Genomic DNA, 57671 nt, shown 5'->3' on the forward strand with positions numbered 1-57671 from the left:
GTTTCGGCCGGTACGCAGGCATGCCGGGCGGCCTCGCGGGCCGAGCGCCGTGTGACGCGGCCCTCGTCGAGCCTCGGGGCCCACTCGGTGGTGGGGCATTCGTCGCCGCCGATGTGGAGGTAGGGCGAGGGGAAGACGTCCATGACCTCCTCCAGCACGGTCCGGCAGAAGTCGAAGACCTCCTCGTGCACGCCGAGGGTGGTGTCGCACACCCCCCACCTCGTCCAGACGTCGGGCGTGTGCTCCGGCCGGTTGCCCAGGTGCGGATAGGCGGCGACCGCGGCGCGGGCGTGGCCGGGCATCTCGATCTCGGGCAGCACCGTGATGCCGCGCGCGGCCGCGTGGTCGACGAGGCGGGTGAGTTCGGCCCTGGTGTAGGCGCCGCCGTGGGGTGTGCCGTCGTAGCGGTCGCCGCTGGGTCCGATCATGGACTGCCGGCGGTGGCCGCCGACCTCGGTGAGCTTGGGATAGGCCGCGACGGGCATCCGCCAGCCCTGGTCGTCGGTCAGGTGCAGATGGAAGACGTTGATCTTGTGCAGGGCGAGCAGGTCGACATAGCGCAGCAGGTACGGCAGGGGCTGGAAGTGGCGGGCCACGTCGAGCATGGCCCCGCGCCAGGACATGCGGGGGACGTCGGTGATGTCGGCGCAGGGCAGGGTCCAGGGCACGCCCTTCCGGGGCGAGGCGGACAGCGCCTGTACGGGCAGCAGCTGGCGGATGGTCTGCACGCCCCGCAGGAGTCCGGTGAGGTCGCGGGCGCGCAGGAGCAGGGAGTGCGGTCCGATCGTCAGCCCGTACCCCTCGTCGCCCAGTCCCGTCAGGGCGGTGTCGAGGGCGAGGACGACCGGCCCGTCGGTGGCGGGGCGCAGCGGCAGGCCGGTGGCGGGGGCGAGGAGCGTGCGCAGGAGGTCGGCGGCGGGTTCGGCGCCGCCGGTGACGCGCAGGCGGGTGTCGGCGGTGAGGGTGAAGTGGCCCGATCTGAAACGGGCTTTGGTGGGGCGGGGCAGGAGCGGTGTCCGCGGTGAGGGCGAGGTCACGGCTGTCTCCGGAAGGGGTCGCGTCGGGGTGGGGGCGCGGGGGGTTCAGCCCTTGACGGCGCCGGCGGCGAAGCCGGAGGTCACATGGCGCTGCAGGAGCAGGAAGACGGCGAGCGCGGGGAGCGCGAAGAGGGTGGAGGCCGCCATGGTGGCGCCCCAGTCGGTGCCGAAGACGTTCTGGAAGGAGGACAGCCAGACCGGCAGGGTGCGGCTGTCCTGCTGCTTGATGATCAGGAAGTTGGCGTAGGCGAACTCGTTCCAGGCGGTGATGTAGCCGAACAGGGAGGTGGCCATCAGACCCGGGGCGAGGAGGGGGAGGGTGATGTGACGGAAGGCGTGCCGACGGGTGCAGCCGTCGACCTGGGCCGCCTCCTCGAGCTCGGGCGGGATGGCGGCGATGAATCCGCGCAGCACCACGATGGTGAACGGCAGCGTCATCATGAAGTAGACCAGCGTCAGGGTGGGCAGCCGGTCCAGCATGCCGGTGTCCCGGGAGATGATGTACACGGGGATGATCAGCGCTTCCCAGGGTGCCATCTGGGCGATGAACACCAGCAGCATGAACTGCCGCCGGCCGCGCCAGCGCATGCGGGCCACGGCGAACGACGCGCCGAGCGCGACGACCAGGGCGAGCAGGACGGCGCTCAGGGTCACGAGGACGCTGTTGCGCCAGAACAGGGCGAATCCGTCCGCGTCGACCGCGGTGCGGAAGTGCTCCAGCGTCCAGGTGCGGGGCAGGAGCCGGGGGGTGTCCGACTGGATGTCCCGGCTGGGTTTGAACGCCGTGCTGATCATCCAGTAGACGGGGAAGAGGCACAGGACGATCGTCAGGGCGGCGGCCGCGTTCAACAGGATGCGCCGGCGCGGCAGAGGGCGCGGTGCTCGCGCAGGGGTCACGGGGCTCACGGGGCTTCGCCCTCCTGACGGAACATCTGGCGGAAGTACAGGATGAGCAGGGCGGCCATCAGCAGGACGGTGACCATCGACGCCGCGGCGCCCAGGTCGTAGCGCTGGCTCGACAGGGCGGTCTGGACGGCGTAGACGGGCAGGACGGTCGTGGCGTCTCCGGGTCCTCCGTTGGTCATCACCCAGATCTGCACGAACGCCTTGAAGGTCCAGATGACCTCCAGGGAGAGCACCAGCATGAAGATCGGCCGGATCACGGGCAGGGTGATGGCACGGAAGATGCGGCCGGCCGAGGCCCCGTCGAGGCGGGCCGACTCGTACAGTTCCGCGGGGACGGTCGTCAGGGCCGAGTACAGGGTGATGGCGGCGAACGGCACCGACTGCCAGACGATCAGCAGCACGAGGATGGTGAAGGCGGCCGGGCCGTGGGCGAACCAGGGGTAGCGCTCGAAGGAGCCGAAGCCGAGTTGCTGGAGCGTCCAGTTGACGATGCCGAACTCGGAGTGGAACAGCCACTGGAAGACGGTGGTGGCGGCGATGACGGGCATCGCCCAGGCCAGGACGAGAGCGCTGAGCACGGCCGTGCGCCACAGGCGGCCCAGTCGCTCGACGAGCAGGGCGACCAGGGTGGCGAGCAGCATGATCAGGACGACGTTCACCGCCATGAAGACGAAGGTGCGGCGTACGACCTGCCAGAAGCGTTCGTCCGTCAGCAGTGTCTCGTAGTTGCGCAGTCCCACGAACCGCGCGTCGCCCCGGATGAGTTGGCGGAGCTGGAAGTCCTGGAGCGATATCAGCACGGCGCGCGCCAGGGGGTACAGCAGGAGGTACAGCATGCCCAGGACCGTGGGGGCGGCCAGCAGGTAGGGCCAGAGGCCCGCACGGCCGGGGCGGTGCGCGCCGCCGCGCCCGGGCCCGGCGGGGGGCGGTGAGGGCGGTCGGGACCGGGCGGGGGGCGCGCCGGAGTCGTGGATGACCGACACGGTGCCGTCTCCTCGGATGTGTCGTTACATGGGGCGGTGGCAAGGGCCGTGGAGTGCCGGCCGGTCGCGGATCAGGAGCCGTTCATGGCGGCGGTGATCGCCGCGGAGGCCCGGGCCGCCTGCGCCGGTGCGTCGGCGCCGGTGAGGACCGCGGTCATGTAGTCCTTGACGGGGTTCTTCGCCTCGACGGCGGCCCAGCCGGGGGTGTTGGGCGTCGCCCGGCCGACGGCGGCGCCCGCCGCCATGGCCGAGGCGCCGGGATCGGAGGCGACCGCGTCGGCCAGGGTCGTCTTGTTCGGCACGTAGCTCATGGCAGCGGCCAGCTTGCGCTGCCAGTGGTCACCGGTGAGTTCCTTGACGAAGGTGAAGGCGGCGTCCTGCTTGCCCGAGGCCGCCGGGATGACGAGGTCGGAGCCGCCGATGAACACCGAGCCGGGGCGTTCGGCGGTCTTGCCGGGGATGGGGAAGAAGCCGAGCTTGCCCTTGAGGTCGGGGTTGTTCTCGGTGACCACGTTGGCGCCGCCGGGTGTGGAGATGATCTGGGCCACCTGTCCCTTGGCCATGACCTCGGCCTGCGGCGGCTCCGCCTCGTCGGAGTCCTTGGGGCCTTTGCCGAGGGCCTGGAGCCTCTTGTAGAAGTCCATGCCGCGCAGCGCCTGCGGGGTGTCGAGCGCGCCCTTCCAGGTCGTGCCGGACCGGATGGCCAGGTCGCCGCCCTCGTCCCAGATGAAGCCGGCCAGTGCGTACCACATCTGTCCCGGCAGGTAGATGCCCTGGGTGCCACCGGAGTTGAGCTTCTCGGTGGCGGTGATCCACTGGTCGCGGGTCTTGATCGAGGCGGCGTCGACACCGGCCTTCTCGAACAGGTCGGTGCGGTAGATCACGACGCGGTTGGCGGCGTAGTACGGGATGCCGTACTGCTTTCCCTCGAACGCCCCGGGCTCGGCCAGGCCCTTGAGCCAGTTCTCGCCGCCGAGTTCGCCGGTCCTGTCGCTCAGGTCGAGCAGGCCGCCGCTCTGCGCGTACCGGGCGACCTGGGTGTTGCCGGTTTCGATGACGTCCGGGGCGTCGTTGCTGGCGAGGGCGGCCGTGACCTTCTCCCCGATGCCGTCCCACTCCTGGATCTGGACCTTCACGTCGATGTCCGGGTGGGCGGCCTCGAAGCCCGCGACGAACTCCTTCTGGAACTGCGCCGAGACGCTGTCGCGCATGAGCCAGACGTCGATCGTCGTGGCGCCGTCGGCGGAGTCACCGGACGTTTCCGAGCCGTCGCCGCAGGCGCTGACGCCGGAGGCGATCACCAGTGCGGACAGTCCTGCGAGCATGCGGAACTTCACGGTTCACCTCTGGGGGGAAGGCGCCACGGCACCTGACCAGTTGGGCAACTGGACAGGTGACCTCTCGTTGGTCGATGAAAATGGCATAGACCAATACAGGCGTCAATCCCCCGCGTCGGCCTCACTTTTCGGCATGACACTTGACCAGTGGACGACGAGTGGTAAACAGTCCACACCACGGGACGAGCACCATCAAAGTACGGCGGGGCGGGAGCGGTCGGGCATGAACGCGGGCGGGTCGGGAGCGGTACTCAAGCGGGAGCGGGTCCGGGACCACATCCTCCAGCTCATCGAGACACTGCGCCCCGGGGACGCGATCCCCTCCGAACGGTCCCTGTGCGCCGCGCTCAAGGTCTCCCGCCCCACCCTGCGGGCGGCCGTGGACGAACTGGTCGCGGCCGGGCTCCTGGTGCGCGAGCACGGGCGGGGCATGTTCGTGGCCCCCGAGAAGATCACCCAGGAACTCGTCTCGGACTCCCGCGGCATGATCCTGCCGCAGGCGTCCGGCACCTGGTCGAGCCGCCTGCTGGAGTTCGCCACCATCACGGCGGGCGCCCGGGTGGGACGCAAGCTGCACCTGTCCCCCGCCGCCGACATCGTCTACGCGGCACGCCTGCGGCTGGTCGACGGCGCCCCGATGGCCATCGAGCACCTGCACATCCCGGCGGAACTGGTCCCCGCGCTCACCGCCCGGGAGCTGGAGACGGGCGACCTGTACGAGCATCTGCGGGAGCGGCACCGGGTGCAGGTCAGCGAAGCGACGCAGACCATCGAGCCCACGGTCGTCAGCCAGGCCGAGGCCAGGCTCCTGGGCGTGCCCGAGCTGTCCCCCGCGCTGCTCTTCGAACGCCACACCAGCGACACGCACGGCCGGCCCGTGGAGTACGTCCACTCGATCTACCGGGGCGACCGCTACCGGATCGTCTCCCGGCTCAGCCTGACCGCGTCGGCCACGCCCACGGCCCCGGCGGAGGCCACGCCGGGATGGCATCCGGTGTGATCACGCGGTGGGCGACGGAACCGCCAACGCCCCTGAGCTGCACGGCTTGTTGATGGTGTGAAACCCGCAGGAGCGACCTCCGGCGCAGTGGGTTGACGGTGATAGCATTCCGCCGTCTGCGACCTTGATCCACTTTTGCTCAGGGCCCTGAACCCCGAACGCGCTGAACTCCCCCGTGTGCAGTGCGCTGGACGGGTTGCGGATTCTTGCGCGGCGTACCCCCGACGCCGGCATGTGACGCGCCGGGAAAGGTTTCCATGACTCAAGACGTGCTTCTTTGGTGCCTGGTTGCGATAGCGGTGACAGCCGTCGCCGCCGTCGTGGCACTCGTGCTCCGCAGCAGAGGCGTGACGAGGAGGAAGAAGGAGTCCGAGGCCGAGCTTCAGGCGCGGCTGCAGTACAGCCAGAACGAACTGGGACGCGTCCAGGCCGAGCTGGCGAGGATCAGGAACGAGCAGGACGGGGTCATCCGCGAAGCGGAGCAGGCGGCCGAGGAGAACATCAAGGCGGTCCTCAAGGGCGCCGCGCGCTTCCTGCAGAGTCTCGCGGCCGAGCAGACGACGCTGCTGGACGGGGTCCAGCGCGAGTACGGCGGCCACCCGGTCCTCAACGACCTGATGGACATCACCCACGCCAACGCCCAGATGGCCCGCAAGGCACAGGGCATCGCCGTCATGTGCGGTGCGCCGCTGGGCCGCCGCAACCAGCCTGCCAGCGTCTACGACGTCGTCCGCAGTGCCCAGAGCCAGATCCGCAACTTCCAGCGCGTGGAGATCATGCAGCCGAGCGGCATCGCGCTGAAGGCCTCCGCCGTCGCCCCGGTCGCCCTGGCCGTCGCCGAACTGCTTGACAACGCTGCCAGCTTCTCCCAGGCGGACGCGCCGATCGAGGTCACGTTCCGCCAGGTTCAGCAGAACCTCTGCATCATCATCGACGACGCCGGCGTCGGCATGAGCGACGAGGACCGGCAGCGGGCGAGTGCGCTGCTGTCCGGCGACGACGTCCCCCGGCTGTCCCAGCTGGGCACCCAGCCGAAGTTCGGCTTCCCGGTCATCGGCCTGATCGCCCGGCAGTACGGCTTCAAGGTGGACGTCACCGGTGTCTCCCGGTACGGCGGCGTACGGGCCGTCGTCCTGCTGCCCGAGGAGCTGTGGACCATGGAGGAGACCCCCGCGGCCCCCGAGGCGGCGCCCGTGAGCAGCATCCGGCCGGTGCAGGGCCGCACCACGGAGCGCACGGCCAACGGTCTGCCCAAGCGCGGGACCCGCATCACGTCCGTCGGTGACTCCCCCGCGGTGGACCAGCCGGCCAGGCGCGCCGTGCGGCGCCGCGGCGCCGGCAGCCTGGGCGCCCTGCAGCGCGGCACCCAGACCGGGCGCGATGTGGCCTCCCTCGACACCCCCATGTCCGAAGGGTCCGACAACGCATGAGTACGACCGACCTGTCGTGGATGGTCCAGGACATCGTGACCAACGTGCCCAAGGCACGGCACGCCGTGGTGCTGTCGGCGGACGGCATCCCACGCGGTTCCACGGACGGCCTGACCCGCCAGGACGTGGGAACCGTCTCCGCGGCCATGGCCGGGATGCAGTCCCTCAGCCGGGCCACCGCCCATTTCGCCGGCCCCTCGCCGGACCGGGGGTGGATCCAGACCGTCATCGAGTTCCAGCACGGCTGGGTGTTCCTGATCGGGGCCGGGCAGGGGGCCTACCTGGCTGCCGCCGCGGAGCCCGACGTGGACATGGAGCAGCTCTCGTTCCGTATGAACCGGCTGGTCGCCCGGCTGGGCAACAACCTCACGGCCCCGCCCCGGGTCACCCCCGCCGACGCGGCTCAGACCGGGAACGGCCCGCAGGCGCACCCCGCCGAGACGGGCAGGTCCGTCGCCGTTCTCGACCGGCTGGACCGGGCGGTGGCCGCGGTGCCGGGCGCCCTGCACGCCCTGCTGCTCGGCGCGGACGGTCTGCCGCGCGGCGCCAGCGCGGGCGTCGACAGGGACCTCGCGGACACGATCTCGGCCGCCATGACCGGCATCCACGCCTACAGCCGGGCGACCGCGCCCTTCGCGGGCGGTGAACGGGACGACGAGTGGAGCCAGACGGTCATCGAGTTCCAGCACGGCTGGGTGTTCCTGATCGCCGCCGGTGAGGGCGCCTTCCTCGCGGCGGCCGCCGAACACGACTGTGACATCGAGGAGTTCGCCGCACGTCTGAGTGACGCGATGCCCGCGTCGCTGCCGGGCGTGCCGGGAGAAGGGGCCAGCGATGCATGACGACCCGTCCGACGAGCTCGAACTGACGGCCCCGTTAGTCCCGTTCTTCGTCATGGCGAAGGGGCGCGTACTGCCGCGGGACAGTGAGTACGAGCACACCACCATGATCACGGCACAGGACTCGGCCCTGGCCACGGTACGCACCCTGGCTCCGGAGGCGCGTGCGGTCATCGACCTGCTCGCGGACGGATACCTCTCGGTCGCCGAGGTCGCGGCCCACACCCAGCTGCCCCTGGGCATCGTGCGCATCCTGCTCGCACAGATGGCCGAGGACGACCTGATCCATGTGCGCAATCCGGTGCCGCATGCCGAACGCCATGACCCCGCCCTGCTCACCGCCGTGCTCCATGGCCTGGAGCGCATACGAACCGGAGCGTAAGTCCGTGTATCTGGATCCCAAGGTCTCCCGCTCCGTCAAGGTCCTGGTCGTGGGCCACTTCGCGGTGGGGAAGACCACCTACATCGGCAGCGTCTCCGAGATCGAGCCGCTGCAGACCGAGGAGGAGATCACCGAGGCCAGCGTGGGCCTCGACGACCTCTCCGAGACGCCCGACAAGACCACCACCACCGTGGCGATGGACTTCGGGCGGCTGACCCTGAGTGACGATCTGGTCCTCTACATCTTCGGAACTCCCGGGCAGGAACGGTTCAAGCAGATGTGGGAGGGCCTGTCCAGGGGAGCGCTGGGCGCGCTCGTCCTGGTCGACCCCGAACGGCTGGAGGAGACCTTCCCCATCCTGGACCTGGTCGAGTCCTTCGGTCTGCCCTACGTGGTCGGTGTGAACACCTTCGACGGCAGGACCCACTTCCCCCTGTCCGAAGTGTGTGAGGCACTCAACCTCTCCGACGAGACACCGGTCATCGACTGCGACGTCCGCGACCAGGACTCCTCGATGGAGGCCCTCATCACGCTCGTGAAGCACCTCTTGTCCTCACTCGGCTAGGAGCCACACCATGCAACAGCCCCTCGAGACGACCGGGGTACCTGCCGAATGCCCCGCACACGGCAACATCCCGCTGTACGGTCCCGACTTCGGCTCCGACCCCGAGCGCACCTACGACAAGCTGCGCTCGATGGGACACAGCGCCCCCGTCGACATCGCGCCGGGCGTCCAGGTCGAACTGGTCACCAGCTATGACGCGAGCCTGTACATCCTGCAGAACCCGCAGCTGTTCGTACGGGACTCCCGCCGCTGGAACGCCCTGAACGAGGGCCGGGTCCCGGAGGACAGCCCGGCCCTGCCCATGATGGGGTACCGCCCCAACGCCCTGTTCAGCGACGGCGCGGCGCACGCCCGGCTGCGGCAGGCGGTCACGGAGAGCCTCGCCACCGTCGACCAGAGCCGGCTCATCAGACTGACCCAGCAGTCGGCCGACTACCTGATCAGCCGTTTCAGCTCCGAGCCCCTCGGCCAGGCCGAGCTGATGGCCGCGTACGCCCAGCCGCTGCCCCTGCTGGTCTTCGGTGACCTGTTCGGCTGCCCGCCCGACATCGGCGACCGCGTCATCGCCGGGATCACCGGCATCTTCCAGGGCACCCAGGGGGCCGACGAGATCCTGGGCGCCGCGCTCGGCGAACTGATCGCCCTCAAGCGCCGGCAGCCCGGTGAGGACCTCACCACCCGGTTGATGGTGCACTCGGCCCGGCTGAGCGACGAGGAGGTGCTGCACCAGCTGGTGACCCTGCTCTCCGGCGGCACGGCGCCCCTGACGGCCGCGATCGGCACCAGCGCCGCGCTGTACCTCAGCGACGACTGGCCGACCGGCCTGCCGGTCGAGGACGCGGTGGTGAAGACGTTGTGGAACTACGCCCCGATCGCCAACTACGCGGGGCACTACCCCACCCAGGACGTCGAGTTGGGGGACCGCACGCTGCGGGCGGGCGACCCGGTCCTGATCTCCTTCGCGGCGGCCAACACCGACCCCAAGCTCACCGCGCACCGCGAACAGCTCAGCCCCAAGGCCCATCTGGCGTTCGGTGCCGGCCCGCACGCGTGCCCGGCCAAGGACCCGGCGTTCATGATCGCCGCCACGGCCGTGGAGTCCCTGCTCAACCGGTTGCCCGATGTGGAGATGCGGGTCCCCTTCGGCGAACTGGCGTGGGTGGCGGCGCCGTGGAGCCGCTCGCTGGTCACCGTGCCCATCCGCTTCACTCCCCGGACCGTGGCGCAGCCGGCCGGCGCGCGTCAGACGGCGCCGTCCTCCGTCGCGGCGGCTCCCTCGTCCACCGGCGTTCCTCAGCCACCCGCGGCGCACCGGCCGTCCCACGCCGCACCGCGCCCGAAGGGGGGACTCTTCAGCCGCTTCCGGGCGTGGATGAACGGCGAGTGACGCAAGTAACCATATGAAACTACAGAGTTACTGTATGACTCAATTATCGCTCGGGTACGGATAGCGGCTGGCAGAAAGGAGCCGCTACCGTGGGAAGCGTCACGACTCCGTCTACGGACCGTCGGGCCACTATTTCCCTGTTCTCCCGTCTCAGGACGGCTGAGGGACAGGCCGACCCCTTCCCCATCTACGCAGAGCTCAGGGCGCGCGGCGCTGTCAGCCCCGCGCCCTGGGGTGGTTTTCTCGTCACCGGGTACAGCACCTGCGAGCAGGTGCTGCGCAACGGCGTCTGGCTCGAACCGGACACCCGATGGCGAGAGCAGCAGGGCGCGCGTACCCGTTGGAGTGCCCCCTCGTCCCGGGAGATCAGCCGGACTCTGCCGACCCTCAATCCTCCGGAGCACACGCGGGTGCGCCGGTCGGCCGGCGGTTTCGACCGCACCACCATCGACCGGATCGGTCTTCGGGTGTCCACCATCGTCGACCGGCTGCTGGACACCCTGCACGAGCGCCTGCGCGCAGGAGAGGCCGACTTCTCGGAGCTGGTGAGCGAGGAGCTCCCCGTCGCCACCATCGGTGACTGGCTCGGCCTGCCCAGCGCCGACTGGCCCCGGCTGCGTGAACTCACCCATGAGCAGGTCTTCACCCAGGAGTTGCTCCCGAACGCCAGCCAGCTGGCCCGGTCCGACGCCGCCATGGCCGAACTGCGCACGTACTTCCTCGACCTGGTGCGGACCCGGCGCGCACGGCCCGGCGACGATCCCGTCTCCCGGTGGATCAGCACCTGGGACGAGCTCGAGCCGGACCAGGACAAGGCGGACGAAGCGGTCTACTTCCTCGCCCTGTTCGTCCTGCTGGCTGCCCTCGAGACCACCGCGACGCTGCTGTCGACCATGACACTGCGCCTCGTCGAGGACCCCGGCCGCTGGGAACGGCTCGTCCTGCAGCCGGACCTCGTGCCCGCCTTCGTCGAGGAGACCCTGCGCTACGACCCTCCCACGCACGTCATCAGCCGGGTCGCCGGGCAGGACACGCTCCTCGGGGACACCGAGGTCGCCGCCGGCGAGATGGTCCACCTCATGGTCGGGGCCGCCCACCGCGACCCCGCCCGGTTCGCCGACCCCGACACCTTCGACCCGCTTCGCAACCCCTCCCACCTGGCCTTCAGCTGGGGCATCCACTACTGCCTCGGAGCGCCCCTGGCCCGGCTGGAAGCCCAGACCCTGCTTCGCCACCTCATTGCCCGCCTGCCGAGACTCACCCTGGTTCGCCGCCCCGCGCTGGCGCCCCGGGTGGCGTTCCGGCGCCTGCTGAACCTGGATGTAGCCCTCGCATGAACCCGCCCCGCACCCCCGCCCCCGTGTCCGCCCCCGCCGCCACCGACGTCACCCCCGCCCCCGCCCCCGGAGCCGGGCTCCCCTTCGACACCGGGCGCCCAGCCGCTCCCCTGGACCTCACCACAAACGGCCCCGTCCTCCACGTCCGGCTCAATCCCACCGCACAGGACGACGTGCTGAGCACGGCGGTCCTGGACGCGCTCATCGACGTCCTCGACGACCTCCACGACCAGCCCGACGTCCGCATCCTGGTGCTCTCCTCCCTCGGCAGCGACTTCTGCCTCGGGGCCGACCGCCGGGAGTACCAGGACGCCCTGGAGACCGATCCCACCGGCGGCACACTGCTGCGCATCGCGGACAAGGCCCACCGTCTGTGCCAGGCGCTGGAGAACACCCATGCCGTGACCATCGCCCGGCTGCACGGCAAGGTCGTGGGAGCCGGTCTGGCACTGGCCGCCTACTGCGACCTGCGGGCCGGCGCGGACACCTGCCGATTCCGCATGCCCGAGGTCGGCCTCGGGCTCGCACCCGCCTGGGGCGGTGCCATGGGCCGTCTGATCACGGAAGCGGGCGCGGCCCGGATCCGCGAACTCATGCTCACCTGCGAGACCTTCGACGCCCACACCGCCCACCGCCTCGGCCTGCTGCACAAGGTCGCCCCGCTCGACGCCCTGGACGAGACCATCGCCGCCTGGACCAAGCCCCTCTCCCGGCGCTCCCCACAGGCCCTGCTGCTGACCAGACGCATGCTCGCCGGCTACGCGAAGGCCGCCCGCACGGCCGACCCGGCCCTGCTGGACTCCCACCTCCTCGCCGCTCAGCTCACCGGGCCCCGCTGACGGCACCCGGCGCGGATGAGGCGGGGGAATCCCGCCTCGTCTCGCTGCCGGCACGCGGTCAGGACGCCACGGCGGGCTCCCCCTCCCCCCGCCCGGTGGACGTCCGTCCCCCGCTCGTGAAGCGCCATGTCCCGTGCGCCACCCGGTACACGGCGAAGCCGGACTCCGAGCGCAGGCGGCGGGCACCGTCGGGCGCCCTCACCTCGTCACGGCCGGCCATGGGCACGTGGACGTCCGCGACGGCGCCCACCGGCACCCGCACGTCCATCCGGAAGACGGCTCCCTGCTGCGACCAGGCGACACCGGCGGTTCCCCGCACGGTACGGATCGAGGTCCGTGCCCAGTCGACACCGGTCCGGGCGTCGGGCCGCACGGTGAACGTGGCGTAGCCGGCGTCGCCCGGGCGCAGTCCCGCCACGTTCTCGTACAGCCACTGGGCCACGGTGCCCTGGAAGTAGTGGTCACGGGAGCGGGAGTCGAGCGGCCACATCTCCCACATGGTGTCGGCGCCGTGTTCGTGCCAGTAGCCCCAGCTCGGGTAGGTGCGCTGGGTCGCGATGGCGTGCGCCAGGTCCGGCCTGCCCTCCTGGCACAGCACGCGCAGCAGCACGCTGGTGCCCAGCGCACCGGTGTTGAGGTGGTTGCCGCGGGCCTCGACGTCCCGCACGAGGCCGGCGAACACCGAGGCGCGGGCGTGATCCGGTACGAGGCCGAAGGCGAGGGGGATCGCGTTGCTGGTCTGCCGGTAACCGGGATCCTTGGCCGTGCGGTACTGGCCGTCCGGGCCCAGGAACTCCGCGTTGAGGGCGTCCTTGAGCTTCGCGGCGGCCCGCCGGTAGCGCGTCACCACCTCGCCGGCGTGCAGGACTTCGCCCATCTCGGCCGTGTCGAGCAGCGCCCGGTACAGGTAGGCGGTGGCGGTCAGGCGGGTGTCCTCGGGCGGGTTGCCTCCGTAGCCGGGCGGCAGGTAGTCGCCCAGGGCGGTGACGGCGAGACCGTCGCGCAGCCGGGACAGCTCCCAGTCCAGGTAGCGGGTGAGTGTCGTCCAGTGCTCGCGTGCCGCACGCTCGTCGCCGTACACCCGGTAGAACTCCCGGATGACGAACGGGTACACGGTCGTCCACTCCGGGGAGGGCCCGAGTTCGCCGTAGCCCCAGCCGCCGCTCGGCACGATGACGGGCAGCTGGCCGTCGTCGGTCTGGCTGTCGGCGAGGTCCCCCAGCCACTTGGAGAGCATGCGGTGCATGTCGAAGGCGTAGGTCATCACGGGGGTGCCGAGCTGCGCGTCGCCGGTCCAGCCGTTCTTCTCGTACATGGGGGTGTCGGTGGGGATGCCGTGCATGTTGTTCAGCACGGTGCGCCGCATGGCCCGGTCGAGCCACTCGTAGAAGGGTTCCGAGCAGGCGAAGGTGCTGACCTCCTCCAGCGGGGTGTGGACCAGCCGGCCCGTGATCTGCCGGGGGCCGGGGGTGGTGGGCAGGCCGCTGATCTGGACGTAGCGGAAGCCCTTGTACGAGAAGGAGGGCTCCCAGCTCTCCTCCGGGCGGCCGGCGCAGATGTACTCGTCGTGCTGGAAGCGCCCGGGGACGTGCGAGGTCTCGGCCGACACGCTTCCGTCGGCCTTCAGCTTCTCACCGTAGGTGAGCTGCAGGCGGGTGCCCGCGGGGAGGCCCGCCACGGTGATGCGGACCCAGCCGGCCATGGTCCGGCCCATGTCCACCAGGTGCACACCGGGAGCCAGTCGGCTGATCTTCTCGGGCGGGAAGGAGTCGATGACCTCGATGCCGTCGTGCGGCTGCGCGCGCAGGCGCCCCTTGGGGCCTTCCTGGATCTTCGCCGGCCGCCAGGAGGAGTCGTCGAAACCGGGCCGGGTCCAGGCGCCCGGTTCGCGCCGGGCGTCGTAGGTCTCCCCGGCGTAGAGGGAGTTGGACAGGGTGGGTCCGTCGGTGATGCGCCACCGCTCGTCGGTGACCAGGGCGGTGCGGGTGCCGTCGGGGTGGTCGACCTCCAGCCGGGCGATGAGGCGCGGTTCGGAGTGCCAGGGCGTGCGGTGCCAGTTCCAGACGTTGGGGGTCGTCATGCCGAAGAAGCCGCGCCCCAGCGTCACACCGATCGCGTTGCCGCCCCGGCGCAGCAGGTCGGTCACGTCGTGGACGGTGTACAGCACCGTCTCGTCGTAGTCGGTGAATCCGGGATCGAGAACCTGTCGTCCCACGCGCCGGCCGTTGATCTCCGCCTCGTGGTAGGCGAGGCCGCTGATGTACAGGCGCGCCCGGCTGATCCGGCGCGGCACGTCGAACTCCCTGCGCAGCAGCGGTGCGGGCTGCTCGGGCAGGCTGACGCTCACCCCGTCTCCCCACGGGCCTTGGCCGTAGGGGGCGAGCACCACCGCGGGCGACCAGGCGGAGTCGTCGAAGCCGGCTTGCTGCCAGTGCTGTTGCTCGGTGTCGGCGGTGCGCCATCCGGCGTCGCTGCGGAGGTCGTAGGTACGCCCCGACGAGCTGCGCACGTGCAGGCGGAGCAGAAGTCCCGCCGGGTTGACCGAGGCACCGGCGCGGTTGGTGGCCGCGACGGCGAGCACGACGCCGGTGCCGGTGTCGACGCCCTCCTTGACCTGCTCGGTGACGTCGGCCGTCCGGCCGGTCCGCCAGCCGTCCTGCTGCTGGGGGGCTTCGAGAGCCAGGCGGCCGTTGAGGTGGAGGGTGAAGTCGTCGTCCGCGGTCGCCACGAGCGTCGCTTCGGCGACGTCGATGTCGTCGGGCAGGTCGAGGCTTCCCCGGAACCACCTGGTGCCCGTGGGCGCGTTCTGGGTGCTCGCTCCGGGGGCCCAGATCCAGGAGGCGCCGGTGAAGTCGAGGGGTGCCGGGGTGTCCGCGCCGATCCACTCGGCGTCCCAGTCCTCGGGTGACAACGTTGTCTCAAACCAGCGGGGCGCACTCCAGGCCGATGCTCTGCCCTGCTCGTCCCAGACCCTGACGCGCCAGGAGTACCGGATGCGCGGTTCCAGGGCCGGACCGCCGTAGGGCACGCCACCCGCGCCGTCCGCGCTTGTCACTCTGCCCGAGTCCCAGATGAGGGATCCGCTCCCCCATCCCGGTCCGCCGGCCTTCACCTGCACGCGGTAGGCGGTCTGCCGTGCGCCGTGACCGGCGGACGTCGACTCCCAGGCGAGCCGGGGGCGGGCGACGTCTGTTCCCAGGACGTTCGGCTTGTGCTCCACGGTGGTGCGGGTGACGTGAAGGCCGGGGGCTCCCGCGGCACTTCGGGACGAGCCGGCCATGGGGACCGCGGCGGAGTTCGCGGCGGTCAGGGCGGACAGGCCGGCCCCCACGGTCCCCGCGGTGGCGCTCAGGAAGGTCCTGCGGTTCCAACTTCCGGGCATGTCGACTCCCTTGCTCGCTGCGGCTGGACGAGGACAGGATGGTTGAAACGATTCAATCGCCTGCCTTGAATCCTAGGGGCGGGTCAGGTCCCGCTACAAGATGTCTGCGGAGAGGCAGTTGGGAGATCGCGTACAGGACGGCGCGCGACTCGCGCACGGTCGGGACCGGCCGCGGGCGGCGCCTGGCTCATCGCCGCCTGGCGCGGGCGGGCCGGGTATCGGCAGCGTCTTGCGACCGGGTCCTCAAGCGAGGTCGATCGTGGCCGTGATGCGTTTGCCCACCGGTTCGCGGTGCACTTCGAGGCTGCGGCAGACGGCCCTGACGATCTCCAGGCCGTGCTGCCCGACCCGGACCGGGTCGGCGCCCCGGACCACCGGAAGTCGCGGTTCGGTGTCCCACACGGTCACCGAGACGGCACCGTCGCGGGCTTCCAGCGTCAGCAGCGACGGCCCCGGGGCGTACTTGCGGGTGTTGGTCACCAGCTCGCTCACCACCAGCTGCACGATGTTCGTGGCCCGCTCGGGCACCGGCACCCCGTGCTCCGCCTGCAGATGTCGCAGAAACATTCCGGCATGATCACGCGCCTGCGCGATCGCTTCCGTACCCTCGAAGGCGGCCGACAGGGAGATCACCCCGTCCGACAGCGCCCAGCCGTCACCCTCAGCAGCCTGCTTCATAAGCCGCCCCGCACCTACGCCCTTCACCTCACGGCAGTCCGATTACCCCACGAATTCCATCACAGGCGGAGTCCATGCTCTTCCGCCCGGGCCAAGCACGGGGCTGAGGTTCCCACACAGGGGGCACTCGGGGTAGGAGTGCTGGACAGGCATGTCCGGCGATCAGCGAGGAGGCAAGGGCGTGGCGGAGCCGGAGCGGACCGGGAGCACCGGTCCACGGTCCCCCGGGGCGACTGACCCGGCACTGCCGGGGGCACTGGCCGCCATCGGTGCGGCCGCGTATGTGGTGGACGACAAGGGATGCATCATCGCGGTCAATGCCCGGGCCGAGGAGTTGCTGGGCCGGCCCGCCGAGGACCTGGTCGGCCGTGACGCGCACGATCTGCTGCACCGGGACGCCCGTGGTCACACGCTGCCGACGAGCCGGTGCAGCATGCGGCAGGCGTTCCACTCCCGGCGCACGGAGCAGGCCGCCGGGGAGTGGTTCGCCACGGGGGACGGCTCCCTGCTGCCCGTGTCATGGCTGATCACCCCCTTCGACACCGGTGGCGTTGAACCCGCCACGCTCGTCGTCTTCCACCGCGACCGGCAGGCCGGGGACGCGGGCCGGCGGCCGGAGCACGCGGCCGAGCCGCTGACCGAGCTCGAACGGCTGGCCCTGCTGGCGGAGACCACCACGCGCCTCACCTCCACCCTGGACGTCGACGAGGCGCTGCGCCGGCTCGTCGCCCTCGTCCTGCCCCGGCTGGCGGACTGGGCGGTCATCGATCTGATCACGGAGCGCGACGAGGTGTGGCGCAGCGCCGTGGTCCACGCCGACGGCGACACGCTGGTGCACCACGAGGAGCTCCAGGGACCGATGCCCCCGGTGCCCGAGGAATCCCCCATGCCCCTGTCCAGAGCACTGCGCGGAGTGGCCTCCACCCTCGCCGGACCGCAGACGTACCAGCGGGAGCCGGACTCCGGCATCGCCGTGGAGCAGCAGCGTCTGTTCAAGACGACCGGCATCCACTCCGCGGCCATCGTCCCCATCCGCAGCACCCGTGCGGTCCTCGGAGCCCTCACGCTGGGCCGCGCCGACAAGCCGGGCGACTACACCGACGAGGACCTCCCGCTGATCGAGGACATCGCGCGCCGGGCCGCGCTCGCCCTGGACAACGCCCGCCTCTACCAGCGCCAGCGCAAGGTCGCCGAGACCATGCAGAACCACCTGCTCCCCCAGCTGCCGCGCCTGCCCGGGCTGAAGATGACCGCCCGCTACCTGCCCGCCCCCGACGCCTCCCAGGTCGGTGGCGACTGGTACGACGCGTTCCGCCTGCCCGACGGCGCCACCGCCCTGGCCGTCGGCGACGTCGTCGGCCACGACCTGGAGGCGGCGGCCGGCATGGCGCAGGTCCGCAACATGCTGCGCGCCTACGCCTGGTCCCACCAGGAACCCCCCAGCCGGATCGTCGACCGGCTCGACGAGGCGGTCACGCACATCACCAACGTGCCGATGGCCACGATGATCTTCGCGCGCCTGGAAGCGGCGGACAACGGCCACTGGGAGCTGCGCTGGACCAACGCCGGGCATCCGCCGCCCCTGCTGATCAGCCGTGACGGTCTCACCCGCTATCTCCTGGACGGCCACGGCATCCTCCTGGGCACGGGGGCCGGCAAGCCCCGTCCCGACGCCTCCACCATGCTGCCGCCCGGATCGACGCTCCTGCTGTACACCGACGGACTCATCGAAGCGGTCGGGCACTCCCTGGACGAGGGACTGGAGCGGCTGCGCCAGCACGCGGCCGCGCTCGCCCACCGGCCCATGGCCTCCTTCACCGACGAACTGCTGCGCCGCGTCCGCCCCACCGGGAACGACGACGACGTCGCCCTCCTCGTGCTGCGCACTCCGGCCGAGACGCGGGCGAGGTAGGACCCCGGAACGCCGCGTGCCGTCGGGTCTCGTGGGCCAGGGCCACGGCCGGCGGCGAGCGGGCAGGGCTGCGCGCGCAGTTCCCTGCGCGCCCGTCTCCGGCTCAGGGACGCGGATCAGCGTCGTGGTCACGCTCGGGAGGTACGGGCTGGGGTGGCAACGCCCCGGTCCCGCGTGCGCGGACCGCCGCCGGTAGCGGGTCCAGGATCCGGCCGAGCAGGTGCGGGGGCGCCGCGGTGATTCCGGCCAGGTCCATGGCGCGCCAGTAGGCGAGGGCCGTGGGGCCGTCCACCAGGCCACGCACCCGGGGTACGTCCGCGCCGCAGGCGTGCAGCAGCGACTCCGTCCGGCAGGAGGCCAGGGTGCCGGGGAGTCCGTGCCGCGCCACTGCCTCGCTGGTCGCGACGGCCTCGGGCAGCCCGTCCGCCAGGGTGCGTCGCGTGGCACCGACCGTGAGCAGGCCCCCGCCGAGGACCAGCACGTCCTTGTCCTGGCGCATGCGGGCGAGTGCCCGGCCGGTGTCGAAGCAGTGCGGGAAACTGTCGTCCACGACGACGGTGCCGGGACGCAGCCGGCCGATGTCGACGAGGGCGCTGTGTCCGCTGACGGCCGCGACGATCAGCCCGGCCTCGTACACCGCGCCGGGCAGCTCCGGGTCCGAGACGTGCACGGCGACGTCCTCGGCCAGGCCGCGTGCCCGTACCGTCCGCGCCAGATCGTGAAGGCGCGGGCCGCTGCCCGGCACGTCGCACAGCAGGAGACGGGCGGGTGGCCGCTCGGCCAGGGTGAGCAGCAGCTCCATCGAGGAGGCGCCGATGGATCCGAGCCCGACCACGGCCAGGGCCGTGTCGGCCAGGTCCCGGCCGGTGGCCGACAGCGCGGCGTGCACCGTGCGCACCACGGAGACGACCGTGGCCGCATGCCCGGTGGTGATCGAGGCCGGGGCGCGGGAGGCGCGCAGCACGTCGAAGCCGTAGCCGGTGAGTGAGGGGATCATGCCGGCCAGGGAGACGCTGCGGGCGCCCAGTGCCGAGGCGGCTTCTGCGGCGCGGACGGTGTGCCCGGCCAGGGCGCGCTCGCCGGCGAGTTCGTCGGCGAACAGCGGGAGGGCGACGAACCCGGACCGGCCCAGCGGGGTGGTGGTCGTCTCCAGCAGCCGGGGAGCGCCGTCCGGGAACAGCAGGCGGCGGATGTCATCGCGGGCCGTGCCGGTCTCCGGTAGACCTGCGAGCCGCGCCAGATGGGCGGGCGCGGGCAGATAGCCGACGAGCGCGGCGTCCAGATCCGCCTGTCCGCCGGCACGCCGCCGTGCAGGTCGCACCGCCGGGGAGACGAGCCGGTCGCGCAGCCCTTCGGCGAACGCGGCGAGCGCCGGCTCGTCGAAGGCCGCCGCCGCACCGCGCACGGTGATCCGCAGCCGGTCCCCGTCGGGCCGTGCCGCGAGGAAGACGTCCGTACCGGCGGCGGGCGGTGTGAAGTCGCCGCCCTCCTCCTCGTCCCAGCGCACGGCCGGAAGGTCACCGCTGCGCGTGCCCAGCGCGCCGAAGTCGAGGAAGGTGAAGAAGAACTGGGACGTCAGCGGCAGTCCGCCGCCGTCACGCGGGACGATGTCCTCGTGGATGCGGGCGGCGATCGTCTCGTCGACGACCCTGCGCACGCGCTGCGGGAAGTCGTCCCCGGGCGGGGCCTGGACGCCGGGACCGAAGGGGCGGACCGCGACGGCTGTGGCGAACGGCCCGAAGACGCGGTGGATGTCCGGCAGCGGGTGGTCGCGGCCGGACACGGCCAGCCCGATGACCAGGTCGTCCTGGCCGGTGAGGGTGGCGAGCGCCTGATGGTAGGCGGTGAGCAGCGGCGCGTACAGGGTGGCGCCGGCCTCGGCGGCGATCTTGCGCAGCGTGCCGACGACGGTGGCGTCCAGGACGAAACCGTGGGAGCGGAAGCCGCCGGGGGCGGCACCCCGGGTGCCGGCCGGGGCGCGCAGGACGGGCTTGGTGTAGGGCGCGCACAGGTCGGCCCGCCGCCGTGCCCCGTCGTCCTCCGGCCGCGGGTGCGCGGGCCGGGCGGCGAGTCGTTCCGCGTGCTCGCGGAACGTACCGCGCAGCTGGCGCAGTTCGGGTGCCGCGCCGCGGTTCAGGGCGTCGTGGACGGTGGTCAGTTCCGCCAGCAGCAGGGCGGCGCTGTAGCCGTCGCCGATCAGGTGGTGGGCGTGCGCGACGAGCACGTGCTCCTGCGGGGTCAGGGTGAGCACGCTCAGGCGCAGCAGGGGCCAGGCCCATGGCTCGAAGCGACGGCTCCGCTCGTCCTCGACGCGTCGCGCCAGTTCCTGTGGTCCGGACACGGTCTCGAAGGCGACCGGCAGCCGCAGCGACGGGGGCAGTTCCTGCTGCACCGGCGGCCTCGCCCCGGCCGGGAAGACCGTGCGCAGCATCGGGTGCCGGGCCACCAGGGTGTCGACGGCCCGCTGGAAGCGGTCCCGGTCGAGCGGGCCGGTCAGCCGCAGCCGGGCCAGCCAGGAGGAGGCCCCGGTGCCGGGGGCGAGGGCCTCGGCGAGCAGGAAGCCGCGCTGGCCGGGGGTGACGGGGTAGGCGCCCGGGAAGGCCGGGGCTGCCGGGGCCCGGTCGCCGGGGGCCGGCGCCGTGCCACCGGCCGTGCCACCGGCCGTGCCCTGGGGGTCGCCCCCTCCCACCGCCTGCGCGTCGGCAGCTTCGGCGTCGACGGCTTCGGCGAGTGCGGCCAGGGTGCGGTGCCGGTAGACGGCGGTGGGCCGGGGCAGCGGGCCGCCGCGCTGCCGGGCGAGCAGGTCGAAGACCTGAAGGGCCAGCAGGGAGTCGCCGCCGAGTTCGAAGAAGTCGTCGTGGCGGCCGGCCCGGTCGACGCCGAGCACCTCGCACCAGATGCGGCCGAGTTGCTCCTCCGTGGCGCCCGTGGCCGGCAGGGCGCCCGACACCCGTGGCGTGTGCGTGGCGGGTGTCCGGGCCAGCGCGAGCAGCGCCCGCCGGTCGGTCTTGCCGGTGCCGGTCAGGGGCAGGGAGTCCAGGAGGATGATCCGCGCGGGCACCATGTAGGGCGGCAGGGAGTCCGCCAGGTACCGCCGCAGGGCCGCCGGGTCCACGCCCTCGCGCCCATCCGATTCCGCAGACGGCGCGGGCGCGACAAAGGCCGACAGCCGCCCGTCGTCGGCCAGTACGGCTGCCTGCGCGACGTCCGAACGGGCGCGCAGCACGGCCTCCACCTCTCCGGGCTCGACGCGGTGGCCCCGTATCTTGACCTGGTCGTCGATCCGCCCGACGAATCGCAGCGCGCCGTCGGGCAGCACCTCCACCCGGTCCCCGCTGCGGTACCAGCGGCGACCGTCCCGCCACACGAACGCGGCCCGGGTCAGCTCGGGTTCGCCCAGGTAACCGGCGGACAGGCCGACGCCGCCGATCAGCAGTTCGCCGGTGCCGCCGGGACCGGCCTGCTCACCGCCGGGGCCGGCCACGAGCAGTTCCGTCCCGGCGACGGGGCGGCCGATGGGCAGCGCCGTGACCTCGTCGTCGGGGCGTTCGGCGACCACGTGGCAGGTGGCGTTGACGGTCGTCTCGGTCGGCCCGTAGAGGTTCACGATCCGCTGCCCAGGACCGAACAGGTCGAACCAGCGGCGCACCCAGTCCGCCCACAGCACCTCCCCGCCGACATGCACCAGGCGCAGCGCGGACAGGTCCGGCAGTCGCTCACCGCGCCGGAGGCGGTTCTCCGCCGCGGACAGCAGCCGTTCCCACAGCGACGGCACGGAACTCCACACGGTGATCCGTGCCCGCTCCACGTGGTCCAGCAGCAGTTCCGGGTCGCGCACCAGGTCGCGGTCGGCGGTCACGACCGTGGCGCCGGTCAGCAACGGGGCGAGCAGTTGGCGTACGGAGGCGTCGAAACACGGGGAGGAGGTGTTCGCGAGCCGGTCCCCGGGGCCGTAGGCGAAGGTGGTCAGGGCCCAGTCGAGGTAGTTCTCCATCGCGCGGAAGGTGATGGGCACGGCCTTGGGGCGGCCGGTGGATCCGGAGGTGAAGATGACGTAGGCCGTCGCGTCGGAGTCCGCGGCGACCTCGCCGGATGGGGCGGCGGGCTGACCGGTGGGAGTAACGGGCTCCGTGCCGGTGACGACGGGGACGGTCGTCACGGCCGTGAGCGCCCGCGCGGCCGGGCTGGTGCGGTCGTCGTGCACGACCACGCGGACGCCGCACCGGGTCGTCTGCTCGGCAAGCCGGGCCGTCGGATGCTCCGCGTCCAGCGGCACCCATCCGGCGCCCGCGCGCAGGACGCCGACGACGGCGATCACCGTGGCCGGACCCGGGAAGGTGACCATGCCCACCAGGTCGCCCCGCCGCACGCCCTGTTCGCGCAGCCGGAGGGCGAGGCCGCGGCTGGCCGCGTCCAGGTCCCGGTAGGTCAGGGTGAGGCGGCCGTCGTCGACGGCGACCGCGTCGGGGTCGGTACGGAACCGTTCCAGCAGACGGCCGACGACGCTCGCCCGGGGCACCGGGGCGTCGGGTACCGGTGCCCGGGAGCCACGCCGCGCCCCCGGGGAACCGGGGGCAGCGCCCTCCAGGACGCGCAGTTCCCGTTCGAAGTCGGTCGCGTGCCGGGTCGTCGTGGAGGTGGTCAAGAGGCGCTCGGGGGCGTTCCAGGACAGCCGTAGCAGGGGTCCGTCCTCCCAGACCAGCAGGCTCAGCCGGGTGGCGGCCGAGCCGGTGCCCGCGGCGGTCGGCCGCACGTCGACCGGGCAGTTGGGGTCCAACGTGGCCGGGAAGCGGGCGAAGCTGAAGCTCGCCGGGCTCACCGCACGCGGCCCCGAGGCGTCGCCCGGCATCATCCGGGCGAGGTCGAGGCTGCTGACGGTGGCGTGCCGCTCGCTCTCCAGCCACGCCAGGCGTACGCGTTCGGCGAGGTGGGGCAGTGACTCGTCCGGGTCCGTGTCGAGCAGCAGCGGCAGGGTGTCGGCGAGGGGACCGACCAGCCGGTCGAGTCCCGGCAGCCGGGCGTCCCGGCCCGCGCGGGCGACGTTGACCGCGACGGCCCGCTGGCCGCTCCACCGGGCCAGACAGCGGGCGTAGGCGGCGAGCAGGAGGTGGAAGAGCGAGACGTTCCATGCGGCGGCCCGTTCGCGCAGCGTGGCGACGAGGCTCTCGTCCAGGGCCCGGTTCACGGCGACGAGGGGCCCGGGGCCGTCCTCGGCGTCGGGACGGCCGTCGTAGGGCAGGGGCAGGGGGGTGCGGCCCGCCAGCCGGGCCGTCCAGTAGGCGAGGTCGTCGGCGCGGACGGCGGGGCGCCGCGCGTCGGTGGCGTAGGAGGCGAAGTCGGCGGCGGGCGGCAGCGTGGCGGGGACGCGGCCGAGGGCGAGGTCGGTGTAGAGGGTCCACAGTTCCGAGCCGAGCACGTTCAGGCTGTAGCCGTCGGCGGCCACGTGGTGCACGGCGAGGATCAGGTGGGCCACCTCGGGGTCCTCGGTCGACAGCAGCGCACGCAAGGGGGGTTCGGCGGTGAGGTCCAGCGGCCGGTTGGCGAGTTCCGTCTCCAGTGCCTTCAGCGCCGCCGCGCCTTGGGGGTGCGGCCGCGTCTCGAACCACACGTCGGGTGCGGCGCCCGGCGTCACGAACTGGTGCGGTACTCCGCCGTCGTGTCCGATCCGCACCCGCAGCATGCCGTGCCGCTCGGCGAGCGTGGTGAGGGCGCGGCGCAGCAGGGCGGGGTCGAGCGGCCCTCGGACGGTGTGCCGGACCCAGCCGCGGGGCGGGGTGCGTGGATACAGCACGCTGCTGGTGTGCAGGGCGCGTTGGACGGGGGTCAGCGGGAACGGCGCGCCTTCCGGGGCGGCGGCAGGGCCGGACTCGTCGCCGGGCGGTGACGTCGCTGGCCGGGTTCCGTCGCCGACGGGCTGGGTACCGTCGCCGACGGGCTGGGTACCGTCGCCGACTGGCCGGGCGTCGAGGTGGGCGGCGAGTTCGCGCACCGTGCGGTACTCGAAGAACAGCGTGGCCGGAAGTTCCCGGCCCAGGGCGCGTTCCAGGCGCCGGACGAGGTCGACCGCTGCGAGCGAGTCGAGGCCGAGCGAGAGGAAGGCCTGGTCCTCGTCGACGGCTTCCGGGGGCAGGTGCAGGGCCTCGGCCAGGAGAACGCGTACCAGGGAGCGGGTGTCCGACGTGCTCCCGGAGGCGGCGGTGGGGTGGGCGCGGGTGGCGGGCGCGGGAGAGGTGGTGGAGGCGGCAATGGCGGCGGGAACAACCGGAACAGCCGGAGCATGGTGCTCGGCCGGGCCTGCCGGTGTGGGCGTCCCGGCTGGGGACTGCCTGTCCGTGCGGGCGGGGGCGGCGGTCCGTACGGAGCCGTCCGCGTCCGCCAGGTCGGCGATGACCGACTGGGCCGTGTCGACGGCACAGGCCGCGCGCAGCGCGCGCAACGCCTCGGCCGGGGCCAGGGGGACGCCGCCGGCCCTCAGGCGCGTGCCGTCGTCGACGACGGCGGCGAGCCCGGTCCGGGCGACGGGGCCGAGGTTCAGCGCCGACCAGCGGCGGCCGGCGGCGCGTTCGGCCGCGGCGAAGGAGTCGAGGAAGGCGTTGGCCGCCGCGTAGTCGCCGAGCCCGCCCGCGGCGCCGGGGAGCACCGAGACCACCGAGGAGAAGACCACGCACAGGCCGGGGCGGTGCCCGCTACGGTCCAGGGCCCGGGCCAGCAGCCGGGTGCCGCGCTCCTTGGCGGCCAGCGAACGGTCCGTGTCCTGGGGGCCGGTGCCGCGCAACGACCCCGGCAGGACCACCCCCGCGGCGTGGAACACGACATCCGGGGCGGGAGACTCCGCGAAGAGGGCGTCGAGTCGCCGCTCGTCCGTCACATCGGCCTGCCGGTAGCGCGCGTCGGCGCCGAGCTCGGCGAGTTCCGCGAGCAGCCCGGCGGGGGGTCGCGGCGAGCGGCCGGTGAGGACGAGGGTCGGGCGGCCGCGGCCGGCGAGGTCCCGGGCGAGTTCCGCGCCCAGGCCGCCCGCGCCACCGGTGATGAGGTAGACGCCGTCCGCCGGCAGAAGGCCCTCGCCGTCCGGAACGGCGCCGGCGGGCAGGGGTTCGATGCCCCGCAGCAACCGGGTGCCGCGCCGCCAGGCGGTCACGAGGGTGCCGCTGCCCGGGGCGGTCACTTCGGCGAGGACGGCGTCCAGCCGCCGCTCCCATGGATCCTCGGAGGACAGGTCGGCGCAGACCAGCCGCGCGCCCTCGGTCTCCTGCGGGAACGCCAGCGCGATCCCGGTGAGCAGGGCCTGCTCGGGGCGTGGCCGGGCCTCGCCGTCGGTGCCGGTGCGGTGGGCGTCCTCGGTCAGGACGAGCAGGCGCCTCGCACCGGCCCGGTCGAACTGCCGCACGGTGTGCCGGAAGTCGGCGGCCGTGGTCGGTCCATCGGTGCCCTCCCCCGCCCTTCGCGACAGGTGCACGACGGTGTGGGCAGCGGTCGTGCCCGGCTGCGCCAGCGGTACGCCGCGCCCGGCCAGCCACGCGGACCACTCCCGCACCGCCTCGGCATCGGGCCCGGTGACGAGAGTGACCGGGGCGGCTCCGGCGGACGGGGTGAGGGGGGCCGGTGTCCAGGTGACGCGGTGCAGCAGCCGGGCTGGGCCGGGGCCGGGCCAGTAGGTGCGCCGCTGGAAGGGGTACGTGGGCAGCGGCACGCGGCGTCCCGTCGGGGCCAGTGCGGCATGGTCGACGGCGACGCCGCGTGTCCACAACCGGGCGACGGTGCACAGCAGTTCGCGTCGCCCGCCGCCTGCCTCGCGGTGTGCGGCGGGCAGGGCGGAGAGTACGGCGAGGGGGGCGCCGGGCCGGCCGGCGGTGGCCTTGCGCACGGCGGCCGGCAGGTCGGTACCGGGCCCGATCTCGACGAAGGTGTCGTAGCCGTCCTCGGCAAGCCGCCGGGCCGCGGCCCCGAACCGGACGGTTCGCAGCGCGTGTTCACGCCAGTGGGCGGCGTCGGGGGCGGGCGCCCAGTCGGCGGTCAGAGTGCTCAGCAGCGGTATGCGGCCGGTGCCGGGCGACAGGGCGCGTGCGGCGTCGTGCACCGCCCGGGCGGCCGGTTCCATCAGCGGTGAGTGGAAGCCGTGCGAGACCCGGAGCCCGCGTGCGGCGACGCCCCGCGCCGTGAGTTCCGCCAGGGCGTCCTGCACCGCCCGCACGGTGCCGGACAGCACCAGACGGCCGGGGGCGTTGCGGGCCGCGACGGCCAGGGCACCGCCCGAAGCGGCGACCAGCGCCTCCACGGCGTCGTCCGCGCCGAGCACCGCGGCCATCGCGCCGCGCTCGGTCAGCTCGGCGATCGCACGGCCGCGGGCGGCGGCGAAACGCACCGTGTCCGACAGCGGCAGCAGGCCCGCGGCACAGGCAGCGGCCAGTTCCCCGACACTGTGTCCCGCGACCGCGTCCGGCACGACGCCCCAGGAGTGCAACTGGCGGGCCAGTGCCACGCCGAAGGCGACCAGGACAGGCTGGGTGATCTCGGTGCGGGCCATTTCGGCCGGATCGACGCCGCGATCGGTGCACCAGTGGGTGAGGGTGCGGCCCCGCAACGGGCCGAGCGCGGCGGACGCCTCGTCGAGGGTGTCCCGGAAGACGGGTGCGGTGGCGTGGAGCCGCGCCGCCATGCCGGGGCGCTGGGTGCCCTGTCCGGGGAAGAGGAAGGCGAGGCGGGGGCGGCTGTGGACGGTCCCGGTGAACACGTCCGGGCCCGTGGGCGGATCCTGCACCGCCCGTTCGGGGCCCTCCCTCCCCTCGGCGTGGGCCGCCCGGCGGTCGGCCGGTGCCGCGGCGAGGGCGGCCAGTCGTGTGCGCAGGTCACCGTTCTCGTCGCCGACGAGGGCCAGGCGGTGCCGGTCGTCGTCCCGGGACGTCGCGGCCGTCAGGCACAAGTCGGCCGTGGCCATCCGGGGGTGGGAGTCCAGGTGGGCCGACAGGTCGCGGGCCAGGGCGCGCAGGGCGGGCCGGGTGGCGGCGGAGAGTGCCAGCACATGGGGGCCGTCGTCCGGCCGGGGCCCGTGCGTGGTACGCGCGGCGGCCTGCTGCAGGACGGCGTGCGCGTTGGTGCCGCCGAAACCGAAGGCGTTGATGCCGGCGACCAGTGGGCCCCGCGACGGCGGCGCGGGCCAGGCGACGAGCCGGCCGGGCACCTGGAACCCGGACCGGGCGACCAGCGCGGAGGGCGGGTCGGCGTGCAGCGAGGGCGGTATCCGGCCGTGGCGCAGCGCCAGCACGACCTTGACCAGACCGGGCAGCGCGGCGGCGTTCAGCAGGTGGCCGATGTTGGTCTTGGCCGAGCCCAGCAGCCGGGGGCGTTCACCGGGCAGCGGTGGGAAGGCGTGGGCGAGGGACTTCAGCTCGACGGGGTCGCCGAGGGCGGTGCCGGTGCCGTGGGCCTCGACGTACGTCACTTCGGCCGGGTCGATGCCGGCCGCGGTGTGGGCGGCGGTGATGACCTCGCGCTGGCGGGCGGGGTTGGGGGCCAGCAGGCTGAGCGAGGTGCCGTCGTTGTTGACGGCGGTGCCGCGCACCACGGCGAGCAGGTCGTCCCCGGCGTTCCGGGCGTCCTGCTCCCGGCGCAGCACGAGCACCGCGCCGCCCTCGCCCGGCACGAATCCGTCGGCGTCGGCGGCGAACGCCCGGCTGCGGCCGGTCGGCGACAGCGCCTGCGCGGCGTGCAGCAACCGGTGCGCGGTCGGTGTGAGATGCAGGTTCACCCCGCCGACCAGGGCGATGTCGCACTCGCCCGCCGTCAGGCTGCGGCGGGCCAGGTGCAGGGCGACCAGGGCGGAGGAGCAGGCGGTGTCCACGGCCAGGGCCGGGCCGTCGAGGTCGAAGGTCCGGGCGATGCGTGCGGCGAGGAGGTTGGGGAGGTTCCCGGTGAGCGCCGAGGCCGGCAGGTCCGTGCCGCTGTCCTCGGCCGCGCGGTCCAGCACCTGACGGTAGCCGCTGTCCGCCGCCGTCGTGAAGACGCCGATGCGGAGGGCGCGGCGGCGCGGGCCTGCGTATCCGGCCCGTTCCAGTGCCTCGTGCGCCAGCTCCAGCAGAAGACGGGCCTGTGGGTCGAGGGTGCGGGCCTCCTCCTCGGACATCCCGAAACGGTCCGCGTCGAAGGCGGCCGGGTCCTTGAGGAAGGCGCCCCAGCGGGCAGCGGGCACCCGGTCGCCGTCCCAGCGGTGCGGTGGCACGGGCGTGACGAGGTCCCGCCCTTCGGCGAGCAGCCGCCAGTACGCCTCGGGTGTGTCGGCACCGGGGAACCGGCAGGCCAGACCGACGACAGCGAGAGCCTCATGGGCCCGCTGCCCGACCGGGCCGCCGGAACGAGCCGCACCGGCCACGCCGTCCGAACCACCACCGTCGCCCACTGCGAGACCACTGCGAGCCGCACCGGGCATGCCGTCCCGGCCACCACCGCCCCCGGCACCCGTACCCGCACCGCTGTCCGCCTGTGCCAGGAGGTGGTCGACGAGCCCCGTCACCGTGTCGGCCCCGGCGCGCAGCGTCGCTGTCTCCAGGGGTGTGCCGAAGGCGTCCTCCAGCGCGGCCAGCACCTCCATGGCCTTCAGCGAGGTGCCGCCCAGCGCGCGGAACGACGCATGGGCGTCGATCCGCGAGCCGTCCGTCCCCAGCACTTCGGCCCACACCTCGCGCACCACCTGCTCGGTGGCCGCCCGCGACCGCGGCACCCCGGCAACGCGCGGAACACGGCGTCCGGAGGGAGCGACCGGGGCGGCGCGGTCACCGCGCAGGACGACACGGGAGTACCGGCCCGCCTCGAACCGGTCGCGCAGCACATGGCGGCGCACCTTCCCGCTGGTGGTGCGCGGGAACTGGCCGGGCGGCAGGGCGACGACCCGTACGTCGTCGTGGAAGAGCGCCTCGCCGACCCGGGCGGCGACCCGTCGCAGCACCTCGTCGGCGGTGCGCGGCGGGCGGGCCCAGGAGACGAAGACCACCACGCGCTCGCCGCCGGTGTCCGGGTCCGTGGACCCCACGACAGCGGTCGTGCCGGCCGGCAGCCCGGGCGTGGCGGCGGCGACGTCCTCCAGGTCGGCGGCGTGGTGCTTGAGTCCGTTCAGGAACAGCACGTCCTTGTACCGGCCGGTGACGCACAGCCGTCCGTCCCGCAGGAAGCCCATGTCCCCGGTGCGCAGCCACCCCCCGGCGGTGAAGGCAGCGGCGGTGGCGTCCGGCAGACGGCGGTAGCCGCGGGCTGTCTGGGGACCGCGCACCTGGATGTGCCCCACGCGGCGGTCGCCGAGCTCACGCCCGGCGTCGTCGACGATCCGGACGGCACAGCCGGGCACGGGATGCCCGAGGTCCATGAGTTCGACGACGGAGCCGTCGGTGTCCGGGGCATCCACCGCGCGTCCGCGGCCGAGCGCGGCACGGTCGAGGCGGAGCGGTTGGGCGGTCTCGCCGGGCGGCGGAAACGTCACGGCGAGGGTGGCCTCGGCCAGGCCGTACACCGGCTGGAGTGCGTGGGGCGCCAGTCCGGCGGGCCGTGTGCGGTGGGCGAAGTCGCGCCAGACGGACGGGGAGATGGGTTCGGCGCCGACGACGACCCGCCTGACCGTGGTGAGGTCGAAGCGGGCCATGTCCTCGTCGGACAGGCGCCGCGTCGCGAGCGCGAGCGCGAAGTTTGCGGCCGACAGGTGCGTGGCCCGGTGCGCGGTGGCCGTCTCGAACCAGATCCCGGGCCGCCGCGCGAACGTCAGCGGTCCGATCCTCACCTGCTCGGCACGGGCGGCGAGCGGCGCCAGATGCGTGCCGATCAGGCCCATGTCGTGGAAGTACGGCATCCAGCTGACCACGACATCGTCGGGGCCCAGATCGGAGACGGCCACGATCTGACGGAGGTTGGCGGTCACCGCGCCATGGGTCAGTTCGACGCCCTTGGGCGCACCGGTGCTGCCCGAGGAGAACTGCACGAACGCCAGACCGTCGGGCTCGCACGCCGCGGGCCCGCCCAGGTCGTCGCCGTCGCGCATCTCCCCCAGCCGCAGGACGGACGCCCCGGCGGGCAGGTGCCGCGCCATGTCCTCACCCGCGGTGTCCACGAACACCGGCGGCCGCTCCAGGTGTTGCCAGACGGGCAGGACCCGGCGGACGTCCGCGGCGAGCGGCACCGGAACCAGGTCCGCTGCGACCAGGCCCCAGAACATCACCTGGAAGTCCTCGCTGCGGTCGGCGACCAGGGGAACGCAGGTGCCGGGCCGGACCCCGGCCGCACGCAGCCCACCGGCGACCCGCCGGGCGGCGGTCAGCAACTCCCGGTAGGTCACCTCGACTTCGCCGCCGTCGCCGCGTACGTGCACGGTCACCTGCTCGGGCCGCTCGCGGGCGGCGTCCCGCAGGACGCTCCACAGGGTGTTGTCGCTCATCGTCCGTTCTCGAAGTCGGGCCCTGGGCACGGACGGGCCGTCCGCCCGTACGCCGACGGAACTGGAAGCCATGAGGCAGTGCCTGAGGCGTTCTGCGGCACGAATCGCCGAGTCCCCCGCCCGTTGGTTCGCCACCGGATGAGGGTGCTTGTGACACGGGCCCCTGCGGGCCGACTCGTCGGCCGCGTACACCCTACGGGATCAAAGAGCAGCCATGACAGGAACATTTGGCGCGCCGATCCGTACCATCTCTAGACCAAGGCGTCTTGCGGCCATGGCGACAGGTAATCACCCGCCGCACGCCTCCAACGCCGAGGAAAGGACAGCACCATGCCCGGGACAACGACTGCCACCACCGAACTGGCCTCGCAGTACATCGCCCAGGTGTCCAGTGACCTGGAAGCCAACGTCAAGGAGCAGGAGCGCATCACCGCGGAAATCACCTCGCTGCAACAGCAGCTCGCGTCGTTGCAGCACGACCACGGCGTCCTGGTGAGCATGCAGCAGGCACTCGGCATCACGCAGGCGACGACGGTGCCCGCGACCGAGTCCACGGGTATGACTGGTACGACGGGTGCGGCGGTGCCCTCGCCGCGGCGGAAGAAGGCCGGCACGGCGGCCGGCGGGAAGGCACGCAAGTCCCCTGCCGCGCCGGCGAAGAGCGCGGCGAAGCAGCCCGCAGCCAAGAAGACGGCTCCCAAGAAGACAGCCGCCAAGAAGACGGCTGTCGCCAAGGCGGCCGAGCCCACGCTCGTCGAGCTCATCCGGCGCCACCTCGCCGAGCAGAAGGAGCCGCGCTCCGCCGCGGAGATCGCCGGCTCGCTCGGCCAGGCCCACCCCGAGCGCGACATCTCCGCGAAGGTCGTGCGCGTCACACTCGAAGGGCTCGTGGCCAAGAGCCAGGCCGAGCGGTCCAAGCAGGGCAGGTCCGTCTTCTACTCCGCGCCTGCCGACAAGGCGGCGGCCACGCCCGAGACCGAGGCAGGGCCCGACAGCACGGACGACTGAGGGCGCAGGGGCTGCCCAGCCCCTGCCCTCGGGCCGGTCAGCGCCTGCGGCCCCGTGCCGCCCAGCCGCTGCCGACCCCCGCCACGTGCAGGGCGAGCAGCGCGAGCCCGATCAGCATGACGTTGGTCGAGGTGAAGACGTCGTTCGTGGAGATCTCCGCCGCGTTGATGAGGAAGGCGAGGAAGAACAGGACCGCCGCGATGATGCCCAGCACTGGGTGCCTCCTTGGGTGGGGTGATGCCTGCCGTGGATCGCTGTCACGCGTATGCCCCCGGCGGTTCCCCTCACGCACCGCCGGGGCCTGCCGGAACGCGGCGCCGATGTGTGCCCCGTACAGTTGGAAGTGGCGGGGCTGTCTCGCCCCCCCTCCGCACCCCTGTACGGGAGCACACATGCACCACCCGTCCGGCAGCCCGGACGACGACTCCGACGCGCTGTTCGGGCTCGACGCCCTGGGACCCCGGCCCGCCGGGACCGACCGGCGCCCATCCTTCCGCACCTCCGCCGCGGCCCGCCGACTGCTGCCCGTGCGGGAGATCTACGCCGAGCCCGCGGCCGCCGCGTCCCCGCGCGGGAGACAGATCAGTGCCCGCTTCCCGGACGCGCGGATGACCACGGTGGACTCCCACTGGCGCATTCCCGGGCTGCACGGCAACGAGGGCAACGTGGATCGCTGGGTGCGCGTCAAGGGCGAGACCCTCGTCCTGGGCGAGAAGAAGACCCTCACCACCCGCCCCAACGGCCGGTCGGCCGACTGGATCGCTCCGGGCGCCTCGAACGGCTGCGCCATGGCCTGCGCCTACTGCTACGTGCCCCGGCGCAAGGGGTACGCCAACCCCATCACCGTCTTCACCAACATCGACCGGATCATCGCCCACGTGGCCCGGCACGTGGCGCGGCAGGGGCCCAAGACCGAACCGAACCAGTGCGACCCCGAGGCGTGGGTGTACGACATCGGTGAGAACGGCGACTGCTCGGTCGACGCGCTGATCTGCGACAACACCGCGGACCTGGTGAACGCCTTCCGGCAGTGGCCGACGGCCAAGGCGTCCTTCGCCACCAAGTTCGTCAATCCCGACCTGCTGGCCCTGGACCCGCGGGGGCGCACCCGCATCCGGTTCTCGGTGATGCCGCCGGACGACGCCCGGCTGCTCGACGTGCGCACCTCGCCCGTGGCCGAGCGGATCGGCGCCGCGGCGGACTTCCTCGACGCGGGGTACGAGGTGCACTTCAACCTCTCCCCCGTGGTCGTCCGCCCAGGCTGGCAGGACGCCTGGACCGAGCTGCTCACGCACCTCGACGACGTCCTGCCGCGGCGGGTGAAGGAGCAGGCGGCCGCAGAGGTGATCATGCTCACCCACAACCAGGAGCTGCACGAGGTCAACCTCGGCTGGCACCCACGGGCCGAGGGGGTCCTGTGGCGACCGGAGCTCCAGCAGGCCAAGCGCTCCGAGAACGGCGCCCTGAACGTCCGCTACCGCAACCAGGTCAAGGGCGAGGCGGTACGGACCCTGCGCACCCTGATCGACCGGCACGCACCGTGGCTGCGGGTCCGCTACGCGTTCTGAGCGCGGGGAGGCTGCGGACCAGCCCTGGTGACGCGGCACCCGATCACCGGCGTCCACGGGAGGCATGACCGCCGAGCACCGGCGCCTGACGGGAAGCACAACCGCCGAGCACCGGCGCCGACGGACAGGCAGTGGCCGGTCGCCATGCCCCCGGATGGGGCAAGCTCGCCGGGCGCACGGGGGTGGTCCCGCCGATGCTGAGGGTGCCCTGCCCGTCCGTCGAGCCTCCCGGGATCCTCATGCCGCTCATGTCCTCCCCTCGTCCACGGCCGCGCCGCCGTGCCGGCGCCCCGCCCCGTTCCCGTCTCCGCTTCCGCCTGTGCCTCGTCTCACTGCTCGGTGCCTCCTGCCTCGGCGGACTGCTCCAGGCCCCGGTGGCGGGTGCCGCCGCGGGTGGCTCCCGCGGCACCGGCGATCACGCCCTGCGAGGGCAGCTCGAGGAGCTGGTCAGCACGCCCGGAGGACCACCGGGGGTGATCGTCGTGCTGCAACGGGACGGAGCGCCTCGTGTGCTGCGCGCCGGTGTCGCCGATCTGGAGACCGGCCGTCCGATCGAGCCCACCGACCACATGCGGATCGCCAGCACGGCGAAGGCGTTCAGCGGCGCCGTGGCTCTGCGTCTGGTGGAGGAGGGCGTGCTGAGCCTGGACAGCACCCTGGGCCGCACCCTGCCCCGCCTGCCGCGGGCGTGGAAGGCGGTCACCCTGCGGCAGCTGCTGAACCACACCAGCGGGCTGCCCGACTTCAGCGAGGACCCCGAGTTCCGGGAGCTGCTGCTGGAGGACCCGCGCCGCACCTTCGACCCGCGCCGGCTGCTCGACTTCGTCGCGGACGAGCCACTGCGCTTCCGCCCGGGATCGCGGTACGGGTACTCCAACTCCGACAACATCGCCGTCGCGCTGATGGCGGAGGCCGCGACCCACTGGCCGTACGAGCACCTCCTGGAACGGATCGTCTACCGGCCGCTCGGCCTGCGCGACACCAGCCTGCCCCGGGGCTACGAGATGCCGGAGCCGTACATGCACGGGTACGCCGTCGAGCCGCCGGCGCCGCCGGAGGACGTCAGTGAGGCGATCAGCGCGTCCGGGGTCTGGGCCTCGGGCGGCATCATCTCCACCCCCCGTGACATGACGCGCTTCATCCGCGGCTACGCCGCCGGACGGCTGACGTCGAAAGCCGTACTGCGCGAGCAGCGCCGCTGGATCGAGGGGGCGTCCGAACCGGCCGGCCCCGGCCGCAACAGGGCGGGGCTCGGCATCTTCCGCTACGACACCCGCTGCGGCACCGTGCTCGGCCACACCGGGAACTTCCCCGGTTACACCCAGCTGATCGCCGCGACGCCCGACGGCCGCAAGTCCCTCACGGTCTCGCTCACCACCCAGGTGAACAGGACGCTCACCCCCGCGCTCCTGGAGCGGCTGCGCACCGTCGAGAAGAACGCGGTCTGCACGCTGCTCCGCGGGCACGGTCACTGAGCCGGCGCCGGGGTCAGGTCAGGGGGCCGCACGGCTCAACGGTCAGTCGGCGCCCCGGACGCCGCGCGGCGCGTTGCCGGCCGGCGACGCGCCGCCCTTGGCAGGTGGTCCGTCATGCCGCAGGTCACCCGTCATGCCGGAGGTCTGGTCCTGTGGCACATGGTGACGGTGTGGACAGCGTCGCCGCCCCGGCCCCACACTCGGCTGGGCCCCCTCTGCGGGGGAACGGGATCCAAGGCGGAGGCGCGATGCTGCGACGTACGGTCCGACTACTCCTCTCTGTTGTCATGGCCATGGCTGCCGCTACGGGCGGGGTGCTGGCCACGGCCGGCCCGGCCCAGGCCGACGAGTGCTACACCTGGAACCGCACCCTGTCCGAGGGCATGTCGGGCTCCGACGTGACGGAGCTGCAGATCCGGGTGGCCGGACATGTCACCTCCGGTGAGATCCTCACCGTCGACGGGCAGTTCGGCGCCCGGACCAAGGCCGCGGTCGCCAAGTTCCAGCAGGCGTACGGGCTCGCGGCCGACGGCGTCGCCGGCTCCGCGACGTTCGCCAAGATCTACGCGTTGCAGGACCCGGACTGCACGCCGATCCACTTCAGCTACGCCGAGCTGAACAAGTGCAACTCCACCTGGTCCGGCGGCGCCGTCAGTGCCGCGACGGCCAAGTCCAACGCCCTGCGCACGATGTGGAAGCTGGAGGCCATGCGGCGCGCACTGGGGGACACCCCGCTCGTCGTGACCAGCGGCTTCCGCTCGTACTCCTGCAACAGCGCGGTCGGCGGCGCCTCGAACAGCCGGCACCTGTACGGTGACGCCGCCGATCTGGTCGGCAATCCGACGCTCTGCCGGCTCGCGCAACAGGCCCGCACGCACGGCTTCGGCGGGATCTTCGGTCCGGGCTATCCCGGCCACGACGACCACACGCACGTGGACGGACGCACCAGCCGCTCCTGGTCCGCGCCCACATGCGGCATCTGACCAGCGGCACCGGCGCACCCCGCGCGTCCCGGCGAGCAACGCCCCTCGCCGGGACGCGCACCGCTCCCGGCACGGGCCACACCCGCCGCGCCGCCCTCCGGAGTTCGTTCCCCCACACTCCCCCACACCGAGCAGGAGTGCCCTGATGTCGTCCCGCCCCCTCCTGCGTACCCTGGCCGGAACGGCCTCGCTGGCGCTGCTCGCGGGTATCGGCGCCCTGGCCCTGCCCGGGCCGGCCGCGGCGGACTCCGCGCCCGGGAACCGGCGGACCGTCGTCTACCACGGCTACCGCCTCCAGGTGCCCGCCGACTGGCGGGTCGTGGACCTGGCCGAGCACCCCCGCGCCTGTCTGCGCTTCGACACACCGGCCGTCTACCTGGGCGAGCCCGGCGACCGCAACGACTGCCCGGCCCGGGTCGTCGGCCGTACGGCGGGCATCGTCGTCGAGCCGATCACCGCGCGCTCCGCCGGCCGGACCACGGAGGCGACCGCGCGGGCACCGCGGGGCGCGGCCACCGCCGCTTCCGCCACGTCCGGCAACGGCACCATCCAGGTCGCGGTCGAAGACGCCGGGGTCCTCGTCACCGCCGCCCACACGCCAGGCACCGAGGGCCTCGTGCGGGACGTTCTCGCCTCGGCCGAGCTGACGTCGGGCGCCGCACGCACCGAACTGCCCCGCACCGGACCGCCCGGCCCCGGGCGCCACACCGCTGCCGCCGTCCCGGCCGCGGCCGGACCGCAACCGGGCACCTATCTGGGCAAGGGCTTCGACGCCTGTACCGCGCCCTCGCAGGCCGCCATGGACGCCTGGCGGTCCGGTTCGCCGTACCGCGCGGTCGGCGTCTACATCAGCGGCTCCTTCCGCGGCTGCGCCCAGCCGAACCTGACCCCGGGCTGGGTGACCGAGCAGACCGGCAAGGGCTGGCGCCTGATCCCCATCGACGTCGGCCGCCAGGCGCCGTGCACCACCTACTCGTTGCGGATGTCCGCCGACCCGGCCACCGCCAGGTCCCAGGGCGTGGCCGCGGCCGCCGACGCCATCGCCGCCGCGTCGGGCCTCGGCATCCCGGCGGGCAGCGCGCTCTACAGCGACATCGAGGCGTACACCTCGACCGCCTCCTGCAAGGCCGCGGTGCTGTCGTACCTGTCCGGCTGGACCGAGCGGCTGCACGGCGGCGGTTACCTGTCCGGCTTCTACTCCAGCGCCGCCTCCGGCATCAGGGACGCGGCCGAGGAGTACGCCAACGGCGCCTACACCCGGGTCGACCACATCTTCTACGCGTGGTGGAACGGCGCCGCCGACACCGACACCGGCCCCTATGTGCCGTCCACCCACTGGTCCGGCCACCAGCGCATCCACCAGTACGCGGGCGAGGTCACCGAGTCCTACGGCGGCTACCCGATCACCATCGACCGCGACTACCTCGACGTGGGCACCGGCACGTCGCCCCAGCCCGGCTGCACCGGAGCGAACCTCGACTTCCCCGCCTACGGCACCATCCGGAGCGGCTCGACCGGCCCCCTGGTGCTGGCGGCCCAGTGCCTGCTGCGGGCCGCCGGGCACGACCCGGGCGCCCCGGACGGGATCTTCGGCCCCGGAACCACCGCCGCCACCAGGAACTTCCAGTCCGGCGTCGGCCTCACGGCGGACGGTGTGATCGGCGCCAGGACGTGGACCGCGCTGCTGTCGCGCGGGACCACGCCGACCCTCCGGGACGGTTCGACGGGCGAGGCCGTCACCCGTCTGCAACGCGCCCTGACCGCCGCACTGGCCCGGACGGTGACCGTCGACGGCGTCTTCGGCCCGGGCACCACGCAGGCCGTGCGCGACTACCAGTCCTCACGGGGCCTGGCGAGCGACGGCATCGTCGGCACCGCCACCTGGGACGCCCTCCAGTCAGGAAGGTGAGTAAGGCATCATGAGACAACTCGGCCGCATCATCGCACTGTTCGCGGCGGTGGCCGCCCTCCTCCTCGGGGCGGGCCTGCCCGCGCAGGCCTTCCCGCAGGCCGCGTTCCCGGTGACGAGCAACGGCAACCGGGGCACCGACGTCGTCGCGCTCCAACACCTGCTGGCCACGCACGGCCGCCCCGTGACCGTGGACGGCGTGTTCGGTTCCGGCACCCGCAGCGCCGTCGTGGCCTTCCAGCAGTCCAAGGGGCTGACCGCCGACGGCATCGTCGGCCCCGCCACCTGGGACGCGCTCGCCGTGACCGTACGCCAGGGCGACAACGGGCCCGCGGTGCGGGCCGTCCAGTCGCTGCTCAACGCGAAGCGCTCGGCCGGCCTCTCGGCGGACGGCACCTTCGGCACCGCCACGCAGACGGCGGTCCGCACCTTCCAGTCGCACGCCGGGATCGGCGCCGACGGCGTCGTCGGCCCGGCCACGTGGAAGAACCTGCTGTGGCACTACGAGAACATCGACTTCGGCCCGGGCACGATGTGCGCGCAGAGCCCCGACGGCAACGCGGACGCGCACTGGGCGACAGCGGGCGCCGTCGGCCAACTCGAAGCGGCCGCCGCCACCTTCGCGGCCACCGGGAACGGCCCCCTGCCGGTCGGCGACGCGAGCTTCGAGCACGGCGGCGACATCCCCGGCCACGCCAGCCACGAGGTCGGGCTGGACATCGACGTGTGGCCCGTCCGCACCGACTCGGCCCAGTGCACCGCGGGCCGCATCACCTGGCAGTCACCCACGTACGACCGCGCGGCCACCCGCCGGCTCGTACAGGAGCTCCGCGCGAAGGCCCCCGGCCATGTCGAACTGATCTACTTCAACGACCCCCAGCTGATCGCGGAAGGCCTGACGACGAGCTACCCCAACCACGACAACCACCTGCACATCCGCTACCGCTAGGGCAGGCGCGGCGTCCCGGTGTCGCAGGCACGAGGAAGGCGTCGCCGGCGCGGTTTCAGCGGGCCAGCAGCTCCCGGATCGTCGTCGTGATCTCGTCGGGTGCCTCTTCGGCCATGAAGTGGCCGGCCCGGGTCAGCCGGTGGTCCAGGTCCGGGGCCCACGCCCGCCACACCCCGGCGGCGTCGTAGCCCAGCCGTGCGCCCCAGTCCTGCTGGACGACGGTCACGGGCATGGCGAGCTGCGATCCGGCGTCGAGGTCCGCCTGGTCGTGCGTGATGTCGATGCCCGCGGAGGCCCGGTAGTCGGCGACGATCGACGTCACCGCGGCGGCGCTCGCCCGCAGGTACCCGGCCCGGATCTCCGGCGGCATCGCGGTCGGGTCGCCGGCCCAGGCGTCGAGGAACGAGCCGAAGAACGCGTCCGCGCTGTTGGCGATCATCGCCTCCGGCAGGCCCGGCGGCTGTGCCATGAGGAAGAGGTGGTAGCCGACCGCCGCCGGGACCCCGTGCAGGACGTTCCACATGTCGAGCGTCGGCACGATGTCGAGGAGGCCCAGGTGCGTGATGGTCTCCGGGTGGTCCAGCCCCGCCCGGAAGGCGACCAGGGCGCCCCGGTCGTGGCCGACGAGCGCGAAGTGCTCGTGGCCCAGGGCCCGCGCCGCGTTCACGATGTCGGCGGCCATGGTGCGCTTGGCGTACACCTCGGGGCCGGTGGCCGCCGGCTTGTCGCTGGCTCCGTAGCCGCGCAGGTCGGGACAGATCACGGTGTGCTCGGCGACGAGCCGCTCGGCGACGAGCCGCCACGCCAGGTGGGTCTGGGGGAAGCCGTGCAGCAGCACGACCGGGCTGCCACTGCCGCCGACGGCGACGGCGAGTTCCACCCCTTCCGCACCGGGCAGGCGGACGTGGTCGAAGCCGGGAGGAGTGAGCGTCATGGGAGGCCGTCCTTCTGTCGGGTCAGTGACCGGTTCAGCCTGGGCGACGGCGATCAGCAGCCGATCAGTACGGCTGGGCGCGGCCCACCCCGGACGCGGAGGATGGGGGCATGCGAATCGACGTGCTCGGTGCCGTGCGGGCCTTCCATGACGACGGCGGTCCGGTCGGCCTGGGCGGGCCCCGTCACCGCGAGGTGCTCGCCCGGCTCGTCGCCGCCGAGGGGCGGATGGTCACGACCGACACCCTCGTCTGCGACCTGTGGAGCGATCCGCCGGCGCGCGCCGTGGGTGCCGTGCGCACCTTCGTCGCCGCGCTGCGCCGCGCCCTCGAACCCGACCGGCCGCCCCGTGTCCCGCCACGCGTGCTGGTCACCGAGGGTCCCGGCTACGCGCTGCGCCTGCCGCGTGCGGACGTGGACGTCCACCGGTTCGAGGACACCCTGGCCCGCGCCCGGCGCGACCCCGGCGCCGTCACCGGCCTCGGTACGGTCCTCGCGGCCTGGCGGGGATCCGCCTACGCCGATGTGACCGGCTCCGCGTGGGCACAGCGCGAGCGGACCCGGCTGGAGGAACTGCGGCTGGAAGGGGTGGAACTGCGCGCCCGCATCCTCCTCGACTCCGGGGAGGGAGCCGACCTCGTCGCCGAACTGGGCGCCCACGTCGGCGAGCATCCCTGGCGGGAACCGGCCTGGGAACTGCTCGCCCGCGCCCTGCACCGGGCGGGCCGCCAGGCCGACGCGCTGGCCACTCTCCGCCGTGCCCGGGCGATGCTCGCCGATCAGCTGGGGCTCGACCCCGGCGCCGGCCTAGGGCGCCTGGAGACCGGCATCCTCAACGGGACCGTGCCCGGCGCGGATCCACGGACGCCGTGGACCGGCTCCGGTGTCCGGCTCGGCCCGCGCACCACCGTGGACCTCGCGCGCACGCTGGCCCTGGCGGGGGGCGACGCCCTGGTCCACTCCCGGCGCGACCGCCTGGCCGCCGTCAGGGCGGCGGAACGCACGGGAGACCTCTTGCTCACCGCCCGGGTCATCGGCGCCTACGACGTGCCCGCCCTCTGGAGCCGGGCCGACGACCCCGAGCAGTCCCGCGCCGTCGTCGAGGCCGCCGAGCGCACCCTCACCGCGCTCGGCGCCGACTGCCCCACCGACCTGACCGCACGCCTCCTGGCCACGGTCGCCGTCGAGAGCCGCAGCGCCGGCCTGTCGGCATCCGAGCTGGAACACGCCCGGCAGGCGGCCCGGAAGGCGGAGGAGCTGGCTCGGGAGCTGGCCGATCCCGCTCTGCTGGCCTTCGCCCTGAACGGGGTGTTCCTGCAGTCCTTCACCCGTCCCGGGCTCGCGGCGGTACGGGACGGGATCGGCGCCGAGATCCTCGGCCCGGCCACCCGGCACGGGCTGCCGAACTTCGCCGTGCTCGGCCGGCTCGTCCGCCTGCAGTCCGCCTCGGCGCTCGGTGACCTCGACGCCGCGGCCTCCCACGCCGAGGCCGCCGAACGCCTCGCCGCCCTCACGGAGGCGCCGCTCGTCTCCGTCCTCACCGGGTGGTTCCGGGCCAGGGTGACGGCCGCGCGCAGCACCGAACCGGGCGGACCGAGCGCCGCCACGGCAGCGGCCCACTACCGCGTCGCCGAGGAGGCCCTGAGGACGGCCGGCATGCCGGGGCTGCACCGCGGCCTGTTCCCGCTCGCCCTCCTGGGGTTGCGTCTGCTGCACGACCGGCCCGCACCCACCGATCCACGCCTCGACTGGGGCCCGTATCTGCCGTGGGCGCGCCCTCTGGTGCTGCTCGCCCAGGACCGGGACGAGCAGGCCCGTGCCGCCCTGGCCGCGGTGCCCGAGCCACCGCGTGACCACATGCAGGAGGCCCTGTGGTGCCTGACCGCCCGGGCGGCCGTCCAGCTCGGCGAGCGCGGCATCGCCACACGGGCCGCCGCCGCCCTCGGCGACGCCCGTGCGGAACACGCGGGCGCCGCCTGCGGCATGCTCACCCTGGGTCCGGTGACGCGGTACCTGGCGGAAGCGGAGGCATGTGCCGAGGCGGGCTGAGCGACAGAGACCGGGAGACTTGCCTGCCCGGCACCGCCCCGAGCGGGGGCCGCGTCACTGTGCGCGGGACGCGACGCTCAGCACGGCTCCGTAAGCGGCCGCGTGGCACGGGACGCGACGCTCAGCACGGCTCCGTAAGCGGCCGCGTGGCACGGGACGCGACGCTCAGCACGGCTGCGTGGACGGCCGCGTGGCGCGGGACACCGCACTCGGCGCAGCCCCGTCGACGGCCGCGTCACTGTGCGCGGGACGCCGCACTCAGCACGGCTGCGTGGACGGCGCGGGCCAGGCGGGAGCCCCACGGGGAACGGGGGCCGGCGAACGCGTGGACCTCCTGGCCCGGGCCCGTGCGCGCGGCGACGCACACGGCGTCGGTGGGGGTGCCGGAGCAGTCGTAGCCCGCTTCGAGCAGCGCCTGCGCCTTGGCTTCCGTGGCGGTGGCGACCGCGTTGACCAGGGCCGCGTCGGTCAGCGCCACAGGCAGTGCGACGATGATGTTGACGGTGCCCGGGCCTGCGGGTGCGACCGTGCTCCGGGCGGGAGAGGCGGCCCAGCCGCGCACGCCGAGCCCCGCGGTGACGACCGCCTCCACCCCCGCGTCGCACGCGAGTCCGTACGCCCGGACGTCGGCGGCCGTCATCAGCCCGACCCCCTCCCCCCGGGCGCCGGCCTCCCGGGCGAGGTCGGCGAGGTGCCGCTCCGGGTCGGTGCGCCGGTACCCGTGCGACACCTGGGCGTTGAGGACCCACGCGCGTCGTCCGACGCCACCGCCGAGAACCGCGCTGCTGATCATCCGCCAGTCGTCGCCCGCCCGCCACACGAGTGCGTGCAGCCGCTCACCGTCCTCGACGCGGGTGAGGTGCTGTACGCGCAGCAGCCCTGGGGCGGCCGGCTGGGGCGAGGGAAGGACGGCGCTCACCCGACGGACACTCCTTGAGGGCGGGGGCGGATGATCCTACGTCCCTCCCGCGGCCCGTCGTGGTCCCGCCGGGGGCGGAGGACGCCATTCCGTGCTGCAGTCGGGTCATGGCCTCACCGACAGCGGACAGCGACGACACCTCGACGCGCCTCCGGACCCGCGACCGTCCCTCCCGGCTGATCGACATCACGGTCGCCCTGCTGCTCCTGGTCGCCGACGCGGTCATCGTCGTCGTCGCCGTGATGCTGTTCCTCATGGTCGGCTTGGGCACCGCGGCGTCACCGGGCTCCTCGCCCACGACGCACTCCCGCGACGTCCCCGTCCTGGTCTGGCTCGTGGTCTGGGGCCTTCCGGCCGTTGCGGCGACCGGCGCCGTCGTGCATGCCCGCCTGAGGATGCCGGTCACGGCGGTGGTGCAGGGCCTGTTCACACTCGTCTGCGTCTTCCTGGCCGTGACCTGGACGCGCATGCTGCTGGCGTGACGCGCTCACCGGTTCACGACGCGACCAGGTCGAGCGGGAACAGGCGCAGATGGCCGAAGCCGTAGGGCAGTCCGTCCGGAGCCGCGCCCTGGACGAGGACGTGGAGACGTACGCCATCCGCCGCCTCTTCGCCCGTCTGGTCGGAGCCGGTCGTCCCGGATGGCGCAGCCGACGAGTGTGGACGGCACCCTCTCGGTGACGCCGCCAACACACGGGCTCGCGCGCCCTACTTGAGATAGGCGGCGAGCGGAAGGTTCTGCCTGCGTACGTCACCTGCGACCAGACCGGCGATCCGTTGCGCTCCGTGGGTCTCGAAGTGGGTGCGGTCGTTGCAGAAGAAGGCGCCCACGGGCCCCGAGCCGAAGTCGCCGCTGTGCGGGCAGAAGCGCAGGCCGTTGTAGAGCGAGACGCTGAGCGACTGGAGGTCCACGACCGGGGCGCCGGTGGCCGATCCGACGGCGTGGGTCTCGTTGACGAAACCGCGGTTCTTCGTCGCCGTGCTGCCGGAACAGGTGAGGGCCGCGACGGGGGTGAGCAGCACCGGGCGGGCTCCCCTCGCCTGGGCGGCCTGCACCATCGTGGTCATCAACTGGCGGTAGCGGGCCGGTCCGACGTGCCGGGGACAGGTCGAGGAGGAGTCGTTGATGCCGAACTGGATGAACAGGTAGTCGCCGGCCTTCATGCCGGTGCTCGCGTTCAGCATCCCCTGCCAGCGTGACGAGTAGGCGGTGGAGGTGAGGCGGCACTCGCCGTCGGCGCCCATGGTGCCGCTCACGTTCCCCTCGTACATCCAGGTCTGGATGCTGCGGCCTCCCACGGCCTGGTTCCTGACCGTGACGTCCGCGTCGAACAGGGCGTCGAACTGACTGCCCCAGCCGACCGGGCAGGCGGCCGAGCCCGGGTCGGCCATGGTGGAATCGCCGGCCAGCCATACGGTGACCGGCTGCGCGGCCGCTCGCAACGGGCTCGGCCCGGCCGAGCAGTTCGTCGCGCCCGTGGCGACCCCGGCCGTGCTGCCGGCGGCGGACCCCGCGCCGAGTCCCAGGCTCGACAGGGCGATCACCAGCGCGGCGGTGACGGCGGTCCGTAGGTTCCTCATTCGGTTCCTCCCTGGGGGCGGCTCGCCCGGTCAGCACAGGTGGGTGGCGAGGGCAGGTTCTGTTCCCGGACGGCCTGGAGCACCAGGGCGCTCATGCGGGTGGCGCCGTACCGCGAGAAGTGGGTGTGGTCCGTGAGGTGCGGGCGAGAGCGACGTACGGTGAAGGACCGGGCCTGCGGGATGCCGGGGGACGACCCAGCGACGCGACGCCTGCGTGAGGGTCATGTCGAACGAATTCGACTGCGTACGACCCGAGTTGCGGCCCGCATCGCTCGACGCAGTGTTCTGGGCGCCCTTCCCGTCTGTCAATCCGTCAGACACGAAGAACTCACGGATCCGAACAGGTGCGAACAGCGGACTCGACAGAATCCTTGACGAGGCATCAGCTCGTTCCTACTCTCCCCCTCGTGGGAGCGTTCCCACACCCCACACCCCCCGCGCCCCGGAGGCCACCGTGACCCTGTCAGAACGGCGTCCCCGCACCACGCCACGACCATGGCGATCACCCCACCGGCCGGGCGGCCGGCTGATCGGCACGATCTCCGCGGCGGCACTGGCCGTCTCCGCGCTCGTCGCCCTGCCCCAGACCGCCCAGGCGGCGACCACTCGCCAGGTCGAGGAGCTCGACCGGGGCCTGACCAGTGTCCACACCGGCAGCGGAAACCTGGTGTCCTGGCGCTGGCTGGCCACCGACCCGAACGACGTCTCCTTCAACGTCTACCGCGGCGGCACGAGACTCAACTCCGCACCCCTGACCGCCTCGACGAACTACTTCGACGCGGGCGCCGCGGACGCTGCCGACTACACGGTGCGCGCGGTGGTCAACGGCACGGAACAGGCAGCGTCCGCACGCGCGGTCCAGTTCCGCACCGGCTACAAGGACGTCCCCATATCCCCGCCCGCCGGTGGCACCACGCCGGACGGGGTGGCGTACACCTACGAGGCCAACGACGCCTCCGTCGGCGACCTCGACGGCGACGGCGCGCTGGAGATCGTCCTGAAGTGGCAGCCCACCAACGCCAAGGACAACTCCCAGTCCGGCTACACCGGCAACACCTTCGTCGACGGCGTCAGACTCGACGGCACCCGGCTGTGGCGCATCGACCTGGGCCGCAACATCCGCTCCGGCGCCCACTACACGCAGTTCCAGGTGTACGACTACGACGGCGACGGCAAGGCCGAGGTCGCCATGAAGACCGCCGACGGCACCAGGGACGGCACCGGCGCGGTCATCGGCAGCCCCTCGGCCGACCACCGCAACTCCAGCGGCTACGTCCTGTCCGGGCCCGAGTTCCTGACGATGTTCAACGGCCAGACGGGCAAGGCGATGCAGAGCGTCGACTACGTCCCGGGCCGGGGCACCGTCTCTTCCTGGGGCGACTCCTACGGCAACCGCGTCGACCGCTTCCTGGCGGGCACCGCCTACCTTGACGGCGCACGCCCCTCCCTGATCATGGCGCGGGGCTACTACACCCGGACGGTGATCGCCGCCTGGGACTGGCGCAACGGCTCCTTCACCCGCCGCTGGACCTTCGACACGACGTCCTCCACCAACAGCGGCAAGGGCTACGACGGTCAGGGCAACCACAGCCTCTCCGTCGCCGACGTCGACGCCGACGGCAAGGACGAGATCGTCTACGGCGCGATGACCGTGGACGACAACGGCAGCGGACTGTGGACCACCCGGCTCGGGCACGGCGACGCCGGCCACGTCGGCGATCTCAACCCCTCCCGCGCGGGCCTGGAGTACTTCAAGGTCTCCGAGGATTCCAGCAAGCCCGGCTCCTGGATGGCCGACGCCCGCACCGGCCAGCTCCTGTGGCAGACGGCGTCCGGCTCCGACAACGGCCGGGGCGTCGCCGCCGACGTGTACGCCGGCAGCGCGGGCGCCGAGGCCTGGTCCGCCGCCGACACCACCCTGCGCTCGGCCACCGGCGCCTCCCTCGGCCGGGAGCCCTCCAGCGTCAACTTCCTGTCCTGGTGGGACGGCGACCCCGTCCGCGAACTCCTCGACGGCACCCGGATAGACAAGTACGGCACCTCGGGCGACACCCGCCTGCTGACCGGCTCCGGCGTCTCCTCCAGCAACGGCACGAAGTCCACGCCGGTGCTGTCCGGTGACATCCTCGGCGACTGGCGCGAGGAGGTCATCTGGCGCACCAGCGCCAACACGGCCCTGCGCATCTACAGCACGCCCCACCAGACGGGCACGCGCATCACCACACTGCTCCACGACACCCAGTACCGCACGGCCCTGGCCTGGCAGAACACCGCCTACAACCAGCCCCCGCACCCGAGCTTCTTCCTCGGCAACGCCATGCCGACGCCGCCCCGGCCCACCGTCCACACGCCCTGAACCACACACCCGTGCCCGGCCTTCGATGGCGTGCGGGCGGAAGCGGTCACGGTACCGAGCACGGCCGACGGTTCGACGGTTCGACGACGAGACCGGCGTGGTCGAGGAGCATGCGCGTCCCGGCGATGATCGACGCCTCTTCGACCAGGACGGCGTCGAACGGCGCGGCTTCTTCGGCCAGTTCGAGGCCGATGGTCGCCGTGCGTGAAGTGGCCGCGCCGGCGCACACCACGGCTCGTCCGCCGTCCGCAGCCCGGACTCGTGACGGGCTCGGTGCCGAGGCCGCGCCCATACACCTGGGCGGCTCCCGCTCCTGCGAACAGGAGGGGAGCCGCCCAGGTGTATGCGGAGTGTGTGCCTGCAACCGGTCAGGCGTGGCGGTGCGTGCGCCGGTTGCCGGTGACGAGGCGGTAGAGGGCGAGCAGGATCATGGAGCCGACGATCGCGGCGATCCAGGTGGAGATCTCGAAGAACCCGTCCACGGAGTCGACGCCGAAGATGACCTTGCCGAGCCAGCCGCCGAGCAGACCGCCGGCGATACCGATGAGCATGGTGATGATGATGCCGCCGGGGTCCTTGCCCGGCATCAGAGCCTTGGCGATGACGCCGGCGAGCAGCCCGATGATGATCCAAGCAATGATGCCCATGATGCCTCTCTCACTTCGTCGTATAAAGACTGTGTTAGGTCTTCGGGTGCACAGATCTGGCCCGAACAAACGTCTCCTCTTCATAAAGAACCGTCGGAACCCGCGACCAAGATCGATTGTCAGTGGTGGGTGAGAAGGTGTGACCATCGCCGGAACGAGGGGGAGTCGTGACGACCGGAACCCAGAACTACATCAACCACGTCGCTCTTGTGCTGGACGCCAGCTCGTCCATGTCGCACCTGAGCGGCAAGGTGGTCGAAGTGGCCGACCAGCAGATCGCCTATCTCGCCCGCCGCTCGCGGGAGCTGGACCAGGAGACGCGCGTCACGGTGTACGTCTTCGCCGACAAGGTGGAGTGCGTCATCTACGACAAGGACGTGCTGCGCATGCCGTCGCTGAAGCAGCTGTACCGGCCCGGTGGGATGACGGCACTGCTGGCCGCCGCGCTGAAGTCCCAGCGGGAGCTGGCCCAGACGGCCCAACTGTACGGGGACCACAGCTTCCTGACGTTCGTGCTGACGGACGGCCAGGAGAACGCGAGCCATCGGTGCCAGGATGCCCCTGCCCGGGATCCGCGTGAACTGGTGCAGGCCGTGGCCCACATGATGGAGACCCAGCAGGACAACTGGACCCTGGCCGTCCTGGTGCCCGACCAGATGGGCAAGCGCGAGGCCATGCAGTGCGGCTTCCCCAAGGACAACATCGCCATCTGGGACGCCACCAGCACCCAGGGGCTCGAAGAGGCCGGACAGGTCATCCGGCAGGCCACCGAGAACTTCATGGTGGGCCGCACCCAGGGCATCCGGGGATCGCGGGCGGTGTTCTCCACCGGCGCGGACGCCGTCAACCAGGACACCATCAAGGCGGCCGGGCTCACCCCGATCGATCCGTCGAAGTACCAGCTGATCCCGGTGGCTCGCGACGCGGGGATCCGGGAGTGGGTCACCGAGTGCGGGCACACGTACCGCACGGGGGCGGCGTTCTACCAGCTGAGCAAGTCCGAGAAGATCCAGGCGCAGAAGCAGATAGCGGTGCTGGAGAAGAAGACCGACCGCGTGTACACGGGTCCCACGGCCCGGGCCCTGCTGGGCCTGCCGAACACGGAGGTGCGCGTCAAGCCGGACCACAACGACGACTTCACCATCTTCGTGCAGAGCACCAGCGTCAACCGCAAGCTCGTCTCGCACACGCGGTTGCTGCTCATGCTCTGACCCGCCCGGCGGGGCCGCTCCGGCCGCTCGGCGCAGGTGTGCGGCACGCCGGGCGGCCGGATCGCCGAGCCCCTACGGGGCCGACGACGGCCGCGCTACGGGCGAGGGTCCGCGCGAGTTGCGTCTGCCGCCGCGAGAGCGAGTTCGCACGCGCCGAGCGGGGTGAAGAAGCGTTCGACATCGGCGTCCGTGACCTCGGCGAGGGTCTTCGGTGCCCAGCGCGGCCTGCGGTCCTTGTCGACGACCTGCGCGCGGATTCCCTCGACCAGGTCGGATGTGCCCAGGGCGGCGCAGGAGACCCGGTACTCCTGGTCCAGGACGCGCTCCAGGAGCCCGAGTTCCCGGGCCCGGCGCAGGGAGGCGAGGGTGACCTTGAGGGCGGTCGGCGACTTGGCGAGCAGGGACTCGGCCGCCTCCTTGGCCGCGGGGTCGCCGTGTGCGAGCAGCCGGTGCACGATCTCTTCGACGGTGTCGGCCGCGTAGCAGGTGTCGATCCAGTCGCGCTGGTCGTCCAGGACACCCTGCGGGGGTGTGCGCGCGACGGCGGCCAGCGCCTCGTTCACGGGCAGTTCGGCCAAGGAGTCCAGGAGAGGGCGAAGCGAGGCCGACGGCACGTAGTGGTCGGCGAGCCCGCACAGCAGCGCGTCGGCGGCACCGGTCTGCGCCCCGGTCAGGGCCAGGTGGGTGCCCAGCTCGCCAGGGGCCCGGGCGAGCAGATGGGTGCCGCCGACGTCCGGCACGAAGCCGATGCCGGTCTCGGGCATGGCGACCCGGGACCGCTCGGTGACGACGCGGACGCCGCCGTGGGCCGAGACGCCGACACCGCCGCCCATCACGATGCCGTCCATCACGGCCAGGTACGGCTTGGGGTAGCGGGCGATCCGGGCGTTGAGGCGGTACTCGTCGCGCCAGAACGCCCGGGTGGCGGAACCGTCACCGTCGCGGGCGTCGTCGTGGATGGCGCGGATGTCGCCGCCGGCACACAGGCCCCGCTCCCCCGCGCCGGTGATGACGACGGTCGCCACGGCCGGGTCGGTCTCCCACGCGGTGAGCGCCTCGTCGATGCGGCGGACCATCGTGTGCGTGAGGGCGTTCAGGGCGCGAGGCCGGTTGAGCGTGATGTGGGCGGCGCGGCCGGTGGTGTGGAAGAGGACGGGTTCCTCGGCTCCGCTCATCGGGGCCCCTCCCCCAGGTCGTGGGCCAGGACGACACGCATGGTGCAGCTCCCCTTCGGGTTCTGGTGGGCGACGGTGCGGGAACCCCGTCCGCTCGGCTGGCGGCGCGTCGTCGCGCCGCCACCGTTCCTACGGTGCCTGATGCCGTGCCCGGACGAGTCGGCGGGGTGGACGAGCGGCCACAGCCGCCCCACCGGGACCGCCCCGATCCGCGAGCCGGAGGCAGGGCCCGCGGACCGGTCGCTCCCCGTCCCGTCAGCGTGACTGCGGAAGGTGGACGCCCCCGTGGGTCAGCGCGCCGGGCACCAGGAGGAAAGCGGCCAGGTGCGCCGCGATCAACGCTCCTCCCCGTCGCGGTCGTGGCGCGCGCCGGCGCCCTCGCCGGGCTGGGCCCGACGTGCTCGGTCAGGGCAAAATCTCGACGTACCCGTCGCTTCCGTGGACGCGGATGCGCTGACCGTCGCGGATGAGGCGGGTCGCCCGATCGACTCCGACGACGGCCGGCAGGCCGTACTCGCGGGCGATCACCGCGCCATGGGTCATGAGGCCGCCCACCTCCGTGACCAGACCCGCGATGCCGACGAACAGGGGTGACCAGCTGGGATCGGTGTAGGCGGTGATGAGGATGTCGCCCGCCTCCAGGTCGGCTCGCGCCATGTCCAGGACGACGCGGGCCCTGCCCTCGACGGTCCCGGCGGACACGGCCAGGCCGATCAGGGCGCCGGCCGGTACGTCCTCGCGCCGGTACGCCCCGTTCAGGGCCTCTCCGTCCGAGGTGAGCACCCGGGGCGGGGTGAGTGCCTGGTACGACCGGAACGCCTCCTTGCGCTGCCGGACGAGGCCGGCGTCCACCCGGCGGGAGCGCACCGCGTCGTGGAACTCCTGGAACGTGAGGTAGAAGACGTCCTCCCGCGCGGCGAGCACGCCGGCCCGCACGAGCCGCTCGGCCTCCTCCAGCAGGGCCTGCTTGTAGAGGAGGTAGCGGCTGACGATGCCGTACTTGGGGTACTCCCGGTACCCGATGAAGGTGCGGACGCGGTCGATCATCCGCTTGGTCTCGTCCGCCTTCCGGTCCCCGTCCGGCAGGGCCCGCAGGCGTGCCAGCACGTCCTGTTCCTTCCTCCGGGCCTCCTGCGACCCCTGCTCGAAGCGCCGCCGGGCGGCGCCCGGCTCGAAGTTCCTGACGTTGTCGAGGATCGCCGGCACGAGCGTGCTGGGCCGTTCCCGCCAGCGGGGCCGGGTGATGTCGATCTCGCCGGCGCAGCGCATGCCGTACCGGTCGAGGTAGGCCTCGATCGCGTCGCGTGCCTCGCTGCCGCCGGGGAGTTTCGCCAATCGGTCCAGGAAGTCGTCGTCCTCGACGCCCTGGAGGAAGGCAACCACCCGTGGGTGCGGGCGGATGACGTCGGCGACGTCGAGCAGTCCGAGTCCCATCTCCGACGTGATGTTGCCCGGGGCGGACAGCGTGAGCGTGTCGGCCGCGTTCTTCTCGCCCAGCCACTCCCCCAGCTTGTCGTTGAGCCACCAGGTGGCCTCCATGCCGGCCATGATCGCCTGCATGCTCAGCGGATCGCCGAGGACCCGCTTGTGCTCCTCGAAGGCTTCCAGCAGGAAGTCGAACAGCTCAGGTCCGTTCTTCGTCCGGATCTCGCGCCTCAGGGCGGCGACGGACACCTCGCTGCGCTCGATCAGCTCGGTGACGATGGCCGGGTCGGTCTCGATCGGGGCGGGGGCGCCACCGGCCGGCGGTCCGGCGGGTGACGTGTCCGGCAGCGAGGGGATGAAATCGCCTCGTTCGAGGATGGTCTCCAGCGCGTCTCTGACCAGCGGATCGCCCCGGCCCATGAGGTCCAGGAGACCGGCGCGGCTCGCGGGCGAGGCAAGGCGCCGGGTGACGTCGACGAACAGCCTGCCGCCGGCCTCGTGCATCGGTGCCATGGCCGTCAGGCGCCACATGGAGTGCCCCAGGGGCTTCATGGCGTCGGTCATCATCTGCTGGTGCCCGACGGAGACGTAGACGTGGTTCTCCCGGTCACCGGTCTCGGGGACGGGGAACAGAGTCGTGATCGGCCGGCTCTGGACGATCCGGAAGTCGTCGTCGAGCAGGCACCACTCGATGTCCTGGGGACGGCCGAAGTGCGCCTCGATGCGCCGTCCGAGCCGCACGAGCCGCACGGCCTGCTCGTCCGTCAGCGCCGGTTGCTCCTGCCGTCGCGGGTCGATCTCCACCTGGTGTGTGCCGCCGCCCGGCAGGGCGTGCACGGCGCGCTCCTTGGCAGCGATGGTCCTGGCGACGACTTGGCCGTCGCGCACCGTGAAGACGTCCGGGTTCACCAGGCCGGAGACCAGTGCCTCGCCGAGGCCGAAGCCGGCGTCCACGGTGGCGACCTTGCGGTTGCCCGTGACGGGGTCGGCCGTGAACAGGATGCCCGCCGCCTGCGGGAAGACCATCCGCTGCACGACGACGGCCATGTGGACGGTGCGGTGGCCGATGCCGTTGCGCCGCCGGTAGGTCACGGCCCGCTCGGTGAACAGCGAGGCCCAGCAGCGGCTGATGTGCCGCAGAATCTCCGGTGCCCCGACGACGTTGAGGTAGGTGTCCTGCTGGCCGGCGAACGAGGCCGTCGGCAGGTCCTCCGCTGTCGCGCTGGAGCGGACGGCGCAGGCGGCGTCCTCGCCGAGGCGCGCGAGGGAGCGGGTGACCGACGCCGCGATGTCGTCCGGGACGGCGGCCTCTTCGACGGTGCGGCGGATCCGCGCGCTGAGCGTGCGGATCGCGTCCCGGTCCTCCGGGTCCACCCGCGACAGCCGGTCCAGCTCGGCCTCGATCGAGGGCACCTCGGCCATGGCCCGCCGGAAGGCGTCCGTCGTCACGCAGAAGCCGTCCGGGACGCGCACCCCCTCGATCCGGGACAGCGCGCCCAGGTGGGCGCCCTTGCCGCCCGCGACCGCGACCTGCGCCCGGTCGATCTCCCGAAGGTCCAGCACGTACTGCTCGGTCATCGCGGCACCCCCGTGGCAGCCGTGCTCCGATGCGACAAGAACTCAGGCATGCAGTGCCCCGTTTCCGCAGGTCGTGGTCTCGGCCGACGATTCTGCGCCCTGCCCGGGGCCTTGCCGCAAGCCCCCCGGTGCGCTATACCTTGAGACAGGCAAGGAGATCTCTCTCCTTGCCTTCGCTGTTTCCCGCCGCCGGTGCGCACCGCCTGGTCGCCTGGGTCACCCGCCCGATGCCGTCGAGTGCGCCGCACTCTCGTGAGGCTCCTTCGGGGAGCCGGGCCGAAGAATGCCCGCCGCCGCGGCGGCTGTCGCGCAGAACAGGGTGAGCAGCAGGAAGGTGTGGTTCAGGGGCGTGAGGTGGGTCATCCAGCCGATGACGGCGGGCCCTGCGAGCATGCCGATGTAGCCGAGCCCGGCGACCCGGGAGACGTTGGTGCCCGCCGCCGAGGGGTCGGTGTGCCCGGCGGCGCTGAACAGCTGCGGGATGCAGCCGGACAGGCCAAGTCCGAACAGCGCCCAGCCGGTCAGGGCCGCCCAGATCCAGGGCGTCAGGGCCACGATCGTGATGCCGGCGGCGGCCACAGCGGCGCCGTACCGCAGGACGGCGACCGGCCCGAAGCGCGCGGATATCCGGTCGGCCACGAGCCGGCCCGCGGTCATGGTGGCCGCATACGTCCCGTAGGCGAAGGCGGCGGTGCTCTCCGGCGCGCCCAGGACGTCCTCCAGGTGCAGCACGCTCCAGTCGTTGGCGGCCCCTTCGCACAGCATGACGAGCAGGGCCAGGACGGCCAGGAGCCAGATCCGGCCGGGAACGGCGCGCTTGCCCGTCGCGGACTCGCCCCCGGCGTCCGCCGCTGGGGCGGCCTGCACGGCGGGCAGCAGACCGCGGGCCGCCACCAGGGCGACGACGACGCCGACGCCCGCGGCGGTGCCGAGCGTGGTGGCCGGGCTCCACCCGACGTCGGCGGCCGCGGCACCAGCGACGGCGGCCAGGACACCGCCGACGGAGAACGTGGCGTGGAACGCCGACATGACGGGCCGCTCGTACGCCTTCTCGACCTGCACGGCATGTGCGTTCATGCTGACGTCGAGGGTGCCGTTGCCGAAGCCGAAGAGCAGCAGGGCGGCTCCGAGGACCCAGGGCTGACCGGCGAGCCCCGGCAGCACCAGGGTCGCGCCGCACAGCGCGCCGGCCAGGGGGACGACGGTGCGGGTGCCGAGCCGGTCGGACAGCCGCCCGCCGGCCTGCATGCCGACGAACGCCCCGGCCCCCAACAGCACGAGGAATCCGCCCAAGGCGGCGTGACTGATGCCCACGCGCTCCTCGATGGCCGGGATTTGCACCACCCACATGCCCAGCAAGGTGCCGTTGAGTACGAAGTAGACGAATGTGGCAACGCGGGCCGTCCGCAGCGTTCTTTCCATACGGAACACCATAACGAACAATTTACATGTTTGAAACGCGCGACTCCAAACACCTATTCCGTTCGATGGGATGGTGTTGAATCACCGTATGAGCACCGCGGAACGCCACCGACTGATCGCCCAGGCCGTCCAGGGGGCCGGCACGGCCACCGTCGCCGAGCTCGCCGACCTGACCGGCGCCTCGGAGATGACCATCCGTCGCGATCTGGACCATCTGGCCGCGCAAGGCGTCCTCGAACGGTTCCGCGGCGGCGCGCGCACCCTCCTCCTGCGCGGCGACGAGCCTCCCTTCGCGCTGCGCGCCCACGAAGCCGTCGACGCCAAGCGCCGCATCGCGGCGGAGGTGGCCTCGCTCGTCAACGACGGCGAGACCGTCCTGCTCGACAGTGGCACGACCTGTCTGGAGGTCGCCCGTCTGCTGCACGGCCGGCAGGTCACCGTGATGCCGCTGTCTCTGCAGGCGATCGCCATCCTGAGCGACGCCCCCGAGCCGACCCGGCTGCTGGTCCCCGGAGGCCGGCCCCGCACCGGTGAGGGCGCCCTCACCGGCCCCCTCACCCTCGCCTCCCTGGCGGCGCTGCGTTTCGACACCGCCGTCCTGGGCTGCTGCGGACTGAGCGCCGACGACGGCATGACCGCCTACGACCTCGACGAAGCGGCGGTGAAGAAGGCGGGCATCACCTCGGCGCGCCGCATCATCGCCGCCGCCGACGGCAGCAAACTCGGCCGCACCACCCAGGCCTACGTCGGGCCTTCGACCCTGGTGCACGTCCTCGTCACCGACACCACCGCACCCGCCGACGAGACCCGGGCGCTCGAAAGCCGCGGCATCACGCTCAAGCGGGTCTGAACCCGGCGCAGACGGTGGAAACCGATGTGGATGATCTCAACGGATCGCGTCAGCAGGGGAATTCCGGGCGTACGGGGGCGGACGCCCGCTGGCTCCGGCGTCGCCGTGGCATCGGGAACGCGTCACGGCCACCCGTCCCGGGCCTGCGCCAGAATCCCGGCGGTCACGGCGGGGTGGCGGTGGGGAAACGCGTGCGCGCCCGGGGCCGGCAGGGCGCGGCCGTCGGCTGCCCGGCGGGCCAGGTGCCCGGCCCAGTCCGGTGGGCACAGCGCGTCCCTCTCCCCCGCCACGACGGTGACGGGGCAGGCCACCGAGGGCAGGACGTCCTCGGGCGCGTCGGCCTGGGCCGACCGGACGCAGGTCAGCAGTCGCCGCGGGCCGGCCTTCAGGTAGGTGGGCAGCACGGCCGGGACGACGTCCGGGGGCTCGTGGACCACCGTGCGGGCGAGTGCGCCGAGGAGCGGGCGCATCCGGCGCAGGTGGGGCGGAAAGGTCGGGGAGAGCAGGATCAGGGAGCGGACCCGCTCGGGGGCGCGCAGGGCCGCGTGCAGCGCCACCTGGGCGCCGGTGGAGTGCCCGGCGAGCACCACGGGCGCCTGCGGCACGACGGCCAGCCACCGCGCCACCGTGTCCGCCAGCGGCCCGAGCGTCTCGGGGCAGGCCGGCCCGCCGGGATCGCGGAAGCCCGGCACGTCCAGCAGCCGGGCCGGGCCCGACCGGGCGCAGTGTTCCAGCGTGCGCAGCAGGTACCCCGGCGCCCCCAGGCCCGGCACCAGCACGAGCAAAGCGTCCCGCCCGTCCTCTCGCCGCGTTCCCGCACTGCGCACCACGGCCGCGTCGACACGGTCACGGCTGACGTACAGGTGCGGGGGCCTCTGCGGCATGACGGGCGGGTACCCGGACCCACGCCGGTCATGGCCTCCCGTCGGCCTCACCGGGCGCGGTCGGAGGGGCGACGGCGGCGTGGGCCAGGGCGGCGGTCTCCTCGGGCGTGCCGTCGATCGGGACGGCCGCGCCCGCCTCGTCCTCCCCCAGCGGTTCAAGGTCGGCGAGCTGGCTGCGGAGCAGGTCGGGCGGCATGAAGTGGCCGCGCCTGGCGGAGATCCGCGCGGCGATCAGCTCGGCTGAGCCGTCGAGGTGCAGGAAGAACACGCGCGGTGCGGCGGAGGCCAGCCGGTCACGGTAGCGCCGCTTCAGCGCCGAGCAGGTCACCACGCCTCCGCTCTCCGCGTGGCCGGCCAGCCAGCGCGCGATCTCCTCCAGCCAGGGGCGGCGGTCCTCGTCGTCCAGAGGGTGACCGGCCCGCATCTTCGTCACATTGGCCTCGGGGTGGAAATCGTCGCCCTCGGCGTAGGGAACGCCCAGGCTTTGTGCCAGCGAGCGGCCCACCGTGGTCTTCCCCGAGCCGGACACGCCCATGACCACGACCAGTGGAGCGGAGCTGTGAGACATTCAGAACCTTCCCTTCGGGAACTCGTCGCCACCGTCTAGAGCTCGATGACCACCTTGACGTCGTCCGGCTGCGGCGTGAACGCCTCCGTCGCGCGCTCCAGCGGCACCCGCCGGGTGATCATGCGCTCCAGCCAGGACAGGTCGGCCCGGGCCAGGGCGTCGGCGGCCTGCCGGTAGTGACGCAGGTTGGCGTTGACCGAGCCGACCACCGCGTCGTTCTGCAGCACGATCTCCCGGTTGAGGGCGCCCGCGTCCACGGTCACCCTGCGCCCGGCGGGTGACACCCCGGTCAGGCACACCACTCCGTAGGGCGCGGTGCCGGTCAGCGCGGCGAGCACGGGCTCGTTCGCGCCGGTCGCCTCGATGACGACGTCCGGGCGGACGGCGGTGATCACGCGCTCGATGTCCTCGGCGTGGTAGGTGGCGCCCAGGTCCCGTACCAGGCCGGGCTTCGGGCCGTCGGTCATCTGGTCGAGGACGTGCACGTCCAGCCCCCGCTGCGCGCCGAGGAGCGCGGCAAGCAGGCCGATCGGGCCCGCCCCGGTCACCAGCACCCGCTGAGGCTCGAACCACGAGCGGCCACCGACCCGTTCGATCTGTTCCCAGGCCTTGGCCACCACGGTGGTCGGTTCCATGAGCACCCCGGCGCGGTCCAGATGCGGCTCCAGCCGCACCGCGTACTCGGCCTCCACGCACCACGCCTCGGCGCCGTAACCGTCGATCCCCTTGATGCCGCGCTCGGTGTAACGGCCGTTGCGGCACATGTCGAACTCCCCGCGGGCGCACGCCCCGCACGGTTCGGGGTCCGGACGGCGCACCACCCCGGCGACCAGGTCACCGGCCGAGAAGCCGCTTCCCGGTGGCGCCTGCCGCACCCGTCCCAGGGACTCGTGTCCCAGGACCAGCCGGTCACGGCCGGGCGGTGCCGTGCCGTACTCGCCCCGGACGATCTCCTTGTCCGTGCCGCACACGCCCATCGCCAGGCCGTCCACCAGCAGCTCGCCGGCGGCCGGGGCGGGGTCGGGCACTTCCCGCACCGCCGTGGAGTCCTTGGTGCCGGGCCGAACCGTCACCGCACGCATCGCTCACCTCGTCCCTCGCTCGGTCGGCGCTGAACCGGTACGCGCCGCTGTCCGACCGTCTGTCCCGGATCGAGGGTTTCAGCACCGGCCGGCCGGCCCGGATGGACACGGCCGAGCAGACCCGCAGGTGACGGCGCGTTTCAGGCCGCCGGCCGCAGCCGGACGCAGCAGCGGTCCGGGGCCGGTGCGCGTTGGGCTTCGAGTCCGCGTCCGTCACGCCCCGGCGCAGCCTTCCGGCGGACCGCCCACCAGGCCTCCTGGATCCTGTGCGCCGGGTTCCCCGTGGCCCCGGGCCTGTTGGCCCCCCGGTTCGGAGGCCGGCCGGTGGCCGGACGGCTCGCCGGCATCATCGTCAGCCCGCTGAGCGTCCCCGGCCACTACGGCATCGCCCTGCGCGGCTTCGGACCGCTGCTCGGCGCCGTCGCGCCGGCCCGGCTCGCGGCGCGCTATCAGGGCGCGGGACGGCCGAGCCGACGCCGGCCGCGCCGACGCACCGGGGGCGGGCGACCGGACGGCCCACGTCCACCGTGCGCGAGCGACCGCACTGACCGGACGGCCCACGTCCACCGTGCGCGAGCGACCGCACTGACCGGACGGCCCACGTCCGCCGTGCGCGAGCGACCGCACTGACCGCCCACGTCCACCGTGCGCGAGCGACCGGACGGTCCGGGGT

Annotated in this window: 39 protein-coding genes; 20 read left to right on the plus strand and 19 right to left on the minus strand. The window is 72.9% G+C overall.

Annotated elements, in window-relative coordinates; genetic code table 11:
- The 4 genes from ABTZ58_RS27490 to ABTZ58_RS27505 all read right to left on the minus strand — a co-directional run.
- Positions 1-1037: beta-N-acetylhexosaminidase (locus ABTZ58_RS27490; RefSeq protein WP_351362036.1), on the minus strand; the 1037-nt coding region annotated here is incomplete at its 3' end.
- Positions 1038-1082: 45 nt separating this feature from the next.
- Entirely contained in the window at positions 1083-1934 is an 852-nt protein-coding gene (locus ABTZ58_RS27495) for a carbohydrate ABC transporter permease (RefSeq protein ID WP_351362039.1), read from the minus strand.
- A gap of 5 nt (positions 1935-1939) precedes the next feature.
- Positions 1940-2917: a carbohydrate ABC transporter permease gene (locus tag ABTZ58_RS27500; protein ID WP_502996139.1), complete on the minus strand. Its 978-nt coding sequence runs from the start codon at positions 2915-2917 to the stop codon at positions 1940-1942.
- 80 nt (positions 2918-2997) lie between these two features.
- Positions 2998-4263, minus strand: coding sequence for an extracellular solute-binding protein (locus ABTZ58_RS27505; protein WP_502996132.1), 1266 nt, complete (start codon positions 4261-4263; stop codon positions 2998-3000).
- A 223-nt stretch (positions 4264-4486) separates the two neighbouring features.
- On the opposite strand from ABTZ58_RS27505, the gene ABTZ58_RS27510 reads away from it, so the two are divergent.
- The 8 genes from ABTZ58_RS27510 to ABTZ58_RS27545 all read left to right on the plus strand — a co-directional run bounded on the left by ABTZ58_RS27510 (position 4487) and on the right by ABTZ58_RS27545 (position 12042).
- On the plus strand, positions 4487-5263 hold the full coding sequence (locus tag ABTZ58_RS27510) for a GntR family transcriptional regulator (RefSeq protein WP_351362048.1): 777 nt from the start codon (positions 4487-4489) through the stop codon (positions 5261-5263).
- 320 nt (positions 5264-5583) lie between these two features.
- On the plus strand, positions 5584-6693 hold the full coding sequence (locus tag ABTZ58_RS27515; protein WP_351362295.1) for an ATP-binding protein: 1110 nt from the start codon (positions 5584-5586) through the stop codon (positions 6691-6693).
- Positions 6690-7535, plus strand: a complete 846-nt coding sequence (locus tag ABTZ58_RS27520; RefSeq protein WP_502996133.1) for a roadblock/LC7 domain-containing protein — start codon at positions 6690-6692, stop codon at positions 7533-7535. The genes ABTZ58_RS27515 and ABTZ58_RS27520 overlap by 4 nt, the downstream gene beginning before the upstream one ends.
- Positions 7528-7914 carry a DUF742 domain-containing protein gene (locus ABTZ58_RS27525; RefSeq protein WP_351362051.1) on the plus strand — a complete coding sequence of 129 codons (387 nt, stop codon included), beginning with the start codon at positions 7528-7530 and terminating at the stop codon, positions 7912-7914. Before ABTZ58_RS27520 ends, ABTZ58_RS27525 begins: the two co-directional genes overlap by 8 nt.
- Before the next feature lie 4 nt (positions 7915-7918).
- A complete protein-coding gene (locus ABTZ58_RS27530) occupies positions 7919-8479 on the plus strand; it encodes a GTP-binding protein (protein WP_351362053.1) in 561 nt (186 codons plus the stop codon).
- Between the two features lie 10 nt (positions 8480-8489).
- The gene (locus ABTZ58_RS27535; RefSeq protein ID WP_351362056.1) at positions 8490-9866 is read left to right on the plus strand and encodes a cytochrome P450 family protein; all 1377 of its coding nucleotides are present in this window, start codon (positions 8490-8492) and stop codon (positions 9864-9866) included.
- A gap of 89 nt (positions 9867-9955) precedes the next feature.
- A complete protein-coding gene (locus ABTZ58_RS27540; protein ID WP_351362059.1) occupies positions 9956-11203 on the plus strand; it encodes a cytochrome P450 in 1248 nt (415 codons plus the stop codon).
- Positions 11200-12042 (plus strand): enoyl-CoA hydratase/isomerase family protein, encoded by an 843-nt coding sequence (locus ABTZ58_RS27545; protein ID WP_351362062.1) that lies wholly within the window; start codon positions 11200-11202, stop codon positions 12040-12042. The genes ABTZ58_RS27540 and ABTZ58_RS27545 overlap by 4 nt, the downstream gene beginning before the upstream one ends.
- Positions 12043-12100: 58 nt before the next feature.
- On the opposite strand, the gene ABTZ58_RS27550 is transcribed toward ABTZ58_RS27545, so the two are convergent.
- Positions 12101-15424, minus strand: a complete 3324-nt coding sequence (locus ABTZ58_RS27550) for a family 78 glycoside hydrolase catalytic domain (RefSeq protein WP_351362064.1) — start codon at positions 15422-15424, stop codon at positions 12101-12103.
- Between the two features lie 243 nt (positions 15425-15667).
- A complete protein-coding gene (locus tag ABTZ58_RS27555; RefSeq protein WP_351362067.1) occupies positions 15668-16102 on the minus strand; it encodes an ATP-binding protein in 435 nt (144 codons plus the stop codon).
- 181 nt (positions 16103-16283) lie between these two features.
- Between ABTZ58_RS27555 and ABTZ58_RS27560 the strand changes: the two genes are divergently transcribed.
- Positions 16284-18014 carry a SpoIIE family protein phosphatase gene (locus ABTZ58_RS27560; RefSeq protein WP_351362301.1) on the plus strand — a complete coding sequence of 577 codons (1731 nt, stop codon included), beginning with the start codon at positions 16284-16286 and terminating at the stop codon, positions 18012-18014.
- Positions 18015-18117: 103 nt separating this feature from the next.
- Here ABTZ58_RS27560 and ABTZ58_RS27565 read toward each other — a convergent pair whose 3' ends face one another.
- Positions 18118-30426, minus strand: coding sequence for a non-ribosomal peptide synthetase/type I polyketide synthase (locus tag ABTZ58_RS27565; protein WP_351362070.1), 12309 nt, complete (start codon positions 30424-30426; stop codon positions 18118-18120).
- Between the two features lie 330 nt (positions 30427-30756).
- Between ABTZ58_RS27565 and ABTZ58_RS27570 the strand changes: the two genes are divergently transcribed.
- On the plus strand, positions 30757-31434 hold the full coding sequence (locus tag ABTZ58_RS27570) for a hypothetical protein (protein WP_351362073.1): 678 nt from the start codon (positions 30757-30759) through the stop codon (positions 31432-31434).
- A gap of 37 nt (positions 31435-31471) precedes the next feature.
- Here the strand turns inward: ABTZ58_RS27570 and ABTZ58_RS27575 are convergent, their stop codons facing one another.
- The gene (locus ABTZ58_RS27575) at positions 31472-31648 is read right to left on the minus strand and encodes a hypothetical protein (RefSeq protein WP_344533380.1); all 177 of its coding nucleotides are present in this window, start codon (positions 31646-31648) and stop codon (positions 31472-31474) included.
- Positions 31649-31826: 178 nt separating this feature from the next.
- Between ABTZ58_RS27575 and ABTZ58_RS27580 the strand changes: the two genes are divergently transcribed.
- From ABTZ58_RS27580 to ABTZ58_RS27600, 5 genes are all read left to right on the plus strand, one after another.
- Positions 31827-33002: a spore photoproduct lyase family protein gene (locus tag ABTZ58_RS27580; protein WP_351362077.1), complete on the plus strand. Its 1176-nt coding sequence runs from the start codon at positions 31827-31829 to the stop codon at positions 33000-33002.
- Positions 33003-33241: 239 nt separating this feature from the next.
- Positions 33242-34477, plus strand: a complete 1236-nt coding sequence (locus tag ABTZ58_RS27585; RefSeq protein ID WP_351362304.1) for a serine hydrolase domain-containing protein — start codon at positions 33242-33244, stop codon at positions 34475-34477.
- Between the two features lie 248 nt (positions 34478-34725).
- The gene (locus ABTZ58_RS27590) at positions 34726-35460 is read left to right on the plus strand and encodes a D-Ala-D-Ala carboxypeptidase family metallohydrolase (protein WP_351362080.1); all 735 of its coding nucleotides are present in this window, start codon (positions 34726-34728) and stop codon (positions 35458-35460) included.
- A 145-nt stretch (positions 35461-35605) separates the two neighbouring features.
- Positions 35606-37369 carry a glycoside hydrolase domain-containing protein gene (locus ABTZ58_RS27595; RefSeq protein WP_351362083.1) on the plus strand — a complete coding sequence of 588 codons (1764 nt, stop codon included), beginning with the start codon at positions 35606-35608 and terminating at the stop codon, positions 37367-37369.
- A 10-nt stretch (positions 37370-37379) separates the two neighbouring features.
- On the plus strand, positions 37380-38318 hold the full coding sequence (locus ABTZ58_RS27600; RefSeq protein ID WP_351362086.1) for a penicillin-insensitive murein endopeptidase: 939 nt from the start codon (positions 37380-37382) through the stop codon (positions 38316-38318).
- A gap of 55 nt (positions 38319-38373) precedes the next feature.
- On the opposite strand, the gene ABTZ58_RS27605 is transcribed toward ABTZ58_RS27600, so the two are convergent.
- A complete protein-coding gene (locus ABTZ58_RS27605; RefSeq protein ID WP_351362089.1) occupies positions 38374-39252 on the minus strand; it encodes an alpha/beta fold hydrolase in 879 nt (292 codons plus the stop codon).
- Positions 39253-39362: 110 nt separating this feature from the next.
- Here ABTZ58_RS27605 and ABTZ58_RS27610 point away from each other — a divergent pair, with 110 nt between their 5' ends.
- Complete coding sequence (locus ABTZ58_RS27610; protein ID WP_351362092.1) at positions 39363-41300, plus strand: AfsR/SARP family transcriptional regulator; 1938 nt, start codon at positions 39363-39365, stop codon at positions 41298-41300.
- A gap of 235 nt (positions 41301-41535) precedes the next feature.
- Here ABTZ58_RS27610 and ABTZ58_RS27615 read toward each other — a convergent pair whose 3' ends face one another.
- Entirely contained in the window at positions 41536-42219 is a 684-nt protein-coding gene (locus tag ABTZ58_RS27615; protein ID WP_351362095.1) for an adenosylcobinamide amidohydrolase, read from the minus strand.
- 107 nt (positions 42220-42326) lie between these two features.
- Here ABTZ58_RS27615 and ABTZ58_RS27620 point away from each other — a divergent pair, with 107 nt between their 5' ends.
- A complete protein-coding gene (locus ABTZ58_RS27620; protein ID WP_351362098.1) occupies positions 42327-42701 on the plus strand; it encodes a hypothetical protein in 375 nt (124 codons plus the stop codon).
- Positions 42702-42927: 226 nt separating this feature from the next.
- Here ABTZ58_RS27620 and ABTZ58_RS27625 read toward each other — a convergent pair whose 3' ends face one another.
- Entirely contained in the window at positions 42928-43800 is an 873-nt protein-coding gene (locus ABTZ58_RS27625; RefSeq protein WP_351362101.1) for a GDSL-type esterase/lipase family protein, read from the minus strand.
- A 454-nt stretch (positions 43801-44254) separates the two neighbouring features.
- Here ABTZ58_RS27625 and ABTZ58_RS27630 point away from each other — a divergent pair, with 454 nt between their 5' ends.
- Positions 44255-46156, plus strand: coding sequence for a rhamnogalacturonan lyase (locus ABTZ58_RS27630; RefSeq protein WP_502996134.1), 1902 nt, complete (start codon positions 44255-44257; stop codon positions 46154-46156).
- A gap of 46 nt (positions 46157-46202) precedes the next feature.
- Here the strand turns inward: ABTZ58_RS27630 and ABTZ58_RS27635 are convergent, their stop codons facing one another.
- Positions 46203-46385: a hypothetical protein gene (locus ABTZ58_RS27635; protein ID WP_351362329.1), complete on the minus strand. Its 183-nt coding sequence runs from the start codon at positions 46383-46385 to the stop codon at positions 46203-46205.
- A 139-nt stretch (positions 46386-46524) separates the two neighbouring features.
- Positions 46525-46803, minus strand: a complete 279-nt coding sequence (locus tag ABTZ58_RS27640) for a GlsB/YeaQ/YmgE family stress response membrane protein (RefSeq protein ID WP_351362104.1) — start codon at positions 46801-46803, stop codon at positions 46525-46527.
- Positions 46804-47033: 230 nt separating this feature from the next.
- Between ABTZ58_RS27640 and ABTZ58_RS27645 the strand changes: the two genes are divergently transcribed.
- Positions 47034-48014: a vWA domain-containing protein gene (locus ABTZ58_RS27645; RefSeq protein WP_351362310.1), complete on the plus strand. Its 981-nt coding sequence runs from the start codon at positions 47034-47036 to the stop codon at positions 48012-48014.
- Positions 48015-48109: 95 nt separating this feature from the next.
- Here the strand turns inward: ABTZ58_RS27645 and ABTZ58_RS27650 are convergent, their stop codons facing one another.
- From ABTZ58_RS27650 to ABTZ58_RS27660, 3 genes are all read right to left on the minus strand, one after another.
- The gene (locus tag ABTZ58_RS27650) at positions 48110-49189 is read right to left on the minus strand and encodes an enoyl-CoA hydratase/isomerase family protein (protein ID WP_351362107.1); all 1080 of its coding nucleotides are present in this window, start codon (positions 49187-49189) and stop codon (positions 48110-48112) included.
- A 405-nt stretch (positions 49190-49594) separates the two neighbouring features.
- A complete protein-coding gene (rph, locus tag ABTZ58_RS27655) occupies positions 49595-52192 on the minus strand; it encodes a rifamycin-inactivating phosphotransferase (protein ID WP_351362110.1) in 2598 nt (865 codons plus the stop codon).
- A gap of 216 nt (positions 52193-52408) precedes the next feature.
- A complete protein-coding gene (locus ABTZ58_RS27660) occupies positions 52409-53614 on the minus strand; it encodes an MFS transporter (RefSeq protein ID WP_351362113.1) in 1206 nt (401 codons plus the stop codon).
- A gap of 88 nt (positions 53615-53702) precedes the next feature.
- Between ABTZ58_RS27660 and ABTZ58_RS27665 the strand changes: the two genes are divergently transcribed.
- On the plus strand, positions 53703-54464 hold the full coding sequence (locus tag ABTZ58_RS27665) for a DeoR/GlpR family DNA-binding transcription regulator (protein WP_351362116.1): 762 nt from the start codon (positions 53703-53705) through the stop codon (positions 54462-54464).
- Positions 54465-54586: 122 nt separating this feature from the next.
- Here the strand turns inward: ABTZ58_RS27665 and ABTZ58_RS27670 are convergent, their stop codons facing one another.
- Genes ABTZ58_RS27670 through ABTZ58_RS27680 form a run of 3 tightly spaced genes read right to left on the minus strand, consistent with a single transcriptional unit; the run spans position 54587 to position 56998 of the window.
- On the minus strand, positions 54587-55348 hold the full coding sequence (locus ABTZ58_RS27670) for an alpha/beta fold hydrolase (protein ID WP_351362119.1): 762 nt from the start codon (positions 55346-55348) through the stop codon (positions 54587-54589).
- 28 nt (positions 55349-55376) lie between these two features.
- On the minus strand, positions 55377-55916 hold the full coding sequence (locus ABTZ58_RS27675; RefSeq protein ID WP_351362122.1) for a gluconokinase: 540 nt from the start codon (positions 55914-55916) through the stop codon (positions 55377-55379).
- Positions 55917-55951: 35 nt separating this feature from the next.
- Positions 55952-56998, minus strand: a complete 1047-nt coding sequence (locus ABTZ58_RS27680) for a glucose 1-dehydrogenase (protein ID WP_351362125.1) — start codon at positions 56996-56998, stop codon at positions 55952-55954.
- Between the last annotated feature and the right edge of the window lie 673 nt (positions 56999-57671).

It is taken from the genome of Streptomyces sp. NPDC094143 (assembly GCF_040303825.1).
GTDB lineage: Bacteria > Actinomycetota > Actinomycetes > Streptomycetales > Streptomycetaceae > Streptomyces.

Coding starts and splice junctions, on each gene's coding strand:
- ABTZ58_RS27510 (WP_351362048.1), top strand. CDS start 4,487: ATGAACGCGGGCGGGTCGGGAGCGGTACTCAAGCGGGAGCGGGTCCGG.
- ABTZ58_RS27520 (WP_502996133.1), top strand. CDS start 6,690: ATGAGTACGACCGACCTGTCGTGGATGGTCCAGGACATCGTGACCAAC.
- ABTZ58_RS27525 (WP_351362051.1), top strand. CDS start 7,528: ATGCATGACGACCCGTCCGACGAGCTCGAACTGACGGCCCCGTTAGTC.
- ABTZ58_RS27535 (WP_351362056.1), top strand. CDS start 8,490: ATGCAACAGCCCCTCGAGACGACCGGGGTACCTGCCGAATGCCCCGCA.
- ABTZ58_RS27545 (WP_351362062.1), top strand. CDS start 11,200: ATGAACCCGCCCCGCACCCCCGCCCCCGTGTCCGCCCCCGCCGCCACC.
- ABTZ58_RS27550 (WP_351362064.1), bottom strand. CDS start 15,424: ATGCCCGGAAGTTGGAACCGCAGGACCTTCCTGAGCGCCACCGCGGGG.
- ABTZ58_RS27555 (WP_351362067.1), bottom strand. CDS start 16,102: ATGAAGCAGGCTGCTGAGGGTGACGGCTGGGCGCTGTCGGACGGGGTG.
- ABTZ58_RS27565 (WP_351362070.1), bottom strand. CDS start 30,426: ATGAGCGACAACACCCTGTGGAGCGTCCTGCGGGACGCCGCCCGCGAG.
- ABTZ58_RS27570 (WP_351362073.1), top strand. CDS start 30,757: ATGCCCGGGACAACGACTGCCACCACCGAACTGGCCTCGCAGTACATC.
- ABTZ58_RS27580 (WP_351362077.1), top strand. CDS start 31,827: ATGCACCACCCGTCCGGCAGCCCGGACGACGACTCCGACGCGCTGTTC.
- ABTZ58_RS27585 (WP_351362304.1), top strand. CDS start 33,242: ATGCCGCTCATGTCCTCCCCTCGTCCACGGCCGCGCCGCCGTGCCGGC.
- ABTZ58_RS27590 (WP_351362080.1), top strand. CDS start 34,726: ATGCTGCGACGTACGGTCCGACTACTCCTCTCTGTTGTCATGGCCATG.
- ABTZ58_RS27595 (WP_351362083.1), top strand. CDS start 35,606: ATGTCGTCCCGCCCCCTCCTGCGTACCCTGGCCGGAACGGCCTCGCTG.
- ABTZ58_RS27600 (WP_351362086.1), top strand. CDS start 37,380: ATGAGACAACTCGGCCGCATCATCGCACTGTTCGCGGCGGTGGCCGCC.
- ABTZ58_RS27605 (WP_351362089.1), bottom strand. CDS start 39,252: ATGACGCTCACTCCTCCCGGCTTCGACCACGTCCGCCTGCCCGGTGCG.
- ABTZ58_RS27610 (WP_351362092.1), top strand. CDS start 39,363: ATGCGAATCGACGTGCTCGGTGCCGTGCGGGCCTTCCATGACGACGGC.
- ABTZ58_RS27620 (WP_351362098.1), top strand. CDS start 42,327: ATGGCCTCACCGACAGCGGACAGCGACGACACCTCGACGCGCCTCCGG.
- ABTZ58_RS27625 (WP_351362101.1), bottom strand. CDS start 43,800: ATGAGGAACCTACGGACCGCCGTCACCGCCGCGCTGGTGATCGCCCTG.
- ABTZ58_RS27640 (WP_351362104.1), bottom strand. CDS start 46,803: ATGGGCATCATTGCTTGGATCATCATCGGGCTGCTCGCCGGCGTCATC.
- ABTZ58_RS27645 (WP_351362310.1), top strand. CDS start 47,034: ATGTCGCACCTGAGCGGCAAGGTGGTCGAAGTGGCCGACCAGCAGATC.
- ABTZ58_RS27650 (WP_351362107.1), bottom strand. CDS start 49,189: ATGAGCGGAGCCGAGGAACCCGTCCTCTTCCACACCACCGGCCGCGCC.
- rph (WP_351362110.1), bottom strand. CDS start 52,192: ATGACCGAGCAGTACGTGCTGGACCTTCGGGAGATCGACCGGGCGCAG.
- ABTZ58_RS27660 (WP_351362113.1), bottom strand. CDS start 53,614: ATGGAAAGAACGCTGCGGACGGCCCGCGTTGCCACATTCGTCTACTTC.
- ABTZ58_RS27665 (WP_351362116.1), top strand. CDS start 53,703: ATGAGCACCGCGGAACGCCACCGACTGATCGCCCAGGCCGTCCAGGGG.
- ABTZ58_RS27670 (WP_351362119.1), bottom strand. CDS start 55,348: ATGCCGCAGAGGCCCCCGCACCTGTACGTCAGCCGTGACCGTGTCGAC.
- ABTZ58_RS27675 (WP_351362122.1), bottom strand. CDS start 55,916: ATGTCTCACAGCTCCGCTCCACTGGTCGTGGTCATGGGCGTGTCCGGC.
- ABTZ58_RS27680 (WP_351362125.1), bottom strand. CDS start 56,998: ATGCGTGCGGTGACGGTTCGGCCCGGCACCAAGGACTCCACGGCGGTG.